General features: G+C 61.7%; 58 protein-coding genes (2 of these 58 running past the window's edge). 32 read left to right on the top strand and 26 right to left on the bottom strand.

Annotated elements, in window-relative coordinates:
- On the top strand, window positions 1-80 hold the 3' end of the coding sequence (locus tag VFO29_11015; protein HET9394033.1) for a DUF58 domain-containing protein. It extends 1,264 nt beyond the left edge of the window; the window shows 80 of its 1,344 coding nt (coding positions 1,265-1,344); its start codon lies off the left edge, out of view; its stop codon occupies window positions 78-80.
- On the opposite strand, the gene VFO29_11010 is transcribed toward VFO29_11015, so the two are convergent.
- Both VFO29_11010 and VFO29_11005 read right to left on the bottom strand, forming a co-directional pair.
- Complete coding sequence (locus tag VFO29_11010) at window positions 77-1,177, bottom strand: RDD family protein (protein ID HET9394032.1); 1,101 nt, start codon at window positions 1,175-1,177, stop codon at window positions 77-79. The two genes, VFO29_11015 and VFO29_11010, sit on opposite strands and share 4 nt — an antisense overlap.
- Window positions 1,178-1,340: 163 nt before the next feature.
- Complete coding sequence (locus tag VFO29_11005; protein HET9394031.1) at window positions 1,341-2,306, bottom strand: stage II sporulation protein M; 966 nt, start codon at window positions 2,304-2,306, stop codon at window positions 1,341-1,343.
- A gap of 75 nt (window positions 2,307-2,381) precedes the next feature.
- Between VFO29_11005 and VFO29_11000 the strand changes: the two genes are divergently transcribed.
- Window positions 2,382-3,119 carry an RDD family protein gene (locus VFO29_11000; GenBank protein HET9394030.1) on the top strand — a complete coding sequence of 246 codons (738 nt, stop codon included), beginning with the start codon at window positions 2,382-2,384 and terminating at the stop codon, window positions 3,117-3,119.
- On the opposite strand, the gene VFO29_10995 is transcribed toward VFO29_11000, so the two are convergent.
- Together VFO29_10995 and VFO29_10990 are read right to left on the bottom strand one after the other, a co-directional pair.
- A complete protein-coding gene (locus tag VFO29_10995; GenBank protein ID HET9394029.1) occupies window positions 3,106-4,089 on the bottom strand; it encodes a hypothetical protein in 984 nt (327 codons plus the stop codon). The two genes, VFO29_11000 and VFO29_10995, sit on opposite strands and share 14 nt — an antisense overlap.
- A gap of 9 nt (window positions 4,090-4,098) precedes the next feature.
- Complete coding sequence (locus VFO29_10990) at window positions 4,099-6,153, bottom strand: M48 family metalloprotease (protein HET9394028.1); 2,055 nt, start codon at window positions 6,151-6,153, stop codon at window positions 4,099-4,101.
- 186 nt (window positions 6,154-6,339) lie between these two features.
- Here VFO29_10990 and minC point away from each other — a divergent pair, with 186 nt between their 5' ends.
- The 7 genes from minC (at window position 6,340) to VFO29_10955 (ending at window position 13,977) form a co-directional block, all read left to right on the top strand.
- Window positions 6,340-7,197 (top strand): septum site-determining protein MinC, encoded by an 858-nt coding sequence (minC, locus tag VFO29_10985; GenBank protein ID HET9394027.1) that lies wholly within the window; start codon window positions 6,340-6,342, stop codon window positions 7,195-7,197.
- Entirely contained in the window at window positions 7,194-7,985 is a 792-nt protein-coding gene (gene minD, locus VFO29_10980) for a septum site-determining protein MinD (protein HET9394026.1), read from the top strand. The genes minC and minD (VFO29_10980) overlap by 4 nt, the downstream gene beginning before the upstream one ends.
- Entirely contained in the window at window positions 7,985-8,845 is an 861-nt protein-coding gene (minD, locus tag VFO29_10975; GenBank protein ID HET9394025.1) for a septum site-determining protein MinD, read from the top strand. Before minD (VFO29_10980) ends, minD (VFO29_10975) begins: the two co-directional genes overlap by 1 nt.
- Window positions 8,842-9,219 (top strand): cell division topological specificity factor MinE, encoded by a 378-nt coding sequence (gene minE, locus VFO29_10970; protein ID HET9394024.1) that lies wholly within the window; start codon window positions 8,842-8,844, stop codon window positions 9,217-9,219. Before minD (VFO29_10975) ends, minE begins: the two co-directional genes overlap by 4 nt.
- 243 nt (window positions 9,220-9,462) lie before the next feature.
- A complete protein-coding gene (gene rodA, locus VFO29_10965; protein ID HET9394023.1) occupies window positions 9,463-10,590 on the top strand; it encodes a rod shape-determining protein RodA in 1,128 nt (375 codons plus the stop codon).
- Between the two features lie 244 nt (window positions 10,591-10,834).
- Window positions 10,835-13,357, top strand: coding sequence for an Rne/Rng family ribonuclease (locus VFO29_10960; GenBank protein HET9394022.1), 2,523 nt, complete (start codon window positions 10,835-10,837; stop codon window positions 13,355-13,357).
- Window positions 13,348-13,977: an HAD-IB family phosphatase gene (locus tag VFO29_10955; protein HET9394021.1), complete on the top strand. Its 630-nt coding sequence runs from the start codon at window positions 13,348-13,350 to the stop codon at window positions 13,975-13,977. The genes VFO29_10960 and VFO29_10955 overlap by 10 nt, the downstream gene beginning before the upstream one ends.
- Here VFO29_10955 and VFO29_10950 read toward each other — a convergent pair.
- The 7 genes from VFO29_10950 to ftsE are packed head-to-tail and all read right to left on the bottom strand — an operon-like array spanning window position 13,974 to window position 21,176.
- Window positions 13,974-15,338: a S41 family peptidase gene (locus VFO29_10950; protein HET9394020.1), complete on the bottom strand. Its 1,365-nt coding sequence runs from the start codon at window positions 15,336-15,338 to the stop codon at window positions 13,974-13,976. The two genes, VFO29_10955 and VFO29_10950, sit on opposite strands and share 4 nt — an antisense overlap.
- A 7-nt stretch (window positions 15,339-15,345) precedes the next feature.
- Window positions 15,346-16,761 carry a S41 family peptidase gene (locus tag VFO29_10945; protein HET9394019.1) on the bottom strand — a complete coding sequence of 472 codons (1,416 nt, stop codon included), beginning with the start codon at window positions 16,759-16,761 and terminating at the stop codon, window positions 15,346-15,348.
- A 59-nt stretch (window positions 16,762-16,820) separates the two neighbouring features.
- Window positions 16,821-17,963 (bottom strand): peptidoglycan DD-metalloendopeptidase family protein, encoded by a 1,143-nt coding sequence (locus VFO29_10940; protein ID HET9394018.1) that lies wholly within the window; start codon window positions 17,961-17,963, stop codon window positions 16,821-16,823.
- A gap of 23 nt (window positions 17,964-17,986) precedes the next feature.
- Window positions 17,987-18,913 carry a response regulator gene (locus VFO29_10935; protein ID HET9394017.1) on the bottom strand — a complete coding sequence of 309 codons (927 nt, stop codon included), beginning with the start codon at window positions 18,911-18,913 and terminating at the stop codon, window positions 17,987-17,989.
- A complete protein-coding gene (locus VFO29_10930; protein ID HET9394016.1) occupies window positions 18,913-19,608 on the bottom strand; it encodes a HAMP domain-containing sensor histidine kinase in 696 nt (231 codons plus the stop codon). The genes VFO29_10935 and VFO29_10930 overlap by 1 nt, the downstream gene beginning before the upstream one ends.
- Before the next feature lie 10 nt (window positions 19,609-19,618).
- On the bottom strand, window positions 19,619-20,434 hold the full coding sequence (gene ftsX, locus VFO29_10925; protein HET9394015.1) for a permease-like cell division protein FtsX: 816 nt from the start codon (window positions 20,432-20,434) through the stop codon (window positions 19,619-19,621).
- A 31-nt stretch (window positions 20,435-20,465) separates the two neighbouring features.
- On the bottom strand, window positions 20,466-21,176 hold the full coding sequence (ftsE, locus tag VFO29_10920) for a cell division ATP-binding protein FtsE (GenBank protein HET9394014.1): 711 nt from the start codon (window positions 21,174-21,176) through the stop codon (window positions 20,466-20,468).
- A 50-nt stretch (window positions 21,177-21,226) separates the two neighbouring features.
- Here ftsE and VFO29_10915 point away from each other — a divergent pair, with 50 nt between their 5' ends.
- Window positions 21,227-22,375, top strand: a complete 1,149-nt coding sequence (locus tag VFO29_10915) for an acyl-CoA dehydrogenase family protein (GenBank protein HET9394013.1) — start codon at window positions 21,227-21,229, stop codon at window positions 22,373-22,375.
- A gap of 7 nt (window positions 22,376-22,382) precedes the next feature.
- Here VFO29_10915 and VFO29_10910 read toward each other — a convergent pair whose 3' ends face one another.
- Entirely contained in the window at window positions 22,383-23,936 is a 1,554-nt protein-coding gene (locus tag VFO29_10910; GenBank protein ID HET9394012.1) for a hypothetical protein, read from the bottom strand.
- 82 nt (window positions 23,937-24,018) lie between these two features.
- Window positions 24,019-24,741 carry a DUF695 domain-containing protein gene (locus VFO29_10905; protein ID HET9394011.1) on the bottom strand — a complete coding sequence of 241 codons (723 nt, stop codon included), beginning with the start codon at window positions 24,739-24,741 and terminating at the stop codon, window positions 24,019-24,021.
- An 89-nt stretch (window positions 24,742-24,830) separates the two neighbouring features.
- On the opposite strand from VFO29_10905, the gene VFO29_10900 reads away from it, so the two are divergent.
- Genes VFO29_10900 through VFO29_10880 form a run of 5 tightly spaced genes read left to right on the top strand, consistent with a single transcriptional unit; the run spans window position 24,831 to window position 27,810 of the window.
- Complete coding sequence (locus tag VFO29_10900; protein ID HET9394010.1) at window positions 24,831-25,373, top strand: peroxiredoxin; 543 nt, start codon at window positions 24,831-24,833, stop codon at window positions 25,371-25,373.
- 38 nt (window positions 25,374-25,411) lie between these two features.
- The gene (locus VFO29_10895; protein HET9394009.1) at window positions 25,412-25,765 is read left to right on the top strand and encodes a cupredoxin family copper-binding protein; all 354 of its coding nucleotides are present in this window, start codon (window positions 25,412-25,414) and stop codon (window positions 25,763-25,765) included.
- Window positions 25,765-26,652, top strand: coding sequence for a metallophosphoesterase (locus VFO29_10890; protein ID HET9394008.1), 888 nt, complete (start codon window positions 25,765-25,767; stop codon window positions 26,650-26,652). The genes VFO29_10895 and VFO29_10890 overlap by 1 nt, the downstream gene beginning before the upstream one ends.
- Entirely contained in the window at window positions 26,585-27,172 is a 588-nt protein-coding gene (locus tag VFO29_10885) for a sigma-70 family RNA polymerase sigma factor (GenBank protein HET9394007.1), read from the top strand. Before VFO29_10890 ends, VFO29_10885 begins: the two co-directional genes overlap by 68 nt.
- On the top strand, window positions 27,169-27,810 hold the full coding sequence (locus VFO29_10880) for a zf-HC2 domain-containing protein (protein HET9394006.1): 642 nt from the start codon (window positions 27,169-27,171) through the stop codon (window positions 27,808-27,810). The genes VFO29_10885 and VFO29_10880 overlap by 4 nt, the downstream gene beginning before the upstream one ends.
- Here the strand turns inward: VFO29_10880 and VFO29_10875 are convergent.
- Together VFO29_10875 and VFO29_10870 are read right to left on the bottom strand one after the other, a co-directional pair.
- Window positions 27,800-28,909: a DNA recombination protein RmuC gene (locus tag VFO29_10875; GenBank protein HET9394005.1), complete on the bottom strand. Its 1,110-nt coding sequence runs from the start codon at window positions 28,907-28,909 to the stop codon at window positions 27,800-27,802. The two genes, VFO29_10880 and VFO29_10875, sit on opposite strands and share 11 nt — an antisense overlap.
- Before the next feature lie 16 nt (window positions 28,910-28,925).
- On the bottom strand, window positions 28,926-29,813 hold the full coding sequence (locus VFO29_10870; protein ID HET9394004.1) for a dienelactone hydrolase family protein: 888 nt from the start codon (window positions 29,811-29,813) through the stop codon (window positions 28,926-28,928).
- On the opposite strand from VFO29_10870, the gene VFO29_10865 reads away from it, so the two are divergent.
- From VFO29_10865 to VFO29_10840, 6 genes are all read left to right on the top strand, one after another.
- Complete coding sequence (locus VFO29_10865) at window positions 29,812-30,522, top strand: hypothetical protein (protein HET9394003.1); 711 nt, start codon at window positions 29,812-29,814, stop codon at window positions 30,520-30,522. The two genes, VFO29_10870 and VFO29_10865, sit on opposite strands and share 2 nt — an antisense overlap.
- Window positions 30,519-31,313 carry a c-type cytochrome gene (locus VFO29_10860; protein ID HET9394002.1) on the top strand — a complete coding sequence of 265 codons (795 nt, stop codon included), beginning with the start codon at window positions 30,519-30,521 and terminating at the stop codon, window positions 31,311-31,313. The genes VFO29_10865 and VFO29_10860 overlap by 4 nt, the downstream gene beginning before the upstream one ends.
- Before the next feature lie 88 nt (window positions 31,314-31,401).
- Entirely contained in the window at window positions 31,402-35,334 is a 3,933-nt protein-coding gene (locus VFO29_10855) for a multifunctional oxoglutarate decarboxylase/oxoglutarate dehydrogenase thiamine pyrophosphate-binding subunit/dihydrolipoyllysine-residue succinyltransferase subunit (GenBank protein HET9394001.1), read from the top strand.
- Entirely contained in the window at window positions 35,331-35,765 is a 435-nt protein-coding gene (locus VFO29_10850) for a hypothetical protein (protein HET9394000.1), read from the top strand. Before VFO29_10855 ends, VFO29_10850 begins: the two co-directional genes overlap by 4 nt.
- A complete protein-coding gene (locus VFO29_10845) occupies window positions 35,758-36,135 on the top strand; it encodes a carboxymuconolactone decarboxylase family protein (protein HET9393999.1) in 378 nt (125 codons plus the stop codon). Before VFO29_10850 ends, VFO29_10845 begins: the two co-directional genes overlap by 8 nt.
- Window positions 36,136-36,217: 82 nt before the next feature.
- Window positions 36,218-37,063: a hypothetical protein gene (locus VFO29_10840; protein ID HET9393998.1), complete on the top strand. Its 846-nt coding sequence runs from the start codon at window positions 36,218-36,220 to the stop codon at window positions 37,061-37,063.
- Between the two features lie 41 nt (window positions 37,064-37,104).
- Here VFO29_10840 and VFO29_10835 read toward each other — a convergent pair whose 3' ends face one another.
- A complete protein-coding gene (locus tag VFO29_10835) occupies window positions 37,105-37,650 on the bottom strand; it encodes a TIGR00730 family Rossman fold protein (GenBank protein HET9393997.1) in 546 nt (181 codons plus the stop codon).
- Window positions 37,651-37,700: 50 nt separating this feature from the next.
- Between VFO29_10835 and VFO29_10830 the strand changes: the two genes are divergently transcribed.
- Window positions 37,701-38,141 (top strand): PPC domain-containing DNA-binding protein, encoded by a 441-nt coding sequence (locus tag VFO29_10830; GenBank protein HET9393996.1) that lies wholly within the window; start codon window positions 37,701-37,703, stop codon window positions 38,139-38,141.
- Here VFO29_10830 and VFO29_10825 read toward each other — a convergent pair.
- The 3 genes from VFO29_10825 to VFO29_10815 are packed head-to-tail and all read right to left on the bottom strand — an operon-like array spanning window position 38,138 to window position 41,054.
- A complete protein-coding gene (locus VFO29_10825) occupies window positions 38,138-39,511 on the bottom strand; it encodes a KamA family radical SAM protein (GenBank protein HET9393995.1) in 1,374 nt (457 codons plus the stop codon). The two genes, VFO29_10830 and VFO29_10825, sit on opposite strands and share 4 nt — an antisense overlap.
- Window positions 39,508-40,572, bottom strand: a complete 1,065-nt coding sequence (locus tag VFO29_10820; protein ID HET9393994.1) for an L-erythro-3,5-diaminohexanoate dehydrogenase — start codon at window positions 40,570-40,572, stop codon at window positions 39,508-39,510. The genes VFO29_10825 and VFO29_10820 overlap by 4 nt, the downstream gene beginning before the upstream one ends.
- Window positions 40,569-41,054 (bottom strand): Lrp/AsnC family transcriptional regulator, encoded by a 486-nt coding sequence (locus VFO29_10815; GenBank protein ID HET9393993.1) that lies wholly within the window; start codon window positions 41,052-41,054, stop codon window positions 40,569-40,571. Before VFO29_10815 ends, VFO29_10820 begins: the two co-directional genes overlap by 4 nt.
- Before the next feature lie 100 nt (window positions 41,055-41,154).
- Here VFO29_10815 and VFO29_10810 point away from each other — a divergent pair, with 100 nt between their 5' ends.
- Both VFO29_10810 and VFO29_10805 read left to right on the top strand, forming a co-directional pair.
- Window positions 41,155-42,750, top strand: a complete 1,596-nt coding sequence (locus tag VFO29_10810; protein ID HET9393992.1) for a peptide ABC transporter substrate-binding protein — start codon at window positions 41,155-41,157, stop codon at window positions 42,748-42,750.
- A 13-nt stretch (window positions 42,751-42,763) separates the two neighbouring features.
- The gene (locus tag VFO29_10805) at window positions 42,764-43,297 is read left to right on the top strand and encodes a DUF6790 family protein (protein ID HET9393991.1); all 534 of its coding nucleotides are present in this window, start codon (window positions 42,764-42,766) and stop codon (window positions 43,295-43,297) included.
- Between the two features lie 4 nt (window positions 43,298-43,301).
- On the opposite strand, the gene VFO29_10800 is transcribed toward VFO29_10805, so the two are convergent.
- Genes VFO29_10800 through VFO29_10780 form a run of 5 tightly spaced genes read right to left on the bottom strand, consistent with a single transcriptional unit; the run spans window position 43,302 to window position 47,621 of the window.
- A complete protein-coding gene (locus VFO29_10800) occupies window positions 43,302-44,711 on the bottom strand; it encodes an NAD(P)(+) transhydrogenase (Re/Si-specific) subunit beta (GenBank protein HET9393990.1) in 1,410 nt (469 codons plus the stop codon).
- On the bottom strand, window positions 44,708-45,031 hold the full coding sequence (locus tag VFO29_10795) for an NAD(P) transhydrogenase subunit alpha (protein HET9393989.1): 324 nt from the start codon (window positions 45,029-45,031) through the stop codon (window positions 44,708-44,710). Before VFO29_10795 ends, VFO29_10800 begins: the two co-directional genes overlap by 4 nt.
- Window positions 45,028-46,170 carry a Re/Si-specific NAD(P)(+) transhydrogenase subunit alpha gene (locus VFO29_10790; protein HET9393988.1) on the bottom strand — a complete coding sequence of 381 codons (1,143 nt, stop codon included), beginning with the start codon at window positions 46,168-46,170 and terminating at the stop codon, window positions 45,028-45,030. The genes VFO29_10795 and VFO29_10790 overlap by 4 nt, the downstream gene beginning before the upstream one ends.
- Window positions 46,171-46,211: 41 nt before the next feature.
- A complete protein-coding gene (locus VFO29_10785) occupies window positions 46,212-47,054 on the bottom strand; it encodes a fumarylacetoacetate hydrolase family protein (protein ID HET9393987.1) in 843 nt (280 codons plus the stop codon).
- 6 nt (window positions 47,055-47,060) lie between these two features.
- The gene (locus VFO29_10780) at window positions 47,061-47,621 is read right to left on the bottom strand and encodes a hypothetical protein (GenBank protein HET9393986.1); all 561 of its coding nucleotides are present in this window, start codon (window positions 47,619-47,621) and stop codon (window positions 47,061-47,063) included.
- A gap of 143 nt (window positions 47,622-47,764) precedes the next feature.
- Here VFO29_10780 and polA point away from each other — a divergent pair, with 143 nt between their 5' ends.
- The 7 genes from polA to VFO29_10745 all read left to right on the top strand — a co-directional run bounded on the left by polA (window position 47,765) and on the right by VFO29_10745 (window position 54,075).
- Entirely contained in the window at window positions 47,765-50,365 is a 2,601-nt protein-coding gene (gene polA / locus VFO29_10775) for a DNA polymerase I (GenBank protein ID HET9393985.1), read from the top strand.
- Window positions 50,358-50,804 (top strand): DUF192 domain-containing protein, encoded by a 447-nt coding sequence (locus tag VFO29_10770; protein HET9393984.1) that lies wholly within the window; start codon window positions 50,358-50,360, stop codon window positions 50,802-50,804. The genes polA and VFO29_10770 overlap by 8 nt, the downstream gene beginning before the upstream one ends.
- Entirely contained in the window at window positions 50,804-51,616 is an 813-nt protein-coding gene (mutM, locus tag VFO29_10765; GenBank protein ID HET9393983.1) for a bifunctional DNA-formamidopyrimidine glycosylase/DNA-(apurinic or apyrimidinic site) lyase, read from the top strand. The genes VFO29_10770 and mutM overlap by 1 nt, the downstream gene beginning before the upstream one ends.
- A 33-nt stretch (window positions 51,617-51,649) precedes the next feature.
- A complete protein-coding gene (locus tag VFO29_10760; GenBank protein HET9393982.1) occupies window positions 51,650-52,852 on the top strand; it encodes a S1 RNA-binding domain-containing protein in 1,203 nt (400 codons plus the stop codon).
- A complete protein-coding gene (gene coaE / locus VFO29_10755) occupies window positions 52,849-53,415 on the top strand; it encodes a dephospho-CoA kinase (GenBank protein HET9393981.1) in 567 nt (188 codons plus the stop codon). Before VFO29_10760 ends, coaE begins: the two co-directional genes overlap by 4 nt.
- A 97-nt stretch (window positions 53,416-53,512) precedes the next feature.
- Window positions 53,513-53,731 (top strand): hypothetical protein, encoded by a 219-nt coding sequence (locus VFO29_10750; GenBank protein HET9393980.1) that lies wholly within the window; start codon window positions 53,513-53,515, stop codon window positions 53,729-53,731.
- Window positions 53,732-53,751: 20 nt separating this feature from the next.
- Window positions 53,752-54,075, top strand: coding sequence for a hypothetical protein (locus VFO29_10745; protein HET9393979.1), 324 nt, complete (start codon window positions 53,752-53,754; stop codon window positions 54,073-54,075).
- Here VFO29_10745 and VFO29_10740 read toward each other — a convergent pair.
- Both VFO29_10740 and lnt read right to left on the bottom strand, forming a co-directional pair.
- Entirely contained in the window at window positions 54,072-54,626 is a 555-nt protein-coding gene (locus tag VFO29_10740; GenBank protein ID HET9393978.1) for a hypothetical protein, read from the bottom strand. The genes VFO29_10745 and VFO29_10740 overlap by 4 nt on opposite strands.
- The gene (gene lnt / locus VFO29_10735) at window positions 54,623-56,161 is read right to left on the bottom strand and encodes an apolipoprotein N-acyltransferase (protein ID HET9393977.1); all 1,539 of its coding nucleotides are present in this window, start codon (window positions 56,159-56,161) and stop codon (window positions 54,623-54,625) included. Before lnt ends, VFO29_10740 begins: the two co-directional genes overlap by 4 nt.
- Between lnt and VFO29_10730 the strand changes: the two genes are divergently transcribed.
- On the top strand, window positions 56,142-56,322 hold the start of the coding sequence (locus tag VFO29_10730) for a hypothetical protein (GenBank protein HET9393976.1). 485 nt of this gene lie beyond the right edge of the window; the window shows 181 of its 666 coding nt (coding positions 1-181); the start codon lies at window positions 56,142-56,144; its stop codon lies off the right edge, out of view. The genes lnt and VFO29_10730 overlap by 20 nt on opposite strands.

The following is a 56,322-nucleotide window of genomic DNA, read 5'->3' as shown; positions in this document are numbered from 1 at the left end:
TGATCGACGTACCCGCGCGCGAGCTGACGACCGCGCTGATCGATCGCTATCTGCTGGTCAAACAGCGCGGGCTGCTTTAAGCCGGCAAAGCCGTGCGCTGCAGCGTGCGTTCCAGGCCGACGAGGCGCGTGCCCGAAGCGCGGTCGTGCAACTCGACGCGCCAAAAGCCGGGCCACAGAACGCTTAAGACAAACAGGGGCACGGCGATCAGATAGCGCCAAACCACCTGCAAGGGACGCGGCCGTTCAAAATGCATGTTCGTGACGCGAACGGATACGATCATCATCCCGAACGTTTGTCCGGCTATCGCCACGAGCACCATGTTGTAGAGCAGAAACATCGCGCCGGGCCCCGGATCGAAGTTGACATTCCAATGAATTCCCGGACTGTGCACGCCTGTGCTGGTTACGACTAAACTTGCGGTCGCCGAGACCAGTGCGTAGTCGATGGCGATCGCCGCCAGACGGCGCCCGAAGGAAGCGCAATCTTGTTTAGTCACGCGATCGGACCGGTGCTGGACGGGGACACTCTTGACGGGTTGTGCCAGCAGCCGCTCTTCCCAATAGTCGTACAGCGCCGTGTGATGAAAAACGCGCAGGCTCTCCATACGATTGGTCGCGTACGGGTTGGGAGAGAGCCATTCGCCCAGCCGCAGCACGGAGTCGTGCGCGATCTCCGCGCGCTGCTGCGCAAATGCAGCGAGATCGACCTTGCGTGCGAACAGGTGAAATTCGCACAAAGCGATCGCGCGATACGCAGCCTCGGTCGATCCGCAGCAGAGCAGCCCCACGCGATCCGCGGTGAACTCCGTCCGGCGTAGCCAGGCGCCAAAGATAAGCGATATGATCGCGTTCTCGCGGCCGTTGACGCTCAGAATCGACGTGAGACGCGTGTGGCCGGCGGCGATGTGGCCGAGCTCGCGACCGATCATAAAGGTGAGTTCGTCTTCTTTAAAATGATCGAGCCAGTGCGACGAGACGATCAGCGAGTATGGGTCGCCGAAACCGACGGCAACGACCGGCACGTGGATATCGTCGCGCACGAAGACCATCGGCATCGGCAACTGCAGGAGCGACGAGCAGCGCTCAACGACGGCAAAGAGTTCGGGGAAGTGGTGTTTGGTAATCATGACGCAACTGCCCAGGAGCGCGCCGCGCGCAATCGTGACGTAGACCATTGCGACGACGATCAGGACGCCAATCGAGGAAACCCCGATTATTTCGTGCCATACGGTGCCGACAAGCAGTGCGATCGCCGGTGCAAAAGCCAGGGTTATCGCTAAGGTCAGCCACTCAAAGCGGTAGCGTATCGAGGCCTTTCCGGCAAATAGCTCGTTCAGGTTACTTCTTGCGCCCCGCGAAGCCGAAATAGGCGATCAGTCCGAGCGCGGTCAACGCGCCGACACTAGCGCGGATTTCCATCGAAAATCGCAACGGCGAAAAAAAACCTTCGATCATGCCGGCTACGCATAGCATCCCGACGACGCCCCCAATCAGAATGCCCGCCCGGCGCCCATTTTCGGAGATCGCGTCGCGCCGGCGCAACCGCCCCGGATAGAACACGCCGGCCGCGATGAGCAGCCCGGCCCCGCCCGCGATTTGGATCGCGGTTAATTCTATGACGCCGTGCGGCGCTATCGTCGCCCAAAAGTCCGGACCGTACCCGGCGCGCGTGAACAGCGCCGCCAAGCCGCCGAGCATCAACCCGTTGAGCGAGATTTCCCAAATCGTGAAGATTCCCAGCGTCACGATACCGCCTGCAAAGACCATGATCGCGATCTGAACGTTGTGGGTGATGATGAAAGCGGAGACCTGGGCGGACGCGTCCGGCGTAAATGCGAAATTCGAGTTGTGCAAGCTCTTGGTGATATGGCCTGGCACCATGGCCTCCGGCAGCACTGTGTAGGCGTTGGCCGGATTACGGATGACGATCGCGTAGGCGACGGCGCTCCAAAGCACGGTGAGGGCGGCGCACGCCGCGCTGTACGGCCATGAACGGCGGAATTCCGCGGGAAAGGTCTGCGTGAAGAAGCGCGTAAAGCGCGCGCCTCCGGTTTCCACGGTGGCTCCATAGACACTGGCGTGCGCGCGAGCAGTGAGCCGGTTGAGATAATGCTGCAGCTGTGCATCGAAACCGTGCCCACGCGCGTAAGCAAGATCGGATGTGACCCAGCGGTAGAGCCTGCCGAGCTCGAACAACTCGGCGGCATCCAGCTGGCGCAGGCCCCGGCGGCCCACGCGAGCGAGCAGGAGCTCGAGTCTCTCCCACGCTCCGCCGCGCCGCTGCACGAAGGCTCTTTGCTGCACCTGGACTATTGCGGCGCCCGCGGTTGGTACCCCTCGACTCAGGACAAGCGCCGGTTGTATCGAAGCGGCTCTTCAATGGATCGGACTTTGCGCGTCAGGACGCCCGAAAGCATAGCCTTTTCATATGAGCTCGCGGGCTTGGGCAGCCGCTTCTTGGCGATGTCAATCGATCTGATCATCCAGATACTCCTGGCGATCGGAATTTTTTGGGGCCTCTTCTACGCGGCGCTGAACACGCCGATCGTCCGTCATGCGTCCGTTGTGGCCAAGACTGCGGAATCGGTGACATTGGCGATTGTCAGCTTTATCGTGTTTCTCATATTCTTCGGCTATTTTATTATCTTCGAAGCCTACTGGAACGGGCAGACTCCCGGCAAGAAGTTGCTGGCGTTGCGCGTTGTCCGTGACGGTGGTTATCCCGTGGATTTTGCCAGCGCGGCGGTCCGGAATCTGATTCGTGTGGGTGAGTTGATCTTTGGTTTCTATTTGACCAGTGCGGTTGCGGCGTTGCTTTCGCCCGAGAACAAACGGTTAGGCGATATGGCAGCCGGAACGATCGTGGTTCGCGATGCGCGATCCGCTGCGCTGGCACAAATTACCGGAGAAAGTCACGCGCAGGCGCCGCACTTTGCGATGCTCGACGACGACGAATCCGCGCTGATCGATCGCTTTGTGGCGCGCCGGGATGGAATGGCGCCGGGAAACCGCGCGGCGATGGCCGCGCAAATCGCAGCGCGGGTGCGGCCGCGCGTTTCGCGCGACCTTCAACAGTTAAGCGACGAAGAGTTGCTGACGCGCCTTAGCGCTTCGTAAACCGGGCGACGATGTCGCGCGCGAAGTCGAGCGCGTCTTTTTTCGTATTCTCGTAAATCGTGCTGGCTTGCCCGGCGCTCATGTGGCGGCCGTGTTCGTAGTAGAACGTGACGCCTTCGCCGACCACAATCGTACCGGCGTACGCGATTGCGCCCTTGATGGCAATGCCGGCAACGGGAATGAAACCGGAAAGTTCCCGTGCGAGCATGCGCCAGCCGAAGCCGCCGCCGACGACGGGAAGCAGTTGCCAAAGGCGTTGGACGTCCGGATCTTTTCCGTACGTGGCCTCGACGTGAAGCAGCAGCATCATTTGAATGCCGGTGATGGCGACCATGTCGCCCGCCGACGCAAATGCGCCCAAAACTAGGCCGAACACCGGAATGTGATCGACAACCGCGCTCGCAAGCGCGACTTTGAGCGCGTTGTTCGCCGCATCGCGCGTGAGCTTGGCGGCGACGGTCTCGCGCAAAACGGGAAGCCGGCGCCCGACGGCAATTTCGACGCCCTTGCAACGCTCGATCAGCTGTGGGAAAACGCGTCCGCGCAGCGCTTCCTTCGACAACGCCGTCACGGTGTATTCACCGTACGCGCCGGCGATCGGAGGCGACGCGGGCCCGCTCGGCTGCGCGTGCTCGTCAACGGTAATGGCAAAAACCGGGAGATTCAGCGCCAGCAATGCGCGGAAATCCGCGCCCGCGGCGTCGCCGCGTTTGCCGACGAAAAGCACGGCCACAGCTTCGCGCGTCATGGTGAGCTGCGCCAGGCCGGGAACGATCGTCTCCAAGCAGGCCGCCGCATCGGGCGGGACGGACTCGTCGTGACCCGAGAGCAGTAGGGTGCGCATGTCGGCGACCAGTCCGGGATCGCCGCAGAGATACATGCGGAACGGCTTGCGCGTGTGCGCGTGCACGCCCCGGACGTCGATGCCCTTGCGGACGAGTTTAAGAATCTCGCCTGTTGCGGTAGCCATCAAAGGCTACTACACGTCGCCGTTCGGATTTGTTACGCCGCCGCCGTCCGGATGAGCTTCCTTGACTGGATCGTCCGTGTAGTCCAGATAGATGAGGCCCATGAAGACCTCCAGCGCCAGCGCGTGCATCCCCCGGGCGTTGGCCACGTCGATGACGGAGCGGTGCGTGTCGTGCGACTCTTTGATGATGGCTTGCGGCGTCGTCCGGAAGTCGGCCGCCACGATGGTCGCAGCGGTCAGCTCGCCCGGCGTTACGTTGTCGTGCAGCATGCCGATGTAGTCGATGTCGTCGTTGTTGAAGCGCAGGTTGATCGCTTTTTGCAGCGTGTCGTAGCGCTGCGGAGAGGTGCCCACGCCGAGCATCGTTATGCGCGCCGAGAGCTGCCGCGATCGCGCCAGATTGTACAGCTGGCTCGCCTGCGAGGCGGAGATGGCCGCGGCTCCCAGCGACGCCGTTGCTTTTTGCATGTACGGCAGCAGCGATTGGTAGTCGAATTGGTCGATCTCGCCAAAGGCGTTGAGGTGAATCTGCTGCAAGCGTTTGAAGAACGCGTCGAGATCCGCCAAGCCGCTATCCAGTTGCATGGCCGCTGCCCGTCCGGCGTCGACCGATCGAATCATGTCGGCGTCGGCCGTGGAGAGCTCGGTGAGCGTGCGCGGATACGACGGGAAGAGCGCGATCGAATCCGACGGAATCGGCGCCATGTTCAGCGGCGCCTGCATCTCGTCCAGAATCTGCCAGTTTTCGCGCAGCAGTCCGTACGGCTTGTTCGTCTTCGCATCGATCGAGCCGACGTTGTCAATGGCCGCGGTTGCATCTTGGAATGCGCTGTTGACCGAACGGCTCATACCGTTGACGGTTTTGACGATCGCTTCGAGCCGCGAGCCCTTCTTGACGTCAATCGAACCGAAGTCGGGAACTTCATATTGGATGGCTTGCAGCCGGAGCTGCAGCGATTTCAATTGGCTATGGCCTTGATCGTGGCGCGCGCCGATTTGCGCTTGGGCTTGCTGCTGCACTTGCTGCGCTTGCGCAACTTGGGCGCGCAGGCTCTCCAGATCCGGGCGGGTGAGATCGACCCGGCGGGCTTGCATGGCGCGCAGCGCCGCAATCCGTTGTAACGCCGCAGCTTTGACTTGTGGCGAAGAACTCTGCGCGAGATCGCCCAGCGTCTGTTCGCTCTTGCTGGTCAAGCCGAGCGCGAGCTGGCTCTGTCCCAGGCCGAGCAGCGCCTGCTGATTGGAAGCGTCGGTCTTCAGAATAGAGTTGAGCTGGATGCTCGCGATGTTGTAACGCGATTCATCGAGGTCGTGAAGGGCGCGCACTAGTTTTTCCTGCGCGGTTACCTTGGTCGGATCCAATTCGGGATAGCCGACGAGATGCGCGATGCGCGCGTCGGAGCCGGGGTGGCTCTCGAAATACTTGGTGACGAGATCGTTGTGGTCGCCGTTGAGGGCGCCCAAATGCTTCTGCATCGAGACCATCGCGTCGGGATCGTAGCCCGCACGCGACATGAGCAAGAGTCCGTACTCGTCGGCCTGCAGCTCGTCGACACGGGACATCTTCGCCAGCGCACCGGCCTGCAAGATGTTGCCGAAGTTATAGATGAAGGGCGAGAACAGCGACGCGATCCCGAACAGAATGCTCAGAATCTGCGATTTGGACTGCATCGTCACCGTGTGCCGCCGCTCGATGTGGCCGGTTTCGTGTCCGATCACCGCGGCGAGCTCGTCGTCGGACTGGACGAAGTCGAGCAGTCCGGTATTTACGTAGACATAGCCGCCCAGGGTCGAAAATGCGTTGATGTCGTTGTCGTTGAGAATCTTGATGTTGTACGGAACGTCTTTGCGCGCCGTCTGGGCCCAGAGTTTGCTCGACACTGCTTGGACCCACGCATTGAGCAATGGATCGGTCTCGACCGAGCTCGTTTCGACGATCTGCTGATCGTATTGACGCCCGATGGCGACTTCATTGGCAGTGGAAAGCGCCAGCGAGGGTGCCGGGCATATGGCACTCAGCAATGCCAAAATGAGCGTGAGAGGAACGATTCGGCGAAACAACATGACGGCTTATACCTTTACCCGCCCAAGGCGGGCCGGAACAGTGACAGTGCGCACTCCCAGAACGCAGGCGCTGGTTCCTTTGTTACGCCCAATATCTGTGGACGGACTGTGTATAACCGGAACTTGTTGTGGGGCTTCTGTGGAGGCCGCAGGGCGGTTGCTCGCGCGTCCGAACCGCCTGCGGTGATGGCGGTGTTGCGCGGTAAAGGGCTGGGCTTGGAGATCGCTTTAGGAGAGCGTGATTTCGAGGAAGCTCTGGCCGAATTGGAGAGCAAGCTCGGCGAGCGGCCTGGATTTTACTCCGGGGCGCAAGCGACCGCTGCGCTGGGGCGCGCGAGCCCTTCGGATGACCAGCTCGCGCGGCTGCGCACGCTTTTAGGCGGCCATGGGGTCGTTCTCGAGGCGTTGAGCGGCGAGGCGCACGTCGGAGCCCTGGCCGTAGCGCAAGGCCTGCGCTACGTCGCGGACCTCGACGGCGGTGAGGAGCTTGCACGGCGGCGCGCGCTGCGTCCGAAGAGGGAGCTGCAGCTTTCGGACGCGGCGCGGTCGCTGGTGGCCGACTTTGCGGGGGCCCGCGCCGACATCGCCGTGCGCCGCAGCCGCGGCGAGAGCAGCGTGCGCAGGCTCGTTCCCGAGCCGCCGCCCGTTGTGGCGGTTCCCGAAGCCGAACCGGTCGCGCCGGCCACGCTGTACCACGTGGGCACCTTACGCGGCGGGCAAGCGCTTCATAACGTCGGCAACATCGTGGTGATTGGCGACGTGAATCCGGGCGCCGAGTTGATCGCCGGCGGCGATATCGCCGTTTTCGGATCGTTGCGCGGCGTCGCGCACGCCGGAGCGCAAGGTGATGCGGGAGCGCGCGTCTACGCGGTGGATTTGGCGCCGACGCAACTGCGGATCGCGACGCTGATCGCGGCCGAAGCCGGCGCGCGCGAGGCCGGCAAACAGCCCGAAGCGGCTTGCGTGCAGAATGATCGAATCATGATCGTGCCGCTCGATCGCGTCGGCATCGTGCAAAAGAAAACCAAGGAGAAGGTGGAGTGAAAGCTCGCAAGATCGTCCTCACCTCGGGAAAAGGCGGCGTCGGCAAGACGACCGCCACCGTCAACATCGGCGCGGCGCTGGCCAAACGCGGCCATCGCGTGATCCTGGTCGACACCGACATCGGTTTGCGCAATCTGGATCTGGTCTTGGGTTTGGAGAAACGCATCGTTTTCGATCTGGTCGAAGTGATCGAGGGCCGCTGCCAAGTGCGCCAAGCACTGATCAAAGACAAGCGCTTTGAATCGCTGGCGATTCTCCCGGCCGCGCAGACGCGCAATAAAGATGCGATCACCGAGGACCAAATGGCCCGACTGATCGACGAACTCGCGGACATGGCCGACTATGTGCTGATCGACTGCCCGGCCGGCATCGAAGGCGGTTTCCGCAATGCCATCGCGGGAGCCGACGAAGCCATCGTCGTGACGACGCCGGAGGTGAGTGCGATTCGCGACGCGGACCGCGTCATCGGCAAGCTGGCCGAAAAGAATATTCCGATGCGGCTGATTCTCAATCGCATCCGGCCGGAGATGGTGCGTACCGGCGACATGCTTTCGATCGACGACGTCTGCGAGATTCTCTCGATCGAATTGCTCGGCATCATTCCCGACGACGAAGAGATCATCGACACGACCAACCGCGGCGAGCCGCTGGTGCTGGGCGAAGGCTACCGCCTGCGCGGCATCTATGAAAAGATCGTGCGCCGCCTGGAAGGCGATCTCATACCCTTTACCAACCTCGAGACGCCCGGTTTCTTCGGCCGTCTCTTCGGCACACTGAAAGCAGGCTGATGGTGTTTCCGCTCCGCGAACCCTACGATGTCGCTGCTCAGCCCACGATCTCGGCCGCACCGGTGAAGCTCGGGCGCGCGATCGTCGTCACGTCGGGCAAAGGCGGCGTCGGCAAAACGACGACTACCGCCAATCTGGGGACGGCGTTGGCCAAGCGCGGCGTCAGCGTTGCGCTGGTCGATGCGGACGTCGGTCTACGGAATCTCGACATCCTGCTCGGCCTCGAGAGCCGCGTGCGCTATCACTTGCTCGACGTGCTCGAAGAAAAAGCCGAACTCGACGACGCGCTCGTGCGCGACAAGCACACGCCGAATCTCTATTTGCTGGCCGCCGCGCAAGCGCGCGAAAAAGACGAAGTGGATACGGAGTCGATGCGCGACCTCATCGAAGAGCTGCGCGAACGCTTCGACTACGTGCTGATCGATTGTCCGGCCGGCATCGAGATGGGATTCAAGAATGCAGTCGTTGGCGCGCAGGAAGCGATCGTTGTCTGCACGCCTGAGGTTTCGGCAGTGCGCGACGTCGATCGTGTTGTAGGCCTGCTCGGCAACGCATTCCAGCCGAAGCTGATTATCAACCGCGTGCGTCCGCAACTGGTGCGCAAAGGCAAGATGCTTTCAGTCGAAGACGTCAACTCGATTCTGCGGCTGCCGCTGCTCGGCGTGATCGCGGATGATCCCGATGTGATCGTTTCGACAAACAAGGGCGACCCGATCGCGCTGCGCACCGATTCGCAAGTCGGCAACGCCTATCACTCGATCGCCGCGCGCGTCGCGGGCGAAGACGTGCCCGCGCCGATGGTCGAGTACAAGGAAACCTTCATGGACAAACTTGGATCATTTCTGGGAGGCCGCCGATGACGTTCACCGAGGTAATGAACCGCCTCAACCGCTTCTTCGGCCGCGAGAACTCCGGCGCGACCGCCAAGGAGCGCTTGCGCCTGGTGCTGATGTCGGATCACCTTTCGCTGGCGCCCGACATGATCGAGCAGATGAAGCACGACCTCGTTGCGGTGGTTTCGCGGTACATGGAAGTCGATCGCGACAAAATCGACGTGCGTTTCGAACATCAGGATCGCGTCTTTGCGATGCTGGCGAACGTGCCGATCATTTCCGTGAACCGGACGCCGTCGCCGCCCACGAGCCGTCCGCGCCGCCGCCGCCGTCGCAAATCAGCAGCTCAACAAGACTTGCAGCCGGCGCAATCGACGATTAATCCGGCGCCGGCGACGTAGCGATTTGATAACAGAAGGCCGCTCCATTGGAGCGGCCGTCCTGTGACACGGGGCCTCGGACGTGACGCCAGCGTATCATTTCTTGACCAAGCAACGCAACGTTGTTGGCCGGTGGACCGCGCGGGAGTCGACGCCATCGAAGCGGCCCACCGCAGGACAATCACGCCGGAAGCGGTTTTTGACAAGCACCTCGGCAGTTAGTGCGCAAAGATTTCGTGGCGGCGCCGATAACTAAGTCGCGAGATGGCCACCTTAACCCTTAGCCTCCAAGCAAAGCGCTACTTAAGCCATGTAAACTGGTTCTTGGTTGCCGGCTCGATTGCAATCACGATTTTCGGTATCGTGATCATTCAGTCGGCCGGGCTGCACACGGATCCGGGCGAGTGGCGCAAACAGATTCTCTACGCGATCTTGGGCGTAGGCGTGATGGCTGCCTTTTCGCGCATCGACTATCGCGATCTCTCGAAGTTTGCGCCGGCCCTTTACGTCATCATCGTGCTTCTGCTGGCGTTCATTTTGCGCGGCGGCCATTCGTCGCACGGCGCACAGCGCTGGATCAGCCTCGGGCCCCTCGGCACGTTTCAGCCGTCCGAGCCGGCCAAGCTGATTCTCGCGATCTCGATTGCTTGGGTGTTGTGCAAGGGCGAGTATACGAAGATCACCGAGCTGTGGAAACCGCTCGTCATGGTTGCCATCCCGGCGCTGCTGGTAGCCAAACAGCCGGACCTCGGAACGGCACTCGTTTTTCTGGCCATCATGAGCGCGCAGTTGTTCTTCGGATTGCCAAAGTGGCAGCACTTCGCGGCGTACGCATTGGCCGGTGCTGCAGCCGCGGCTTTCGCCATCGGAACCAAATACGTGCTCAAACCATTCCAAAAAGCGCGCTTGCTGATCTTTTTGAATCCAAAGGCCGATCCGCAGGGCGCCGGTTACAACCTCAACCAATCGAAGATTGCGGTCGGGAGCGGCGGCTGGTTCGGGCGCGGCTTGCATCACGGTACGCAGACGCAGCTGAACTTCGTGCCGGAACACTCCACCGATTTTATCTTCACGGTCGTCGGCGAGGAGTTGGGCTTCGTCGGCACGGTGCTGCTGTTGGCGTGCTACGGCGTGCTGCTGTTCGGCGGTTTCATCGCAATGGTGAGCGCGCGCGATCGGTTCGGTTTTCTGCTAGCCAGCGGCATCGTTGCGATGTTCGCGTTTCACATCGTCGTGAACATCGGCATGACGATCGGCATCATGCCGATCACCGGCATCCCGTTGCCCTTCCTGTCCTACGGCGGTTCGGCCATCCTGACGGACTTCGCGGCCGTCGGCGTGCTGCTGAATATTTACGCGCAAAAAGACCGCGGGGTTTTGGGTAACGCATAGCGCCTTCTGGGAACAAAAGAGGGCATGGCGCAACCAAATGGCCGGAATGCGGCGTCATGGGAGGTGAGCAGCCGCAATCGGCGCTCTGAAGGTCCGCTCCCACGACTGCGGGAACGAGGCCGAAACCGGCAGCCGGCCCTTGCTCAGTAGGGACGCGCCGGACACTAAGATTTTTTAGAACCGCTGGAAGACGATCGCAGGAGCTGAAAAGCCGGATGCTGGTCGTCCTCGCGGAGGAGTGAATTTGTCAACCGAGATCCTCATATCGAGCGATCCCTGGGAAAACCGGGTCGCAATCCTCGAGGACAAGGTCCTCGCCGAACTCTACATCGAGCGTGAAGAAAAAGTTATCGGCTCGATCTACAAAGGAAAAGTTCAAAACGTTCTGCCCGGAATGGGCGCAAGTTTCGTCGACATCGGATTGGGACGCAATGCGTTTCTTTACGTTGACGACATCAACAAAACGCCGCTGAATATCGGCGACGTCGAAATCACGCAAGGACGCAGCGGCTGGACGATTAGCGAAAAGGTTAATCGCGGCGACGACGTTCTCGTGCAAATCGTGAAAGAGCCGCGCGGGCTCAAAGGCGCGCGCATCAGCACGAACATCTCACTGCCCGGCCGCTATCTCATCCTGATGCCGACCGGCAAGTACAGCGGCGTCTCGCGCAAGATCGGCACCGCCGAAGAGCGCAACCGCCTCAAAGCCGTCATGAAACGCATTCGCCCCGAAGGCATGGCGACAGTCGTGCGCACAGCCGCGGCCGGCGTGAGCGAGGCGGAGTTAATTGCCGACCTCGGCGTGCTGATCCGCATGTGGCACGGCATCCTCGAGATGTACAAGCGCGCCGCTGCTCCCGCACTGCTGCACAAAGACATGAACCTCGTCTACAAAGCCGCGCGTGATTTCATCAGCGCGGACGTGGACAAGGTGTTGATTGACAACGAGGAAGAGTACCGCAAGGTCCAGAGCTTCCTGCAGTTACTCGGCCCGCAGTACCTCGATCGCGTTTCCTACTATTCCGGCGGCTCGGCGCTCTTTACCGATTATAAAATCGACGAAGAGCTGCAGCGCCTGATGAAACCGAAGATCAACCTGCCCTCGGGCGGTTCGATCGTTATCGAAACCACCGAAGCGCTGACCGTTATCGACGTGAACTCGGGCAAGTTCACCGGCGGAAAGAACCTCGAAGACACCATCGTTAAAACGAACATCGAAGCCGCGGCCGAAATCGCCCGCCAAGTGCGCCTGCGCGACATCGGCGGCATGATCGTCTGCGACTTCATCGACATGGGCTCCGAAGGCGCGCGCAACAAAGTGATCGCCGTCCTGGAGGAAGGTCTGCGCCGCGACCGCACGCGCGCGACTATCCAGTCGTTCAGCAACCTGGGACTCTTGGAGTTCACGCGCAAACGCGTCGGCAAGGATCTGTCATCGCAGCTGCGCGGTGCGTGCCCGGATTGTAACGGCCTGGGGACGGTTATGTCCGCGCAGTCGGTCGCCATCGACACGCTGCGCAAGATCCGCACGCAGCACTTGATCAACGGCAACAAGCAGCTGCTGATCGAAACCTCGCCAACCGTTGCGGCACAGCTCGAATTCTGGTACGAGGAAGAAGCTCGAACACTTGCCGAGCAAGTGGGCGCGACGATTCACGTGCGCGTCGATCCGCTGCTGCATCCTGAAGACGTGCGCGTTCGCAGCGTGCAAGAGGTTCCGCCGGACGGCGCCGTGCGCGTCGGCGACGAACGCGAAGTCGATCTGTTGCCCGGCCGCCTGCCGAACCCGACGTCCGCGGCGACCGTGCTCGGCACGCGCATCGTTGAAGTCGAGAACGGCGCGAACATGGCCGGCCAAACCGCGCGGATCAAAGTCATCGACGTCGAGGACGATAAAGCGTTGGCCGAACTGGCCGCCGCCGTTCCCGGCGAAAAGAAAAAGCGCCGCCGGCGTCGCGGCGGCAAAGCGCTCACGTCCGCCGAGCAAGCCGAGCAGTTGCGCGAACTCGCGGAAGAAGCTGCCAAGCAATCTTCGGCGCGTCCGCCGATCGGCATTACGACGATCACCGAAGAAGAGGAACGCGAAGACAAAGCGATCGTCGCCGAAGCGAAAGCCGAGCGCGCGCCCGAGGCGATTCTTATCGGCGAAGCTGAAGTGCACGAACCGGGCGGAGGCCGCCGCCGGCGTCGTCGTCGGCGCGGAGGCCGCGGCCGCGGAGGCGCGGGACTCGCCAGAGAGGCCGCGCAGGTCGGCATTCCGCCGACAAGCGCCGTCGCGCAAGTCGAGATTCAGACAACGCCGCCGCCGCAGCAACTGCCTGCCGGCGAAGGCGATCAAACGCATCGCCGCCGCCGTCGTCGCCGTCGTGGCGGCCGGGGCCGCGGAGGTCACGGACAGGTGCAAGGCCAGGGCGCTCCGTTCCCCAATGCGCCCGCACCGCCGCCTCCCGTGCCGGAACGCCACATCTTCCGCGTCGCGCGCGATGGACGCGCCGAGCCGACCGGTCAAACTGCTGCGCCGCAGCCGATCCGTGCAATTGCTCCGTGGAATCGCAAACTGCAGCCGCCCGCGGTCGAACCGCCGCCGCCCGTGTTGCACGCGCCCGAAGAAGTCGTTCAGCCGACGAAACCGGCTCGCCGCCGCCGTACCGCAAAAACCGCGGTCGCAGCGCTAAACGCGGCCCCGGCTGAAGAAAAACCAAAACGCACGCGAACGCGTAAGACGACGGCCGTGAAGAGCACGGCGCGCAAAAAGAAATCGCCGTAACGCACGTCTTCGTCGATTACGACGGGACGGTGACCGACGTCGATACGTTCGATGTACTCGTCGAGCGCTTTGCGGGTCCGGATGATTGGGCGCGTTTGGAAGCGCACTTGCAGGGCGGCTCGATGTCGCTTCGCGACGTGTTGGCCGCGCAAGCGAGCTTCGTGCGCGGATCCATTGACGAAGCCGATCTCTTTCTTGCCAAGTCAACCCGGATCGATCCGGCATTCCAACCCTTCGCCGAACGCTGCAAACGTGCCGGCATCAAGCTCACGATCGTCAGTTCCGGAATAGCGCCGCTGATCGAACGCGCGCTGGCGCGTGGCGGCATCGATGTACCGGTGTTGGCGAACGAGGTCACGGCCTCAGCGGACGGTTGGGTAATGCATTTTCGCGACGATTCCGAAAACGGTCACGACAAAGCTGCAGCCGTACGCGCGGCCGCGGCCGGCGGAACTGTCGCGTATGTCGGCGACGGATACTCGGATTACGACGGCGCGCTCGAAGCGCAGGTACGCTTCGCCAAGCGCGGGCGCAGCCTCGAGCGCTTTCTGCGCGCGCGGCACGTGCCGTTCACGCCGTTCACCTCATTCGCAGAGGTGGAGAAAGCGCTGTTTTCTTAGTCCGAGCTGTGCGCGATCTTGTCGTTCAAGAATTGGACGGCGCGGCCCAGCTGCGCATCGCGTGCCGGATCGCCGAACTTGAAGCCGGTGCCCGTGTTTTGGATGACCGCGATGTCGGGCGTAATCCCGATGAGATTGATGTCGCGGTTGTGCGGCGTCAGGTAGCGTGCGTCCGTGATCTTGATGGCGGAGCCGTCCGGCAGCCGCACGATCTCTTGCACGACGCCCTTGCCGTAGGTCTTGGTCCCGATGACCGTTCCGACGCCGCTGTCTTGGATCGCAGCTGTCGTGATCTCCGAGGCCGAGGCGGTGTGATTGTTCACCAGCACGGCAAGCGGAATCGGCGGAATTGCGGTGTCTTCAGCTTCGTACGTCGTCACGTTTGAAGCGCGCGACTCGACCGAAACGATCGGCCCGCTCGCGATGAACTTCGAGCTGACGTCGATGGCCGCGTCCAGATAGCCGCCACCGTTATCGCGCAAGTCGAGCACGAGCGCGCGTGCGCCCTCTTTCTGCAGACGATCCAGCGCCTGCTGGAGCTCGGCGCCCGTGTTGCTTCCGAAGACGGTGAGTTCGACGTACCCGATTTTGCCGGGCAGCATTTTTTCATAGACGGAGAGTTCGTGAATTTGCTGGCGTACGATCGTAACCGGCGCCGGCAGCGGTTGCCCGCCGCGCACGATCGTCAGTTTTACGGGCGTTGCGAGCTGACCGCGCAGGTGCGATGAAGCCTTCGGCAGCGTCATGTTCTTGGTGGAAAGGCCGTCGATCGCCGTAATCACGTCGCCTTCCTGAACGCCGGCTTTGTCGGCCGGACCGTCGGGAACGACGTTGCTGACGTCGATGTACTTCGTCGCGTCGTCGACTTCGATGACGATGCCCGTGCCGGCGAACGAGCCGCCGTCCAAGCCCTGATTGAGGTCGGCGTATTCTTTCGGCGTAAGGAAGACCGTGTACTTATCGTGCACCGAGTTCAGCATGCCGGCGATGGCCGCGTACGCGAACTGATGCGAGGACACTTTACCGTGCGCCAGCCGCGTCGCGATGTCAACCTCGTGGGTCACTGCCCGCGCGGTGCGCGCCGAGGTGTCCGCGGCGAAAATCGGCGGAAGACTGGTCGTCATGCTTGTAACGCAGGCGCGCTTGGCGTTATCGGTTTTGGCGCCGGCGAAGCAGAGCTGTCTGCCGATCTCCAAACGTGCGCCGTTCACGATCGCCTGCGGATCGGTCTTCTTATAGAAGTCCGCCCGCAATTTTTCATAGCTGAACTGGATTTGGCTGGCGTCCAGCGGAGCGATCTGTTGGGGGGCTGCCGCCGTAAGAAAGGCGACTACGCTGACCAGGGCGATAAGACGGTTCATATACTCTCTAACGCGTAAAGCGGTCCAGATATGCCTTTGCGGCTTGTAATTGTTTGTCGGCGGGCGTGTCCACGAGCCTGAAGTCGAGTTTTTGCGTGACGGTCTGGTCGGGGACGATTCCCTTGTGCTGGATGTCGCGTCCCGCCGGAGTAAGGTAGCGCTGGGTCGTGATCTTGAGCGCTCCCCCGTTGGGCATCGTATAGATACCCTGAACCACGCCTTTTCCGTACGTCTTCGTTCCGATGAGCGTGGCGAGTTTGTAGTCTTGCAGCGCGCCGGCGGTGATCTCGGATGAACTGGCCGTGAAGCCGTTCACCAAAACGACGAGCGGCCGCACCCCGTCGATGTACGAACCGTTGGCGGTCTTCGTATCCCGGTCGCCCGCGCGATCGATCTCCGTAACGATGGTGCCGTGCGGAACAAAGAGGCTGGAGATGTCCACCGCCGCATCGAGCAGGCCGCCGCCGTTGAAGCGCAAGTCGAGAATGTAACCCTTCGCTCCCTTGGCTTTTCCGGCGACCAGCGCTTTCCGAATCTCGGCTGCCGACGTCTGGCCGAAATCGCTCAGGCGAATGTAGTCGTAGTTGCCTTCCATCTTGGCATTGACGGTCGGCACGTGAATGATCTCGCGCGTGATACTGAACGTGTGGGCCACGGTTCCTTTATAAGGATGAGTCTTGAGCAGCACCTGAGTGCCCTCGTCACCGCGAATCATCTTCTCGACTCGCTCGATGGGGAAGCCGCGAATCTGGTGCCCGTCGATGGTCTCCACGATCTCGCCGCCGCGCATGCCCGCGCGAGCCGCCGGCAAGTCCGGGATCGGCTGCAGCAGCACGCCGCCGTTCTTCAACTGATAGATGAAGACACCGATGCCGCCGAAATCGCCGCCGTTCAGCGTTTCGTTCAACGCGCCAATCGCCTGGGGCGTAAGGTACTCGGTATACGGATCGAGCGGCTTCAGCATGCCGGCCAGCGCAGCTTGCGTAAGATCGGACGCAGCCACTCCAAGCGGCGCATAATGCGTCTGCGCGTATGCGAGCTGGCTCTCGAGGGCGGCTACGGCTTGGCTTTCACCGCCGCCCGCAGTCGCTTGCGGAAGCGCGGCGCGAATATTTTTCTTTTTCAACGCATCATTTAAATAGGCGAGCAGAGCCGTGCGTTCGCCTTTCACCAAGATCTGCGGATTGACGTCCCTGTAATATGCGCGATCAACCAGGTGATAGATCGTTTGAATCAACTCGTCGTCGGCCGCGCTGCGGTTGCCGAAATTATACGTGAGCGAAGCGACTTGCTGCGCGAGCGACGGCGCACCGGTGTCGCTCGCTGCTCCGAATCCGCCGTGCGCGCCGAAATACAGCGCGCCCGCGAAGAACGCGGCCGTGATGGCAAGCACGACGATGAAAGCGCGAATCGGGGCCGGCATACTGGTTTAGTACCCACATCCTCAGAACCGGGTTTCGGTTCCTCTAATGAAGCTTGGTGTTAATGCAGGTAAGCGGTGGGGTCGGTGGGTTTTCCGCTGATGCGAACTTCGAAATGCAAGTGAGGCCCCGTCGACGCGCCGGTCGAGCCAACCGCGCCGATCGCCTGCCCTCGCTGCACTTGCTGGCCGGTGGAGACGAAGATGCGCGAGAGGTGTCCGTAGCCGGTGGACATTCCACCGCCGTGGTCGATCAAGATGTAGTTGCCGTAGCCGCCGTACCAGCCCGCCGAAAGAATCGTCCCGGAAGCTGCGGCGGTCACGGTCGTGCCCATGTTTGCGCCGATGTCGAGCCCCTGATGAAACTCCGGCGAGCCGCCGAAGGGGCTGCGGCGCCAGCCGAACGGTGACGTGATGACGCCCGTCACCGGCCACGACAGAATCCCGGGCGCTTTCTGAGGCGCGACGATGCCGGCGGCGCGCTGCGCGGCTGCGACCTGCGCCTCGTGCTCGCGGATCAGCGTTTCGAGCCCGGCCTCTTGCGCGGCAGAGAGGCTCTCCATCTCCGCGACCTGTCCGGCAACGTGGTGGCGCTGCTGGTCGGCCAGCGCGACGAGATTTCCGCGTTCCTGCGCGAGCACGTCGAGCTGATTGCGCGTGCGCTGCTGCGCGAGCTGCTGCGCCTCGAGCGCGGCTTGCGCGGCTTGGAGATTTGCCTGTGCCGTTGCAACTTTTCGCTCGGCGGTTTGCCGCTCGCGCACCGCGCGTTGGTTGGCGGCGATAAGCAGCCGCAGATCCTCCGAGCGTTCGACGAAGTCCGTAAATGATTTCGCCGCCAACAGCACGCTGATGTAGCCCAACTCGCCGCGCTCGTACGTGTCCACTAATCTGCGTTTGAGTGCGTTGTCGTGGAGCGCGAGCGTCTTGCGAGCCGCGTTCAGTTGCAGCGTATTCCAATCCAGTTTGCGCTGCGTGCTAGCCTGCTGCGAGACGATCACGTTGAGCCTGGAGGTAACCTCGTGAATCGAATGGTTGGTTTGATCCAGGGCGCCCTGCAGATTCGTGACGCGGACGGTGGCCGCGCGGAGTTGTAGTCTCTTTTGATGCAGCTGCCAGTCTATGGCGGCTTTCTTTTGACGGGCGGCTCGGATCTTGGACGTGAGATCCGACGGGAGGGCGAGTGCGGGAACAAAGCCGAGGATCAATAGCGCTGCTATCGTCCTGCGAATCATTGACGCCGTTTGTCTTTCACGTAGACCGAACCCCCGATCGATTTCGCGTACCGTTTGAGTTCTGCCGCAGTCTCGCCGATCTGCGCATAGTCCGTCAGCTTGCGCTGCTCGCTTGAAACCAGTGCAATCGACAGCGACATGATCGCGTACCGGTTCAGCGCGCCGCGCCGATCGTGTGTTTCAATAAAACCCTGGCGAAGGTCCTGCGGACGATAGAGGTCGCGAATGCCGCGATCGAACTCGGCAATGATCTCCCGCGCGATCTCTTCCGCACGTTCGGGATGCGTCACGACCAAGAAATCGTCGCCGCCGATATGACCGACGAAATCGAGCGTCGTTCCGCGCCGGTGCACGACGTCCAGCGTGATCGACGCCACCAGCCGGATCGCTTCGTCGCCGTGCGTGAAGCCGTAGACGTCGTTGAACGCCTTAAAATTGTCCAGATCCATGTACAGGACCGCGAACGATCGTTGTTCGTCGATCCGGCGACGCAGCTCGGCTTCGATCGCAAGATTGCCGGGCAGCTTTGTCAGCGGTGAAAGCGAAGCGTCCATTTCCACGCGCGCGATATTGGCGCGCACGCGCGCCAGCAGTTCTTGCGGACCGAAGGGCTTGGTGATGTAATCGTCCACGCCGGCGTCGAAACCGGCGAGCTTGTCCTCGACTTCCCCTTTGGCTGTCAGCATGATGATCGGCACGTGCGTGTTGGAAGGGTGGCGGCGAATGCGTCGCGCGACTTCGTAGCCGTCCATCGAGGGCATCATGACGTCGAGCACCACCAGGTCGGGCTGCATGGAGTCCAGGACGCGCAGGGCGTCGGCGCCGGTGGGCACGGCAGTGATCTCAAAACCCGCCAGCTCCAGATTCGCCTGGATGATCTTGCGCAGGTTGCGGTCGTCGTCAACGACGAGGATTTGGGCCATCAAGCTTTATTCGGCAGCAGAATAGAGAATGTTGTGCCGCGTCCCGGTTCGCTGCGCGCCTCGATCGTGCCGCCGTGAGCCCGCACGATCGCGCTCACGATGTACAACCCGAGGCCGCTGCCGCCGACGGTTGAGGTCATTTCGGATTCGACCCGGAAAAAACGCTCGAAAATGTAGGGCAGATCCTCGGCCGCGATGCCGATCCCGGAGTCGGTAATCTCGATGCGGGTGCCGCCGTTCTCGGGGCGCGCATGGACGGCGATCGCTCCGCCGGCCGGAGAGTATTTGATGGCGTTCTCGACCAGGTTGCGGAAAAGATCGCGCAAGCGATCGGGGTCGCCCGATACCGAGACGTCGCCCGTTTCACACGTGATCGCGTGAAGGTTTTTGTCGAAGTGGATCTCGGCGATGGCTTCGCGCAGGACCGTGTCGAGCTTGACCGTGGCGCGGCGCTTGAGGAGTTGGTCCGCCTCGACGCGCGTGACGAGCAGCAAGTCCTCGATAAGCCGCGAGAGTCTGTCGGCTTGCTCTTCGACGATCTTCAGGTATTCTTCGCGTTTGTCTGCATAGAGTTCCGGATTTTGCCGCAGCGTTGCGGCGTACGCCTTGATGGTGGCCAGCGGAGTCTTGAGTTCGTGCGAGACAGTACTGACGAGTTCGTTCTTTAACTGCTCGATTTCGTCGATACGCCGCACGGCATCGGGTCTACGTTCGGAGATATCGCCCAACGGCTATCCACGACGCAACGACGCCGACCAGCGCGCCGACCGCGAGAAGCTGCAACACCAGCGACGACAAGTCCACCGAAACCGCGTTCACTTGCAGCCACGGAAGCGCCAGCGCAATCTTCGGCACGAGTGACGCGCGCGCGATCGCGAGCACGCCCACTGCAAGCGCCGCGCCGGCCAAGCCGGCCAGCAACCCCTCGCAGATGAACGGCATGCGGATGTACATGTTCGTGGCGCCGACCAACTGCATGATCGAGATCTCGCGGCGGCGCGCGAAGACGGTTAAGCGGATCGTGTTCGAGATTATGATGCCGGCGACGAGCACGAAGAGCACGATGACCGCTATGCCGACGCGGCGCGCCAGCGTCGCGAGCTGCAGCAGACGCTGCACGACTTGCTGGCCGTACTCGACATTCTGCACGTGCGGCATCTTTTCAATGCTCTTGGCGACGGCCGGCACCAATTGCGCATCGCGGACGCGCACGCGAAACTTGTCGGGCAGCGGATTTTCGGTCAGCAGCGAGGTGTCAACTTGGCCTTTCATGCGCGCCTTGAGTTGCCGCAAGCCTTCGCGCTTCGGCACGAAGGTGACGCTGAGGATGCGCGGGTCGCGAGCCAAGGCCGCGCGCGTATCGTTCTCTTGTGCCGTGGTTGCGGCTGGTTCCATGTACGTCGAGATCTCGATTTGGCTGAACACGTCGTTGCCTAAGTGCGCGAACGCCGCCCGGACGTAGAGGAACGAGCCGAGCAAGACGATGGTAACCGCGACGGTGCCTATCGCGGTGACTTGCATGCCGGCGTTCCGGGTGAAGCTGCGTTGAACTTCACCCAGAAAGAATCTGATCTTGCCCCAGTCCAAGGAAGTAATACCCCCGCTCTTCGTCGGTGATGACGCGGCCGTTGTCCAAGCGCACGACGCGCCGCCGCATGCGGTCGACGACGGCTTGGTTGTGCGTCGCTACGACGACGGTAGTGCCCTTAAGATTGATCCGCCGCAACAGCTCCATGATCTCGGTGGTGTTGGCGGGATCCAGGTTGCCGCTCGGCTCGTCGCAGAGCAGCAGTTTCGGATTGTTGACCAGCGCGCGCGCGATCGCAGTCCGCTGCTGTTCGCCGCCGGAGAGCTCTTCGGGATACATGCGGCTCTTTTGCGCGAGTCCGACCAGATCGAGCGCCCGCGGAACTTGGCGCTGGACGTCGCGCGTGTGCGCTCCCGTTACCTGCAGCGCGAAAGCGACGTTTTCCCAAACAGTCTTGTCGGTGAGCAGCTTGTAATCTTGAAAAACGACGCCTAGATGGCGCCGCAGGGCAGGGATGCGCCGGTTCGCCAGGCGGTCGACGCGGATGCCGTCGACCAGAATCTGGCCACTGGTGGGCGCCATCTCGCGGTAGAGGAGACGCAGCAGACTCGATTTGCCGGTTCCTGAGTGCCCGACGAGAAAGACGAACTCACCCTTGCCGATCTCCAGACTGACACCGTCGAGGGCGCGTACTCCATTCGGATATACGAGTGACACGCCGCGTAATGAGATCATCGCTGCAAGAGGGTTTTTTAAAGTGCCCGGTCGGATACCTCCGCTACGTTATGAATCTTGACCTGACCGACGAACAGCAGGCTATCCAGCGGACCGTTCGAGAGTTCGCGCAAGAGCGCGTCGCGCCGCGCGCCGAGCAGATGGACCGCGACGAAGAATTTCCATACGACTTGGTGCGCGAGATGGCGGAGCTGGGTCTCATGGGATTGCCCTTTCCTGAAGAGTACGGCGGCTCGGGTGCAGATTCGATCAGTTATGCGCTGGCCGTGATGGAGCTCGCGCGTGCGGATGCATCAACCGCAATTACCATGGCCGCGCACGTTTCGCTGGGAGCCATGCCCTTCTACATGTTCGGCACGAAGGCGCAAAAAGAGAAGTACCTGATTCCGCTCGCCCAAGGCAAGCAGCTCTGGGGCTTCGGCCTGACCGAACCAAGCGCGGGCAGCGACGCCGGCAACGTGCAGACCAAAGCGGTGCTGCGCGACGGTAAATGGATCGTCAACGGCACCAAAGCGTTCATCACCAACAGCGGAACCGACATCACCGGCGGCACGACCATTACGGCGGTGACCGGTAAGGGCGAAAGCGGAAAGCCGGAGATCAGCAACCTGATCATTCCGCAGGATGCGCCCGGCTTCGCGCGCAGCAAAAAATATCGCAAGATGGGGTGGCGCGCTTCGGACACGCGCGAGCTGTCATTCGCCGATTGCGAGATTCCCGAAGAAAACGTGCTGGGCAAACGCGGCGAGGGGCTCAAGAATTTTCTGACGATCCTGGACGGCGGCCGCATTTCGGTTGCGGCGCTCTCGGTCGGGCTCGCGCGCGGCGCCTACGACGAGTCGATGAAGTACGCCAAAGAACGCCACGCGTTTGGCAAGCCGATCAGTAAGTTTCAAGCCATTGCATTCAAACTGGTGGACATGATCACGGAAATCGAACACGCGGAGCTCATGGTCCTCAAAGCCGCGTGGGAGAAAGACGAGGGACGCGATTTCGTCAAGAGCGCGAGCTTTGCCAAACTCTACGCCGCCGAGCTCTCGCACCGCGTCGTGAATCAAGCCGTGCAGATCCACGGCGGCTACGGCTTCATGGACGAGTATCCGGTTTCGCGGATGTACCGCGATCAGAAGATCAACGAGATCGGCGAAGGCACCAACGAAGTGCAGCGCATGGTGCTCGCGCGCTTGATGGGACTGTAACTTTAACCTAGGACTTTGGAAGTGCGCAAAGTGATTCCAACGCCTGATGGGCGGCAGGATTCTCAGCGCTTCCCTCCGGTCTGCTGTACGTCGCGACGTAGCTGTCGCTTCCCCACAAGCCGATCGTCTGTTCCGTGACGACTCGGCGTGGACCGACGTAGGTTACGCTTTCAGCATACCATCCATTTTGGCTTCCGTTACAGATTTTTTCGGTTCGGAAGACACGAACGTTCTGGTCTCCGATTGCTCGTTGGAGATTCTGTTGCGTTATCGCGGCGAATTGGTCCGGCGTAAGCCCAGTTGGGACGGTTTGAGAGGCTACCGATAGCCATTCACCCCCAGCGTTAGCTCCTGGAGGAACCCAAAACCCGAGCGTCGCCATCCCGTCGGAACCGTAATCTCGTTTTTGCCTGATCCAGGAATTTGGAACTTGGAAAAGCGACGAGCCACCGGTTTGGACCGAAGCGACTGTGACATCTTGGCTCTGTAGTGTAGCCGACGGAATTGCAGGAGGCGAGGCCGGTTGGGGAGTGGGCAGCGGAACTGGCTGCGTTGCCAGCTGAGGCTCAGCAGCTCCCTGCGGCACTGGCAGTTGTCCTGTCGCGTTTAGTTGAACGACCGGATCCAGCTGCGCAGGTAGAGCATTGGTTTGTGCGATCGGAACCGTTGCATTTTCTAACGTAGAAACGTGAAAAGTTGTGCCCTTCTTGATGAGAATATCATTGCCGCGCTGAGCAAACATTCCGACGCCCCAAAGAAGATACTGCCCGAAAGTATTACCGTTCCTTTCCGTTTGTTTATCGGCGTCGGCGGTTGCTCCGTTGGTTTCGACGAGCAAATCGGTTCGTGACGGCGTGACGAGGCGTTTGACTGTAAAATTCAGCTCGCCGCCTGAATGGAAACTGCCGGCCCTTTTCAGATGCGTGATCACGCCATATCCTGGGCTGCCCTTGGGGAGTATTAGATAGCCCTTGTAGTAATAGTCTTCTGTTGTGATAACGCCAAAAGTGTCACCCTCTTGCGAGGTGCGAGAACCGATGTCGCTGAGGATGGCCACGCTAATCAGCTCGCCAGACGGCACGGAAAGAGCCATTGCGGAGGGCGTGGCCTTTGCGGTTGGACTGGCGACGAGTCCATTACCGGTTAGCTGTGCGAAAGAGACGGAAGACGGGATAATGCTGGGGGCAGGAGAGACGTACGAAAACTCACTTAAACGCTCGTCCGTCGCCACTCTTATTGCTGCACCCACGACATGTCCTGTGGAACCTCCAGTGTATTGACCTATAATATAAATCTCTGCTCCCACGGCTGCGGCTGCATCGGCTGCTTGCCGCCAATGAGGATCAATCACTTGGGCGTCCCATCCGTCTTGCTGGGCGATTCTTGCTGCCAACGCCCTAGTAGCTTTGATCGCAGATGCGCGAAGTGAGGGCGTCGAACGCAAAATGACGACCGCCACAAGTCGCGCCTTGGCATACCCAGTGCTTGGAGTCTGAGTAAGGAAAAGGGCGACGGTTAATGCGGTGGCCCAGCTGAACCACAAAGCTCGTGAAACGCTCATACCGGGACCTCCGTGCGCAGAGGCCCGAAGGATTCAACCACCACCCCTGCATCCCCGCCCTTGGTCAGGACTTCGAGGCTAGCTAGCTCTGCACCACCGTTGACCAGCCGGAGTACTCGCCGCCGAACTCTTCCGCCAGCGCCGTAAGCGCGACGCGCATCTCCGTGATCTTAAACGGATCGATAGCCTCGAGCTTGGCGCAACGCACGGCGTTCTCGGCGTCGTCGATGGCAACGTGGTAGCCCTGGTTGGCCATGGCGCGCGCGAACGTGTCGCGTTTCTCGCGGCTGTCGAAAAAGATGGTGTGCTCGATCGGCCGCTCCTTGGCGAGATCGTCGCCGGCATCGAGTAAGACCTGTAGGGCTTTCATATCGTTGGCGAACGCCAGCTGCTGTTCGTCGGGATACAGGTAGTTCGTGTAGATCGCCCAGAGCGGATCGTCGGCTTCCAGCGCGCGATAGGCGTACTCGTCGTGATTTGCCATGACGATCGAGATCGTGCCGGCCACGTCATCCACCGCAGGCCCATAATAATGGAAGGTGCGCATGCCGCGGCCCGTCACGCGTCCGACCTCAACCAAGCCCCGCGCTTCGAGCGCAGCCGCGAGTTCTTCCTCGATGCGCGCGAGCACGCGGTATTCGCTTGCGCCGGTCATCCCGTGTTCGTCCGGATCGCGCAGCGTCACCGCTACCGTGTACGCTATTGCCTTGTCCGGCAAGGGAGCATCGGCCCGCAGCGCGAGATCGACCGCGACCGAGATCGGCTCGTTTTCCATGCGCGCGAAGTATGACGACCAATCCGCCATTGCTTCACCCTTCTTCCCCGAAGGCGGCTCGGCCCATTGAGAGAAGGTGGAGCTCAGCGGCCGCACCACCATCATTAAGAGGAGCTCCCATGTTTCGTCGTCTGCTTCTGTCCGTCGCCCTTTGCGCGGCGGTAACGTCCGTACCGGCTCTGGCGAGCTTGCAGGTCGGCGCAAGCGCGCCCGACTTTAAGACGCAAGCCTCGCTGGGCGGCAAAGTCTTCGACTTCAACTTGGCCGACGCGCTGAAAAAAGGCCCCGTCGTCCTGTACTTTTATCCGGCGGCCTTCACCACGGGCTGCACGATCGAGGCCCACGATTTCGCCGAGGCGATCGACCAGTACAAGAAACTCGGCGCCACGGTCATCGGCGTCTCGCACGACACCATCGACACGCTGAACAAATTCTCGGTCAGCGAATGCCGCAGCAAATTCGCGGTAGCCGCCGATCCGCAACTCACGGTTGCCAAGGAGTACGACGCGGTTCTGGCGCCGCATCCGGCGTATGCCAACCGCACCTCGTACGTCATCGCGCCCAACGGAAAGATTATCTACACCTATACGAACCTGGATCCGAGCCAGCACGTCGCCAACACGCTGCAGGCGCTGCAGCAGTATGAGGCCTCGCAGCACTAAGGTCTGAACCATCGGCGGCGGCCGCGCATAGTAAGGGCATGAAGGAGCTCATGCTTTCAGTCGCGGCCGCCGTTTCGCTGGTAAGCGTAGCGGCGGTCTCCCCGGCCATGCCGGCGGCGCATACTGTTCAAATCAAAGGGTTTGCCTTCGCACCCAAGTCGCTGACTATTAACGCCGGAGAGACGGTGAAGTTCGTCAACGACGATTCCGAAGCGCACACCGTCGTGGCGGACAAGGGCGCGTTTAGCTCGGGCGGCCTCGATACGAACGATTCCTGGTCGGTCCGGCTGCAAAAGCCGGGAACCTACACGTACTTTTGCTCGCTGCATCCGTACATGAAAGGCACGATCGTAGTTCAGGCGATGCACGGCGCCATGCGAGGCGACAACTGATGCAGCGCAAAGATTTTCTCGAGCATGTAGCCTGGACAGGCGCGGGCATCGCCTACGCCTTGAGCGCAGGCGGCATCATGACCGGCACCGCGGTCGCCGCCGGTTCCAGCGGCGCGATCGATTTCGTGCAGATCAGCGACAGCCATATCGGTTTTCATCAACCTGCCAATCCGGACGTCTCCGCAACCTTGAAAGAGGCTGTTGACGCAATCAACGCGCTGCCTGATCAACCCAACTTCGTGATCCACACCGGCGACGTCACGCATCTTTCAAAGCCGGAGCAGTTCGCAACAGCCAAGGATATTCTCTCGCAGCTGCGCGCGCCGCTCATCGTGATTCCAGGTGAACACGACTTCATCGGCAAGGATTACAACTCGTTCTTTGATGCATTTGCTACCAAAGAACACGGGAAGCAGTGGTTCTCGTGGGACCAAAACGGCACGCACTTCGTCGCGCTGATAAACGTTTTCGATTTCGAGAAGATGGGCTTGCTCGGCACCGATCAGCTCGATTGGCTGCGCCGCGATCTGGCGGCACAAAAAAATTCAACGCCGCTGGTGGTCTTCACGCACGCCCCGCTGTACGCGCTCTTTCCGAGCTGGGGCTGGACGACGGAAGACGGCGCCAAAGCCCTCTCGATGCTGGGCCGCTTCGACAACGTGACCGTTTTAAGCGGACACATCCACCAGGTCGTCACGCATCAGGAAGGCAACATTCGCTTTGCGACGGCCAACGCCACGGCATATCCACAGCCCGCGCCCGGAAAAGCGGATAAGCCGGGACCGCTCGCACTACCGCACGATCAACTGCTGCACGCGATTGGATATCGAAACGTCTATCTCGACCGGGGCCATAACGCCGCCATCACCGATCGCAGCCTCGGCTGAACTCGCAGCTGCGTTTGTCGACGGCCAGGCTTGGGCGTTTGAAGCCGCTTATCATGAATTCAAGCGCTTGTTATTGGCTACGGCAATGCAGGTTCTGACCGATCGCGAGGAGGCGCAGGACTGCGTGCACGACGTTTTTGCGCGGCTCTGGCGGCGCGGACACGCGTACTCGGCTGCGCGCGGCTCGCTGCGTTCGTTCCTGGTGGTGTGCGTCCGCAACGAAGCGCTCTCGCGGCGCCGCAAGTATACGAACCGATCGCGGATCGAACACGAGACTCTTCGGCCGGAGATCGCGGAACCTGCGGATGAATCGTTGGCCGACCGCGACCGGATCGCGCGCGCCATGCAAACTTTGAGCGAGAAGCAACGCGAAGCCGTCCACTTGGCGTACGACGAGGGTCTGACGCAGATCGAAATAGCTCAGCGCCTGAACGAGCCGCTCGGGACGATTAAGAGCCGGCTTTCAAACGCGGTGCGGGCGCTGCGCGCCGAGTTCTCGGCTCACGGAGAGTTGCGATGAATACCACTGGAATGCACGTCGACGAAAATGCCGAGTTGTACGCACTCGGTTCGCTCTCGGACTCCGAGCGCGCGGCAGTGGACGCGCATGTCGCAACGTGCGCGAGCTGCGCGCAACGCGTCGGAGAAGCCGAAGAAATCGTGGCGGCGCTGTCGGCGCGCGAACTTGCGGTACCGGCGCAACTCGACCGGAGGATGCGCGCGACGTTCGCGCCGCGGTCTCTTCCGCGATCGTTTTACTCGCTGGTAGCGGCAGCGTTGATTCTGGGATTGCTGCCTTCGGCATTGCTCTGGCAACGCGATCGCGATCTTAGCTCGATTGACGGAACACGGCAGCAAGCCGCTTCGGCGATGGTCCATTCGCATTTTCTGCACGCGCCGTTTACAAGTATGGCGCCCGGAGCGCCGGCCGCGAAAGCGATCTTTGCGCGAACGGGCGCGTGGCTCTACGTCATCGCGACGACGAACCAGGATTATACGGTCGTAGTGAACTCCGGCGGCACACGTCGCGACCTAGGTGTCCTTAAAGGAACCGGGACGGAGCGCGAGCTGTTCGTCGCTAACCCGCCGCGGGTAAAGGAAGTCTATCTGTTCGACGGAGCGCGTGCGGTCGCGCGCGCGACGATCGCTACTCGTTAACGCGCCGGCGTGGCTGAGCGTCGAGTGCGGTGATCTCGCGCGGTGCGAGTTCGACCGGCGTCAGCTCCGGCAGTTCGGCGTCGGGAAGCGACGCCAACTCTCTGATCTTGCGGCCTTGCGGCAGTACGCGGCTCTCCATCGAGCCGACTGCGCTGTTATACGCCACGACGGCTTTTTCGAGGTTGGCGCCGATTGCGGCAATGTGTCCCGCAAACACGCCCACGCGATCGTACAGCACGCGCGCAGCCTCTGCGATCTTCTTGGCGTTTTCTTCCTGCTGGCGCTGCTGCCAGCCCAACGCATAGGAGCGCAACAGCGCGATCATCGTTAACGGGCTCGCGATGTAAACGTCTTTGCCGGCGGCGTACTCGATGAGATCCGGGTTCTCGGTGCACGCTGCGCTCAGGAAGGCTTCGCCCGGCACGAACATCACCACGAAATCCGCGGAGCGTTCGGCGCGCTGGTAGTTTCGCCGTGCGAGCTGATCGACGTGACCTTTGAACGCTGAAGCGTGAGCGCGGAAGCGCTCGCGCCGTCCGGCTTCATCGGACAGCTCGGTCGCCTCGAGGAATGCGTTGAGCGGAACTTTCGCATCCACGAAGATGCGCGAATTGCCGGGCAGCTGCACGGTCAGATCGGGGCGCCCGCGCTCATCGCCGGTGTCGAGCGTCTGCTGTTCGCCGAAGTCGCAGTACGGTTCCATGCCGGCCAGCTCCACGACGCGGCGCAATTGAATCTCGCCCCATTTTCCGCGCGTGGTCGGGTTGCGCAGCGCGGCCGAGAGGTTGGTGGCAGCGGTCTCCATTTTGCCGCTGCGATCGATCAGGCCGGCGATCTGCTCGCGCAGCCCCTCGTAAGCGCCGAGCCGCTTCTCTTCCATCTCGCGCACGAGCGCGTCGAATTCGGTGAGCTTCTGTTGGACCGGTGAGACGATGGCCGAGAATCGTTCGTTGGCGAGAGCGATGAACGAGTCGCGCTGCATTTCGGCGATGCGCACGTTGGCTTCATGCGCTCGCGCGCGGCCGACTGCGAGCCACGTGATCGCCGCGCCGAGCGCGGCGGCGACGACTGCGAAAAGGACGGCCAGCGTGATCGTCACGCCTTAGTGATTCGCGCTACGCCGTCAAATACTTTGTAAAGAAGGCCAGCGTGCGGCGCCACGCGTCCTCGGCCGCGGAAGCTACATACGAACGGCGTTGATCGTCGAAGAACGCATGCCCGGCCTCGGGATAGATCACGATGTCGTTCGGAACTTGCAGCTTCGCTTGAAATGCGCGCACGTCGGCGGCCGGAATGCCGGTGTCACGCTCGCCGTAGTTGCCCACGATCGGCATGTGAATCGCCGCCGGATCGATGTCCGCCACACTGCCATACCAAACCGCGTCGGCGGAGAAGACGTCCGCGTTGTCGATCGCTTGGCGCAGCGCGATCGTTCCGCCCATGCAAAATCCGGTCACGCCTATGCGTGCTTTGGCGTGCCGTGCCTTCAGCCACTGGGCCGCCGTCTTGATGTCGGCCGCGGTTTGCGGCCGCTGAAGCTTTTGCGCCAACGGACGGAAGATCGAGATGTCGCTGACGCCGTCGCCGCTCGGCGCTCCGAGCCGTCCGTACAGATCCGGTGCGATGGCGGCGAAGCCGGCCTTCGCGAAACGCCGTACGACGTCACGAATCGAAACGTCAAGACCCCAAATTGCCATCACGACTACGACGCAGGGCGTCGTCGCAGTTGCCCCTTTCGGAGTAGCCGCGTATGCCGGAAGAGCGCCGTCCGGAGTTTGCAACTCGACGTGCTCGACCACGATCGCGGGATCGTTCTCGGCAACGATCGGCGGGTGAGCTTGGCCCAAGTCGCTTTGCGCGAACGCGGTACCGAGGACGGCGGTGCCTGCGGCTGCCGCCGCAGTTGCCCCAACGAAGGTTGCTCGCCTTACTCTGGGGTCGGTGGACTGCGTGGGATCAATCTCTTTCATGGCGTACTCCTGGAGGCGAAATGGAGAGTTCATGAACCGCGGCTCGTTTCTTTCCTCGGCTTCGCTCGCGGCGATCGCGGCGGGCACGGCCAATGCAGCGACGACGGTCCCCGGCGGATCGGATTTTGTCGAACGCAAGGCAAACTTCGACGCCGCCGGTTTTATCCGGGCGGTGAACAAGCCGCAAAACGTTCGTCAACTGTGGGAGGCGGTAGCGTTCCATCCCGCGGTCTTCAACAACATGAAGAACGGTTTAAACGGGTTGCAGTTCGGCTTCGGTTACCGGCCCGATCGCATTACCATGGTGTTCGCCCCGCACGGACCGTCGAGCGCCTACACGTATTCGGATGCGGTGTGGCAGAAATACCGTATCGGAGAATTCTTCGGAATTAAAGATGCGGCCGGAAAGCCGATCGCGAGCAACATCTACTTGCGTCCGCCGACTGTATTTGAGAACACTTCCGATCCGAACGATCCGCAAGGCCTCTTCCAGGACACGGCCATTGAAACGCTGCAGAGCCGCGGCGTCGTTTTTCTTACCTGTCACACCGCGGTCGAAGAACAAGCCCGCGCGATCGTCAAAGGCGGGTTTGCGCCCACCGGAATGAGCCCAACCGATGTGGCCAACGATATTCTCACCAACTTGATTCCCGGAACGCACGTGGTGCCTGCGATGATTGCGGCGATCGCGGAACTGCAGCAGCGTTACCATTACAGCTATCTGACGCTGACGTTTGCATGAGATGCGTTTTATCGGCGTTGGTTTGTGTTGCGGCGCTGACCGCGTGCGCGAACAATCAGCCCAGCTCTACTCCTGCGGCTGCGGCGTACGACGTGAAAGCGCTTCCGACGGGAGCCCCCGGTGAATTGATCCGCTACGGACGCGAACTCATTGTGAACACGCGGGCGCACATGCGCGCGAACGTCGTTGCCAACATGGATTGCGCAGCCTGTCACATCGCGGGCGGAACGAAGCCGAAGGGCGGCAGCTTCGTCGGCATCTACGGACAGTTTCCGCAATGGAATACCCGTTCGCATCGCGTGATCGCACTGCAGGATCGCTTGGCGGAGTGTTTTCTCTACAGCATGAACGGCAAGCCGCCGGCCTACTCCAGCCGCGAAATGATCGCGATGGTCGCGTACATCGCTTATCTTTCGCGCGGCACGACGGTCGGAGCGACGCCCGACCCCGCGGTGCGCCTCACCCGGTTCGAGCCGCCGCAGCCCGCCAATGCGCCGGCGGGAGCCCGACTCTACACGCAGCGCTGCGCTGCTTGCCATGGTGCCAGCGGCTCGGGCAGTGCGGTCTTTCCGCCGCTCTGGGGCGCGACGTCGTTCAATGGCGGGGCGGGCATGCATCGCCTCTGGACGATGGCGGCCTTCGTGCGCGCCAACATGCCGCAAAACGCTCCGGGGACGCTGACCGCCCAGCAGGCCTACGACGTCTCCGCCTTCGTCCTGAGCCACAGCCGGCCGCGCTTCGCCGGCGGCCGAGCGGTGGTTTTTCCGGCCGAGCCCGCCAAGTATTTTTAACGGGTGCGACCGGGCAGGTTGCATCCGAAGGGCTAAACGGGGCAATCTTGGTGAGTGCCCCTATTAGTGGAAGACGGAGAAACAGTTTTTGCCTGACACCCTGATCCGAGTCACGCTCCCCGAGATGGGCGAGTCGGTCACGCAAGGCTCCATCGTTGCATGGCGCAAGCAGGTCGGCGAGTTCGTTGCGGAAGGCGATCCGCTCGTCGAGGTGACGACCGACAAAGTTGACGTCGAAGTGCCGGCGACGGTTTCCGGCGTCGTGAAACAGATTTTGGCGGCCGAGGGCGACACCGTCGACGTCGGCGCGGCGCTCGCCGAGATCGACACATCCGCCAAACCAGATGGCGCTGCCGCAAAGCCGGCGCCGAAAGCTCCGGAACCGAAGAAAGCTTCCGAGCCGCCGAAAGCGGCGCCGAAGACACCGGCGCCTGCCGGAAATGGCGCTCGCACGGGCGAGGTCGTTGCCACGCCGCAAGCGCGCCGCATCGCGCGACAACTCGACGTCGATCTCGCGCGCGTGCGCGGCAGCGGTCCCGACGGATTGATTCTGCGCGAAGACGTCGACAAACAAGCTGCGTCGCTGCCGTCCGCGTCGCGCGGCGCGCAACTTCCACCGCTACCGCCGCTTCCTCCCGGCGCGGTTGTCACACCGATCAAAGGTCCGGCCGCGGCGCTGGCCGCGTACATGGAGCAGAGCCTCAGCATCCCAACCGCGACGAGCTTCCGCACGATCGCCGTCGACACGCTCGACGCGCGCCGGCGCGAACTGAACGCCGGAATTAAATCGGCGGGACGCTCGGAAAAAATTTCGTTCACGCACGTCATTGCGTACGCATTGGTGCGCGCCGCGCACGAGATGCCGTACATGACCGCGCATTTCCGGCGCGACGGCGATCAGCCGGTCCGCGTGGAGCCCGGCATTCACCTTGGCCTGGCAGTCGACGCCGAACGTAAAGACGGGACGCGCTTCTTAGTGGTTCCGGTGATCAAGGACGCCTCCTCACTCGACTTCGCGGCGTTTCGCAACGCGTACGAAGACCTCGTTTCGAAAGCGCGGACGAATAAACTCGCCGCCGACGATCTGCAAGGCGCCTCGTTCACGCTGACCAATCCCGGCGGCATCGGAACCTCGGCGTCCGTGCCGCGGCTGATGCCCGGACAGGGCGCGATTATTGCAGCGGGCGCAATCGGCTATCCGCCCGGATTTACCAACGCCAATGAGGCCTCGCTCAAATCGCTCGGCATGACCAAGATCATGCAGATGACGTCCACCTACGATCATCGCGTGATCCAGGGCGCGCAATCCGGCGATTATCTGCGCCGCATCGACGAACTGCTGCAAGGCAAAGACGGTTTTTACGAAACTATTTTTGCATCGCTCGGTCTCAAGGTTGGCGAAGTCGAAACGCCCAGCGCGGAGCGGCCGGCGGTCCCCGCGTCTGATGAAATATTGCGTGCGGTTGCAGCCGGCATGGCGCTGGTGGCCGCCTATCGCACGCACGGACACTTGGCTGCGCATCTGGATCCGCTCGGCTCGCCGCCGCCCGGCGATCCGTCACTCGAACCGGCGAATTGGGGACTCACTCCCGCGCTGCAGTCGGCGGTGCCGGCCTCGGTGCTGCGCGTCAAAGTTCCGGGCAATACGCTGGCCGAGATTTTGCCGCAGCTGCGGGACACGTACAGCTCGACGATTGCCTACGAAGTCGAGCACATCTCGAACACCGAACAGCGTGAATGGCTGCGCGATGCGATCGAATCGGGCCGGTACAAGATCGCGTTCTCCGACGATCGCAAGATCGAGTTGCTGCGCCGGCTGACTCGCGTCGAAAGCTTCGAGCGGTATCTCCGGAAAATTTTCCTCGGCCAGAAGACGTTCTCGCTCGAGGGTCTGGACGTCATGGTGCCGATGCTCGAGGAGCTTCTGGCGCTGCTGGCGAGCGACGGAACGCCGGCAGCGGTGATCGGTATGGCGCACCGCGGGCGCCTGAATACGATCGCGCACATTCTCAACCGGCCGTACGAAGAGCTGCTCACGGAGTTCGAAGCGGCGCACGAGCGCGGCGAGCTCGGTGCGGCGGACGTTACGGGCGACGTGAAGTATCATCAGGGCGCCGAAGGCGTCTTCGAAACGCCGGACGGAAAAAAAGTTCGCGTTACGCTGGCCAACAATCCGAGTCACTTGGAAGCGGTCGACCCAATCGTCGAAGGAACAGCGCGCGCACTGCAAACCGATCACTCCGAGCCGGTCGCGCAACTCGATCCGAAGAAGGCCGTTCCGATTCTGATTCACGGCGACGCAGCATTTCCCGGGCAAGGCGTCGTCGCCGAGGTACTCAATCTGCAATCGCTTCCGGGCTACACCACCGGCGGTACGATTCACATTATCTCAAACAACCAGATCGGCTTCACGACCGATCCGCGCGACGGGCGTTCGACTCGCTACGCCTCCGATCTCGCCAAAGGCTTCGACGTGCCGATTGTGCACGTGAACGCCGACGATCTCAACGCCTGCATCTGGGCCGTGCATCTCTGCGCGGAATTCCGGCGCCGTTTTGGACGCGACGCGGTGATCGATGTCATCGGTTACCGCCGCTTCGGGCACAACGAACAAGACGAGCCGGCGTACACGCAGCCCGAGATGTACGAGAAGATCAAAGCGCATCCGACCGCGCGCGAGCTGTTCGCAAACAAACTCATCGCGCAGGGTGTGCTCTCCGCCGAACACGTGCAGGAATTAATCGTCGATGCGACCGCGCATCTGCAAGAGACGCACCGCGCCGTCAAGAGCGGAAAACATGACGTCGCGGGCATGCTGGCGCGGATCAGCGCCGCGCCGGCGATCGAAGCCGTGCCGCTCGCGCCGGCAAGCAAGCCGCAACTCTTGGCATGGAGCGCGGACCTCACGCGCGTGCCGGCAGGTTTCACGGTCAACAAGAAACTGCTCGCGCAATTCGAGCGGCGCCAAGCGACGGTCGAACAAAAAGGCTTAGTCGATTGGGGTTTGGCGGAAGCGCTGGCGTTCGCGTCGTTGCTGACGCAAGGCGCGCCGGTCCGGCTTACCGGTCAAGATACGGAGCGCGGCACGTTCAGCCACCGCCACGCGGTGCTGCACGATCCGGGAGCAAACCGCGAGTTCGTTCCGCTCCAGCATTTGAACGGATCGAAAGCGTCGTTCGAAATTCACGACAGCCCGCTCTCGGAATATGCGTGCCTCGGTTTCGAGTACGGGTACAGTGCGACGGTTCCGAAGGCGCTCGTTTTATGGGAGGCGCAGTTCGGCGACTTCGACAACGGCGCGCAGATCGTTATCGATCAGTTCATCGTCGCCGGTCAAGCGAAGTGGGGACAGACCGCGCGGCTCACACTGCTGCTGCCGCACGGCTACGAAGGCATGGGCCCCGAACACTCGAGCGCGCGCCTCGAACGGTTCTTGCAACTCACGGCCGAGGGGAACTTGCGCGTCGCCAATCCGTCGACGGCTGCAAACTACTATCACTTGCTTCGTCAGCAAGCCACCATGCCGCAGCCGGTTCCGCTGGTCGTCATGACGCCGAAATCGCTGTTGCGCCACGAGGCCGCTGCGGGAAGCCTCGACGAAATGGCAAGCGGCGCGTTCCGGCCGGTGCTCGACGATCCGCGAATTGAGGACAAGGGCAAGATCGAACGTCTCTTATTGTGCAGCGGAAAGATCTACTACGACATCACGCTGAACGACGCCGCGAAGAGCCTAAAGAAAACCGCCATCGTGCGCGTCGAACTGCTCTCGCCGCTGCCGTACACCGAGATCAACGACGTCATCGCGACGTATCCGAACCTCAAAAAGCTTATTTGGGTGCAAGAAGAGCCGAAGAACATGGGCGCGCGGGCGTACGTACGCCGCCGCCTGATCGAACGGCGCACGGACAAGCTCGAGATCGACTACATCGGCCGTCCGTACCGCGCAAGCCCGTCCGAAGGCTATCCGGGAGCGCACGCGGCCGAGCAAGAGCGCATCGTCAAAGAAGCGCTGACTGAGTGACGTTCATTGCTACGCCGGCAACGTCCATGAAGTTCTTCACGCTTGCTGTCTCCGCCATGGTGTGGACTGTCCTGTTTCTTTTCTTAGCGCTGAAATTTTTATTCACGATGCCGATTATTACCGGCCTCTCTATTGGTTTAGTGGGGCTGCTTTATGCGATGGTAGCGCTGGTAGGCGGTACGGTCCGGCGCGTGGCGGCGCCACCGGCCCGTCTCGATGATCCGAAGCGGGATAGTGCATCGCGCGTTCTTATGGGTTCCACAACAATTGGATCCATCGCAATTTTTGTCGGGATCATCGGCCAAGCGTCTAGCACGTGGTTGGGAGTCTCGTTTCTCAGTGGATCGTGGAGCCTTTGGCTCGGTTTGATGATCTTCGGAGTGGTGATTCAACTCTACGGCCAAGCCGCGTATTTGAGAAATCTTGCCTAACGAGAGATACGAGCGCGGCGAGAAACTGCTGCGCAAGATCGACGGCGACAAAGTCGCAGACAACCTGCTCGAGGACTACAAAGATCTCGCGCCGGATTTTGCGCGCTACCTCATCGAGTTTGCATTCGGCGACGTCTACGCGCGTGAGGGCGACGCAAAGCACCGCGAATTGATCGCCATTGCGTCGCTGGCGACGATGGGCGGCTGCGACAAGCAGCTCGGCACGCACGTGCGGGGCGCGTTCAACGTCGGCTTGACCGAAGCAGAGATTGTCGAAGCCGTCATGACGCTGATTCCATACATCGGTTTTCCAAAAGCGCTCAACGCATTAGCGGTTGTCAAGCGCGTGGTCGATAAGCGCGAGAAGTAAGCGAGCGTCGGGCAGAAACAGCTCCCTCAGGTTTGGTCGTTTCACTCCTCGGAAACGCTATCTATTCGAGGAGGAAGCACACATGACAACAGCCCGCTACATTCTTAGTTTCGCAAGCTTGGTCGCGTTGACAAGCGCGGCGGCGCTTGCGGCGCCACCCGCAGGTATCGGGGCAGGTGTCGGTGCGAGTGCGCACGGCTCGCTTGGCGCTCCGCCCATGGGCGTACCGCGTCCCGCGATACCACCGGTAAATATACCGCAACGGCAAGGGCCGCCGGTGACGGTCCCGGTGAAAGCTGACGCGCATGCAAACGCGAATGCGCGCCTCAGCTCGAACATTCCGATGCACGGAACACTCACCGCTATTACCGGAAACACGGTAACGGTGCGATTGGCAAATGGATCCACGCAAACGTTCACCGTGACCGGCGACACTGCGACGGACCTGAAGGCTCGACTGAACAAACCGATCGAGTTTCGCGTAGCGAACGGCCTATTGACGCCAATGGGCGACCGGGACCGCGACCGTGACCGTGATGGAATGATGGTCACGCACGGCGTGGTCACGGCGGTCAATGGGAACACGATCGTGATTCGCGAGCCGAATGGAACGTCTGAAACGCTCAGCGCCTCCGCGCAAACGGCGGCGCGCGTGCGCGCTTTCATCGGGAGAAACGTTTCGTTCCGCGTAACGAACGGCACGTTCGCCTTTGCAGGCGCACAAGGTGGGCCCGGCCCGCTTCACGCGAAGCTGACGGCGATCAGCGGTAACACCGTTACGGTGCTGTTCCCGGCCGGCAATTCGCAAACGTTCACGGTAGCCGCCAATGACATGATGCGCTTGAAGACTGCGCACATCGGCAAGCCGATCGAATTCTTTGTGAATGCCGACGGCTCAATTAGCCTCGACCGAGGACGACGGCACTAAGAACGACCATGAGAGGCCGCCTTGGGCGGCCTCTTTTTTTTCTAGCCTACGGGCAAAAGGGAGTCGAGCAGTTCGTCAATCGTTCCGGCGCTTCGCACCAGCGTGCGGTTCCGCGGCGTGACGAACCCTTCGCTCACCATGTTGTCGAAGAGCGCGATCAGGTCGTCGAAATAGCCGTACGCATTGAGCAGGCCGACCGGCTTGTCGTGAATGCGCAGCTGCGCCCAAGTGAGTATCTCGCAAAATTCGTCCATCGTTCCGAATCCGCCGGGCAGGGCCACGAACGCGTCGCTCAGATCGGCCATCAGCGCTTTGCGCTCGTGCATGCTGGTGACGACGTGCAGCTCGGTCAAACCGCCATGCGCAATCTCTTTGCCGGCGAGCGCTTCGGGAATCACGCCGATGACCTCACCGCCCGCCGCCAGCGCCGTGTCGGCCAGGACGCCCATCAGACCCACGCGCCCGCCGCCGTAGACGATGCCGCAGCCGCGCTGGACAATGCGGCTGGCGGTCAGGATTGCAGTCTCGATGTACCGGTCGCCGTTCCCCGATTGCGAACCGCAGAATACACCCACGCGTTGAGGCATTGGCCCGGCGTTTGGCGGGGCGCGGTCGCGCGCCTGCCGTAGAAGGCGACATGGAATACCGTTTGTTTGGCGGACGTGAAGTCCCGCGACGCTTCGTGCTGGTTTTTGAAACCGGCGACGACGTGATGGGCGAACTGCAGCGTTTCGTCGAGGAGCAGAGCGTCATGGCGGCGTTCTTTCACGGTTTGGGCGGCGTGCAGCGCGCCACAGTCGGCTTCTACAATCTCGCCAACAAACAGTACGAACCGATCGAAATCGATTCGCAGTCCGAGCTGCTTTCGCTTAACGGCAACGTCTCGATCTTAGACGGTAAGCAGAAACTGCACATTCACGTCGTCCTTGGGCGCCGGGACGGAAGCGCCGTTGGCGGGCATCTGCTCCAAGCAACGGTTCGTCCGACGCTCGAGATCGTGCTCGACGAGCTTGCGGGGAACCTGCATCGCACTGACCGTCCCGAAGTCGGCATCCCGCTGCTCGACCTTACGCATTAAGCTAAGACGAGCTGATCGTCTCCGGCGCCTGAATTCCGCAGGGCATTCTGGATCATTTGATCCTGGATCTCTTTGACGGCCCAGCGCGCTTGCGCGTCGGGCGATAGACGGTCGATCGGATCGAAATACATGAATGCCTTGCCGGGTTTGACGCTCGGCGCCGTGTAAACGGCGATACCGTTTTCGCGATCGTAGTACTCGAAGCTGTGCACGTCGCGCTTGCCGCCGCCACCCGGCGCGTCGCAGACGAATGTCGGCGAGTTGAATCCGGCCGTACTGCCTCGCACGAATTTTTCGACGTCAACTGCGGTTTGGATCGTCGTGCGCAGATCTTCAACGCCTTTGACCATGTCGTGCATGTAAACGTAATACGGATGGACGTTGACGTAGCTCAGACGCTTGACGAGTAACTCCATGCGCTCCGGCTCGTCGTTGACGCCGCGGATGAGCACGGATTGGTTGCGGACGAACACTCCGCGCTCGAAGAGTACGGCCATCGCCTTTTGCGTGATCCACGTGATCTCTTCGGGCGCGTTGAAGTGCGTGTGCAGCACGACGTCCTTGCCGAGCGACCGTCCGCGTTCGACGACGCCGGCGAGCGCGTCCACCCATGCCGGATCCGTAAGCAGCTTCATCGGCATAATGGCCGGGCCTTTGGTCGCAAAGCGCATGCGGCGGACGTGCGGAATGTCGAGCAGCGCGTTGCCGATCAGCTCGATGTTTTTCGGCGGAAGCTGGTAGACGTCGCCGCCCGAGATCACGATGTCCTCGAGTTCGGGCCGCTCGGCGATGTAGCGGAATGCGTCCTGCCACTGTTTGGGCGTGCGCGCGAGTTCGACTTTGTCCACTTCCTCGGTATCCGGCCCGATCGCGTAGCTGCGCGTGCAGAACCGGCAATACACCGGGCAAACCGCGAGCGGCAAGAACAGCGCTTTATCGACGTAACGGTGCACGAGCCCGGGCACCGGTGAATCGGCCTGCTCGTGCAGCGAATCCAGTACCAGGCGCGGATGGTCGGGCAAGAACGTGCTCTTGGTCGGAATGAACTGCCGGCGGATCGGGTCGCCGTAGGGATCGTTCCAATCGATCAGCGCGATCGCATACGGCGAGACGCGTACCGCCATGGGCGCGTGAGCAAAACCGGCGCGCGCATCTTCGATGAACTCTCCCGAGGCAAGGCCCTCGATTGTTTCCAGCAGCTCGGCAGCAGTCTTCACCGAATGTTTCTGCTGCCACAGGTGATCCATGAACGTGGCTTCGTCGACGTCTTTGTAGGCCGGAACGTGCCGCCAGAACTCGCCCTCTTTGAGGTTCTTGTATTTGAAGTAGCTCGGATCGACGGGCGGCTTGGTGTGCATGACGGCGTTCATAACGATGTCCTCGCGGGCTGACGGATGGCAAACTGCTTTGTGAAATAGGCGTGAATGGCCGGATTGTCGCGCAGGGTTTGCAGCGCAAGATCGGCGTGGTGTTTTGTGTAGCCGTTTCCGATGAGCATCGTCACATCTTTCCCGACGCCCTCGGCGCCCAAAGCGGCTGCGGTAAACGACGTGTTCATCGAAAAGAAATAGACCGTTCCGCCGTCTTTTGCGCAGAGGATCGAACCGAGCTCGGTTCCGTCCACGTTGACGCAATTGACGACCAGGTCGGCGAGCTGCGGCGCTTCGGCCGCAACGAGTTCGGAAAGCGCCAGCGCGTCACGCGCATCGGCCGCGACGAATGCATCGACGAGTCCGCTTTCAACAAGCAGGCGCGCCGCCTCTGAATTCGCGTTCGGGCTCACGCCGATAATGCGGCCCGATGTACGGAGCTGCGATCGCGCGGCGGCGCACACCAGCAAGCCGGATTTTCCATCCGCGCCGATCACGGCGATGGTCATTCCGGGCTTGGCTAGTTTTGCGATCTGGGCGGGCGCGCCGGCTACGTCCAGCACGGCCAGCGCGACGCAGGGATCGATATCGTCCGGCAATTTCGCCCAGGCGGCGGATTCAAACAAGATCGCTTTGCCGCGTACGTGCACGTGTCCGCTGGCGAGTTGTACTTCCGTGATCGTCTCGAGGTGTAGCGGCGTGAGCGTCAAGGAGACCAGCGAGGCAATCGCATCGCCTTCGCGCAGCGCAACTATGTCTTGGAGCGCTTCACCGATCTCGGCGACGCGGCCCACGAACATGCCGCCGCTTCCCGTAACGGCATTGTGCTGTTTGCCGCGCTCGCGCACGGTTGCCGAAATGTGATCGGCAATCTTCTTTGGATCGTCGTCGCACGCGCTGCGAATCTGCGCAAACGAGGCCGAATCGAGGTTCAGCACCTCGACGTCGCAGAGAATCTCGTTGGCGAATGGCCGCGGCGTGTTGTCGAGCTTCATAGCATTTTGCGGTAAGGCGCCTGCCGGTGCGATGACCCGGTGCGCGCCGTAACGATGCGATTTCATCGTACGGAGATTCCGCCGCGTTCGAACGGCGTTGAAAGGACGATCGTCGTTTTCGTCCGCGCCATTCCCGGTACGCTCTTCAGACGGGAGAGCAGCTCGTCCAAGTGCGCGGTCGAGCGCGTCATCACTTTGAGGACGAACGATTCCTCACCGGCAACGCTGTGAATCTCGCAGATCTCCGGCATCGCGGAGAGCGCCGCGATGAACGCGTCGTAGCTGCAGTCGGGCGCGGTATAGCAGCCGACGAAAGCGACCAGCTCGAGGCCGAGGAGCTTTCCGTCGAGCTGCGCGGCGTAGCCCCGGACGTAGCCGCGGCTCTCCAGTCGTTTCACGCGATCGTGCACGGCGGAGGCCTTGAGGCCGACGATCTCGCCGAGATCGGCAAACGTCGAGCGCGCGTTTTGCTGCAAAGCGGAAAGCAGCCGGAGATCGAGGTCGTCCAACTCGCCGGGTTCGGGTGCTATGTTCGGGTGTTTATTCATAATACCGAAAAATATTCGGTAAAATAACTATACGCCCGAAGGTCGTTCGGCGCAAGCGACCCCGGCGGGGGCTGGGCCGCTCCCGCAGAAGCGCCGAGCCATGCGCATCGCGTGGGTGCTGGGGATGGCCGCACTGCTGCTGAGTGCTTGCTCGAGCGGCTCGCCGCAACGCCTCTCGGGCGCGGTGCGGTTCGACTTGGCGTCCGACCCGGCAAATCTCAACCCGCTCTTCTTGCACCAGGATGCCGCCTCGGTCGAGCAGCAGGTGGCGCGCCTCGCGTTCGAGCCGTTCATCGATTTCGATCCGAGTGGCCGCGAAATCCCGGAGCTCATTACGCGCGTCCCGACGCAAGCCAACGGAGATCTCTCGCCCGACGGGCGCACCATCGTCTACCGGTTGCGTCCGCAAGTGCGCTGGAGCGACGGCGTTCCGGTTACGGCTGACGACGTGCTCTTCACGCTGCGCGCGATCCTCGATCCGCGCAACCCGGTGCCGTCGCACGAAGGCTACGATCTGATCGATCGCGCCTACGCGCGCGGACCGCACATCGTCGTCTTTCATTTAAAGCATAGCTGGGCGCCCGCCGTCGACACGCTCTTTTCGTATGGCTATCGCCCGCAGTTCGTTTTGCCGGCGCACGTTCTTCGCTCGCAGCAGCCGCTCGCGCAGGCGCCGTTTAACGCGGCGCCCTCAGTCGGCGACGGCCCATACCGGTTCGTCTCTTGGCGGCGCGGCGAGTCGCTGCTGTACGTCGCCAACGAGCGCTACTGGCGCGGCGCGCCCAAGACGAAACGGCTCGACATTCGCGTCATCCCCGATCCCGCCACCAACCTCGTCCTGCTGCAGTCGCGCGAATTGGATTGGAATTTGATCGCGCCGGTGCAACAGCGCACTCTCCAGTCGCATCATGAGATCGTTTACCGGTACGTGACGACCGGCGTCGTCGCCGGACTGACGCTCAACCTTTCGCATCCTCCCCTAAACGATCCACGCGTCCGGCGCGCACTCGCGATGTCGATCGACCGCGGGGCGATCAGCCGCAAGATCACACTCGGACGCTATCCCGTTACCGATGCGATTCAGCCGCAGTTTTCGTGGGCGTACGACCGCTCGGTAAAGGAACCCGGCTACGATCCGCCCTGCGCGGATACGCTCTTTGACGCCGCCGGCTGGCGCCGCGGAAGTGACGGCGTCCGGCACAAGAACGGTCAGCCGCTCACGCTTGTCTACGTCCAGTTCAAAGAGACGACCACGGGCATGCGCGTTGCGACGGCAGTACAAGCTCAGCTGCGGCAACGCGGCATCAACGTCGAGATGAAGACGATCAGCAACGCGCAGCTCTTCTTGCCGCACACCGGGGTGCTCGCGAGCGGCAACTACGACCTCGCGTACGTGCCGTTCACGATGGGATCGGATCCGGACGATTCCTCCATACTCGCGTGCCGCGCACCAAGCAATTACATGCGGTACTGCAACCCGCGCGTCGATGCGCTGGAACGATCTGCCCTCGCGTCGACGTCGCGAACGCAGCGCAAAGGCTTGTACGGTCACATCGAACGAATCGTCGCCGCCGACGTGCCGATCATCTATCTCTTCAACGCGAATTACATCTATGCGTACCGCTCGCAGCTGGCCGGTTTCTATCCGAACGCATTCTTGCCCACATGGAATGCCGCCGCGTGGCAGTTACGCTAATGAAAGGGAAAGCATGACGGTTGCAGGCGTCATCAGCACCATTCTCGGTAATCTCGAGTTGGTTTTTATCGTCATCGCGATTCTAACGACGCTATTCAAACTGCGGCGCGCGAAGGCGCATCACACGGTAATGACCGCGAGCTACACGCTCTGGGGCGAGCTGATCTTTTATGCGATTGGGTTCGGCTTTCTGTGGGCGTTCGTGTTCCATGCGTTTATACAACAGATTGCCGCGAAGTCGATCGGCTGGCAGCCCAGTCCGTTCGAGTGGGAGCTCGCTTGGGCGGAACTCGGCATCGCCTTTGTGGCGCTGCTGTCGCTGGCGCGCGGCTACGAGCTGCGGCTGGCCGTGACGCTTATCGTGTCGATCTTTTCGTTCGGAGCGGCGGCGCAGCACATCCAGCAGATCCTGTGCTGTCAAAACTATGCGCCCGGAAATGCCGGACTCATTCTGTGGGTCAACGACATCGCGCTGCCGATCGTACTGCTGTTCTTAGCGTACTCGTCGCGCGACGCATACGAACGTATGGTGCGCGCACCGCACTAGCGCGTTAGAGCGCTTTAACCGCTGAGACCAAACCGTCGACGCTGGCTTTGGCGTCGCCGAAGAGCATGGCGGTTTTCGGTTCCTCGTAAAGCGGATTCTCAATGCCCGCGAATCCCGAACGCATCGAACGCTTGAGTACGACGACATTGGCGGCTTTGTCGACGTCGAGAATCGGCATGCCGTAGATCGGCGACGAAGCGACGTTGCGCGCGGCGGGATTCGTGACGTCGTTCGCGCCGATGATCAGCGCTACGTCGGTACGCGCGAACTCCGGGTTGATGTCGTCCATGTCGTAGAGTTGGTTGTAGGGCACGTTCGCTTCTGCGAGCAGAACGTTCATGTGTCCCGGCATGCGGCCGGCGACGGGATGAATCGCATATTTTACCGTGACTCCGTGCTTCTCGAGCTGATCGGCGAGCTCGCGCACGCTGTGCTGTGCCTGCGCGACGGCCATGCCGTATCCGGGAACGACAATGACTTGGTGCGCGTATGCCAGCATGACGGCGACGTCGTCCACGCTGACGCTGCGAATGTTCTGCTGGCCGCCTTTGGACGCGGCGACTTCCATTCCGCCGCTCGCGCCGAACGCGCCGAACAGCACGTTGCGCAACGGGCGGTTCATCGCTCGGCCCATAAGGATGGTCAGCATGGTGCCGCTCGCGCCGACCAGCGTGCCCGCGATGATCAGCAGATTGGAGCGCAATTCGAAGCCGGTGATGGCAACGGCGAGACCGGTAAATGAGTTCAGCAACGAGATCACGACCGGCATGTCGGCGCCGCCGATCGGCAGCACGAACAGAACGCCCAGTACCAGCGCGAGCGCGACCATCACGCCGTAGGCCCACGTCGGCTCGACGCCGAGCGTAACCATCACCCAACCTGCCAGGCCGGCAATGGCCAGCGCGATCGCTCCGTTTACGATCTGTTGTCCGGGATAGGTGACCGGACGTCCGCTCATGAGTTCTTGCAGTTTTAAGAATGCGATGACCGAGCCGGCCGCACTGACCGCGCCGATAATCGCGCTGATGACGAGCGATACGTCGGTGAGCACGTCCAGCCGGACGCCCGCAGTATGCGCGCGCTCCCACAATAAGTATTGCGTGGTTGAGACGCACGCCGCCGCGCCGCCGCCCGCGCCGTTGAAGAGCGCGACCATTTGCGGCATCGCGGTCATCTTTACTTTGAGCGCCGAGATCAGTCCGATGGCCGTGCCGGCGACGATACCGATCAAGATCGCCCACCAGCCGATGCCGCGTGACGGAGCCAAGACCGCGACGATCGCGATCAGCATGCCGAGTGCGGCCAGGCGGTTTCCAAAGCGCGCCGTTGCCGGCGAGCTCAAGAAGTGCAGGCCGAGGAAGAACAGCACGATCGCGGCGAGCTCGGCTAGGTGCAGAAGAACGAAAGCTGTCACTTCTTGCCCGGCTCGCGTTTCTTGAACATCTGGAGCATGCGTTCGGTCACCGCGAAGCCGCCGACGACGTTGATCGTGCCCAGCGTCACCGCCACGATAGCGATAACGGTCAACAACGGAGTCGCCAGCGCGTGCGCCGGAGTCAACAACTCGATCGTCACGATGATCGCGCCGACCAGCACGATGCCGTGGATCGCGTTGGTCGCGGACATCAGCGGCGTGTGCAGCGTTGTCGGCACCTTGGAGATCATTTCAAAGCCGACGAAGACGGCCAGTACGAAGACCGTCAGCAGCTCGAAGAAGGTTGTGAGTTCGCTCACGAGGCCACTCCGGCGCCGAGCGCGTCGAGCGTCGGCTGATGCACGATCTTTCCATCCCGGACGATCGTCGTGCCGCGCGCGATCTCGTCCTCCGGATCCAGCGTCAGCTTCCCGTCCTTGACGAGTGCGTCGAGCAAGGCTTGAACGTTGCGCGAGTAGAGTTGCGACGCATGGAACGGCATCGTGCCGGCCAGGTTCGTCTTGCCGATGATGTGCACGCCGTTCGCGGTTACGACAGTTTGATCGGCTTTGGTCAGCGCGGCGTTGCCGCCGGCCTCGGCGGCAAGGTCGACGATCACCGAGCCCGGCCCCATCGCGGCGATCGCTTCTTCCGTAATAAGTAACGGAGCCGGACGTCCCGGAACCAGCGCCGTCGTGATGACGACGTCGGACGATCCGATGTGATCGACCATGAACTGCCGCTGCTCTTGAATCTGTTCGGGCGTCAACTCTTTGGCGTAACCGCCGGCGCCTTCGGCGTCCGCGCCAAGATCGAACTCCAAGAACGACGCGCCTAAGCTTTGCACTTGTTCCTTTACGACGGCGCGCGTGTCGTACGCGCTTACGACTGCGCCGAGCCTCCGCGCGGTCGCGATGGCCTGCAATCCCGCGACGCCTGCGCCCAACACCAAAACTTTTGCCGGACGGATCGTGCCCGCGGCGGTGGTGAGCATCGGAAAGAACTTCGGCAGTTCGGAGGCTGCGAGCAGTACTGCTTTATATCCCGCGATGTTGCTCTGCGAACTCAACGCATCCATACTTTGCGCGCGCGTAATGCGTGGAATCGCATCCATCGAGAGCGCGGTGATACCGGCGTCGGCTAGGCGTTTGACGTACTGCGGGTCGCCGAGCGGCCCCAATAGCCCAAGTAATGTCGCATGTTTGGGCATCGAGGACAGCACGCCGTCGTCGGGCCGTCCGACGGTGACGACCAAATCGGCATCCGCTAGGGTCCCGGCACGATCGCCGACCGTAGCTCCGGCTTGGCTATACAGTGCGTCCGGGAATGCTGCACGCTCGCCCGCGCCGCGTTCGATCTTCACCGTCGTTCCGGCCTTGGTCAGCCTCGCGACAGTTTCGGGAACGAGCGCCACGCGCGTTTCATTTGGCGCAGTTTCCCGCAGCACGGCGATGGTCATCGGGCCGACCGTTTCCCGCCCCGCCGAGCGAACCCTTCGCTTTAGATTAGGTGAATGCGGTTGCGCAAAACGCCGATCTTTTCGATCTCCACTTCGACGGTGTCGCCGTCTTTGAAGAACTCGGGCGGCGTCCGCGCAAATCCGACGCCCTCGGGCGTGCCGGTCGCGATGACGTCGCCGGGCTCCAGCGTCATGCCCTTGCTCAGCTCCGCAATGATTCTGGGAATCGAAAATATCATGCCGGCGGTATTGCTGTGCTGCTTCTCGACTCCGTTCACGCGCAGCGCAATGTCCAAATGCTGCGCATCACCGATCGCGGCGGCCGGCACGATCCACGGCCCCATGGGAGCTGCATTGTCCAAACTCTTTCCTTTAAACCACTGTCCGTGCGCGCGCTGCAGATCGCGCGCCGTAATATCGTTGAAACAGGTGTACCCGAAGACTGCTTCGAGAGCGCTCTCGGCGGGAACGTCTTTCACGCGCGCACCCATGACGATCGCGAGTTCGGCTTCCCAGTCGTACTCCGGGGAAACCGCGCGAGAGAGCTCGACCGTTTGATCCGGGTCGGCGATCGCGGTCGGCGCCTTGGTAAAGAAAGTCGGCACGTCGGGCAATTTCAAATCGCGTCCGGCAGCACGCGCGCCTTCTTTGGCGTGTTCCATATAGTTGCGTCCGACGGCGAAGATGTTTTTGTGCGGACGCACGGGAGCCGCGAGTGAAACGTCGCCTAACGCGTACGATTCGGAAAGGTGACGGCCGGCGCGCGCCGTTGCAGGCAGTGCGATGTACGCGATCAGCGATTCACAGTCGATCGGAGTAACGCGATCGTTCTCGACGAAGCCGGGACGCTGCCGGCCGCCGTGCGCGAACGTCACATACCGCATGGATGCCTAGGCGTGGGGTGAGGGCGATGGAGACGGCTTCGTGGATTTCTTCAGGATGCCGTTGATGTCGGGCAGATTGTTGTTCTGCTCCAATTGTTGTTTCTTTTGCTCGGCGCGCAGCCGCGCCAAAGCTTCCTCCGCCGCTTGCGCCTGTTTCTTGGCGTCGGCCAGCATTTTAGTGGCGGCGCCGTCTTCGTTGGCCCAGTTGCCGCCGCGCTTGATCAAGGCGATTTTGCGATGCACGGAATGTTTGCGGGGATCGTAATCGTAGTTCACGCGATATAATCCGACGACGGCCGTAACCGTTTGTCCGCGCCGATCGCGGATCCACATCTGCAGCGCGTTGCCCATCACCATCGTATCGAATGGAACGTTGCCCGACAGGTTGCCGTGCAGCACGCGTACGACTTGCCCGAGCTTATTGACTTCCACTTGCAGATCGACGTGCAGGGGTTTCGTCGGCAGTTTCGGCGTCGCGACAGGGGCCGGAGCGCTCGCCGCGCCGGCGGCTAAGGGAAGCGCCAAGAGGGCGCTCGCGACCAGAAAAATGGAGCGCAGGCGCCTCATGCGGCTACCGTCGAAAGCCGAGCGTTCATGTCCGGACGTTTTCCCATTTTTACACATATTGCCTCCGATTGTTCTGCATCGCTGCAAGGCAACGAACGGGTAGGCCCTATGGGTTCCGCGGGCGCGCGATAATGGCGAGTTTGATGCTCCTGGACACCTACGGGCTCGTCTATCGAGCCTTTTTCGCTCTGCCTCCGCTGACGACCACGCGCGGCGTTCCGATCAATGCAGCCTACGGCTTTACGATGATGCTCAACAAGATCGTCAATGACGAAAAGCCGACGCACGTCATTGCCGCATTCGACAAAGGACTGCCGGCACACCGCGTCGCGCTCTATCAACAGTATAAAGCGCAGCGCGATCGCATGCCGGACGATCTGCGCCCACAGTTTGCGTTGGTTCGGCAGATTCTGGAGACCAACCATATCCCGATCCTCGAGATCGAGGGAGAGGAAGCGGACGACGTCATCGCCACGTTGGCGCGCCAAGCCAAAGAAGCCGGCGAGCGCGCGCTGATCGTCACGGGCGATCTGGATCTGCTGCAGCTCGTGGACGACGCAACCACCGTTCTGATGACGCGGCGCGGCATCACCGAACTCGCGCGTTACGATGTAGCGGCCGTGCGCGAACGCTTCGATCTGGATCCCAAACAACTGCCGGATTATCGCGGACTCAAAGGCGACCCGTCCGACAATTTGCCCGGCATTCCGGGCGTCGGCGAAAAAACCGCGATCAAGTTGATCAAAGCCGCCGGTTCGCTCGACGCGCTCGTCGCGGATCCGTCGCTCGCCGGTTCGCCGAAGCTGCAAAAGCTCGTCGAGGAGTACGGAAAACAGGCGCTGGTGTGCCGCGACGTTTCAGTGGCCAACGACCGGCTGGATTTGAACGTGAATTGGGCCGAATCGCAATACACGCCCGCCGGGAATGACGAACTTTACCGGTTGTACAGCGAGCTCGAATTCAAGACGCTGCTCGGAAGACTGAACGTGCCGGCGGAGCTGCCGCTGCTGCACGCGCAAGAGCGCCTAACCGGCAACTACCGATCGTATATTGCGGCCACGGATCCGCCCGAATACGCGCAATTGGCGCGCGAGCTCGAGAGTTTGGAGTCTGCCGAACGGCTTGCTTTCGCGGTAAAATCCGACGGCGAGATTGGAATAACGAGTTCGACCGGCAGCGGTCTGTCGTTTTTGGCGGGCGCACTCGCGCATGACCCGGTGCGAGCGGCGTTCGAAAAAGTTTGGCTCGGCGGACAGCGCCTGGCCGCGCACGACGTAAAAGCCGTCCTGCACGTCTTGCACGACCGCGGGTTTGCCGAGCGCGCATTTGCCGACGATACGATGATCGGTGCACACTTGCTCAATCCGTCGCGCACGTTTGCCCGTATCGACGATGCAACGCAAGAGTTTCTGGAGCTCACGGCCGGCGAGGACGTCGCCGCTCACGCCGATGCAGTGTTGCGTCTGGTCGACAGAGAGCGCGGCGAACTCCAAGCGCGCGATCAGCTGCGGCTGTATGAAGACGTCGAAGTTCCGCTCGCGCCGATCCTTGCGAAGATGGAATGGACCGGCGTGGCGATCGATCCCGCGGAATTGACCCGCTTGGCCGGCGAGATTGAGAAAACGATCGCGCGGCTGCAGGGCGAGATCTACACGCTGGCCGGCGACGAATTTAACATCGGCTCGCCGCAGCAACTCGGCAACATTCTCTTCGAAAAACTTTGTCTTCCCAACGGAAAGAAAACGAAGACCGGGTGGGCGACCGGCGTTGAGATTCTGGCCGGCCTCTCGCGCGACTATCCAATCTGCGCCAAGGTGCTCGAGTATCGCGAGGTAACCAAACTCAAGAACACCTACGTGGACGTGATCCCGGCGCTCACCGATCCGCGCGACGGCCGCCTGCGCACGATCTTCAATCAAACGGCCACTGCAACGGGCCGGCTGAGCTCCACGAATCCGAATCTGCAAAACATTCCGGTGCGCGGCGACCTGGGCCGGCGGATCCGGCGCGCCTTTGTGGCGCCGGGCAAAGATGCCGTGCTGCTGGCGGCCGACTACAATCAGATCGAATTGCGGCTGATGGCGCATCTCTCCGGCGACGAAGCCATGCGCAGCGCGTTTCACGAAGGTCAAGACATCCACGACTTTACGGCACGTCAGATTTTTGCGGTTCCCGCGGGGACCAGCGTCGATCCGAATCAGCGGCGGATGGCGAAGTCGGTGAACTTCGGTTTACTCTACGGCATGTCCGATTTCGGCCTGGCGCAGCGGCTGGAGATCCCGCGCGCGGACGCCCGCGAAATAACCACCGCCTACTTCGCACGTTTCCCGAACGTGCGCGAGTATATCGAGAGCATCATCGAGCAAGGGCGCGAGCTGGGCTACGTGACTACGATTCTCGGCCGCCGGCGGTACATGCCCGCCTTAAAGTCGAGCAACTACATGCTGCGGTCCGCGGCGGAACGCGAAGCCACCAACGCTCCGTTACAAGGGAGCGCGGCGGATCTCATGAAGCTCGCGATGGTCCGGATCGGAGAAAAATTGATTGAACGGGAGCTGGCGGCGAAGATGCTCTTGCAGATTCACGACGAGCTGATCTTTGAAGTGCCGCGCGCCGAACTGGCGGACGTCACCGCGCTGGTGCGCGAGGGAATGAAAAACGTCATGCAGCTCAGCGTGCCGCTCGACGTCACCGTCAAAGTCGGAGAGAATTGGTACGACGTCGAGGAGACTGTAGATGCTTGAGGCGCTTGTTCTCGCGGTTGCACTGAACACGAGCTCGCCGCAGCCGGTTCCGACTCCGCAGATCTTGCCGGCGATGTGGTTGAGCGCGCCGTCCGCCCGCCTGCGCGTGCAGGTAGCGCGGACGGAGCAGCAGCGCGAGCGCGGCCTCATGGGCGTGCGCAAACTGGCTGCGCACACCGGTATGCTCTTTGTGTTTGACGCCGATGCGCCGATTGAATTTTGGATGAAGGATACGCTTCTGCCGCTCGACATGGTCTTCATCGGAAAGAACGGAATCGTCCGCAACGTGTTTGCCAACGTTCCGGTTGTGCCGCTCGATACGCCCGACAACCTTATCCCACGGCGTGACGGCATCGCCAAGTACGTTCTGGAGCTGCCGGCGGGCGAAGCCGCGCGCGACGGTTTCTGGTACGGCGTCCGCATCTCCAAGTTGCCGTAATGCCCGAGTTGCCGGAGGTCGAGACGATCGTGCGCGGTCTCGCCGCGAGCATCGCCGGCAAGACGATCGCCAAAGCGGACGTCACGCTCGCAAAAATGGCAACCGCGCCGCAGGGCGTGAATTTTCGCAGGGCGGTTCGCGGAGAGCGGATCGTTGCCGTGACGCGTCGCGGAAAATACACCGTGATCGAACTTGCTTCGGGCAGGCGGCTGGTCGTCAGCTTGCGGATGACCGGGCGGCTTGTGGTGCTGGAAAAGGGAGAACCGGCGATTCCCTACCAGCACGTGACGCTGACGTTCACCGACGGCGCCCGGCTCGCGTTTGCCGACGCCCGCCAGTTTGGACGCATGCGCTTGGTCGAGCGCGGCGAGGCGTGGGATTCGCAACTCGGCGTGGAGCCGCTTTCGGGGGACTTTACTCCGGAGCGCTTTATCGGTATGCTTTCGGGGCGGACGACGCCTATCAAGGCGTTGTTGCTCGATCAGCGGCGCATCGCGGGTGTTGGGAATATCTATGCTTGCGAGGCGCTGTGGGGAGCCCGGATCCGTCCGGGCGCTCCCGCGAAAGCGTTGACCAAGCCGGCCGCACGCCGGCTGCATAACGCCATCGTCGAGGTTTTGCAGCGTTCGATTGCTCTGCGGGGCACGAGCGTCGACGATTACGTCGATGCGCGGGGCCGCCAAGGCGGCTTTCAAAATGCGCTCTCGGTCTACGGAAGGGCCGGGGGCAAATGCGAACGGTGCGGACGGCCGATCGTGCGAACGGTTCTGGCCCAGCGCGGTACCTGGTGGTGCCGCACCTGTCAAAGATAAGGAACAAATAAATATAAAGGATGGAACTCTAAAATCTCTACTTCACCCACCGCTCCGGTAGCCGAGGAAGAAGATCAACTCGCACTCGAGCAGCAACTCTACGAAGATTCACTCAAGGTCCTGGACGAAGGACAAGTCCTCAACGGACTGATCGTCGCGAAGTATCAGGATGAACTGCTGGTAGACATCGGCGGCAAATCCGAAGGCACGCTGCCTTTCCGCGAACTCTCGTTGGCCATAGAGCCCAAAGAATTAAAAGTCGGCGACACGCTGGAAGTGATGATCCACCGTATCGACGACAACGACGGCACGCTCTTTCTCTCCGAGCGGCGCGCCCGCGCGCTCAAGACGTGGGAGAAAGTCATCGAAGCGCACGAGCACGACGAAGTGATCGAAGCGACGGTGACGCAGGTCGTCAAGGGTGGCGTATTGGTCGACCTCGGCATGCGCGGCTTTGTACCCGCTTCGCAGATCCGGCGTCAGCCGATCGGCAACCTCGACGAGCTGATTGGAAAGAGGCTGCGGCTGAAAGTGATCGATCTCGATCACAAACGCCATCGCGTCGTTCTCTCACAGCGGCTTGTGCTTGAGGAAGAACTCAATGCCAAGAAGCAAGAGTTGCTCGGAACGCTGGAAGTCGGACAGATCCGCGAAGGCGTGGTCGTGCGGCTGGCCGAGTTCGGCGCATTCGTAGACTTGGGCGGTATCGACGGTTTGATTCACAACAGCGAGCTCAGCTACGCACGGATCAAACATCCGTCGGAAGTCGTGAAGATCGGCGACGTCGTGAACGTCGAGATCATGAAGTTCGATCCGGACGCCAAGAAAGTCAGCCTTTCGCTCAAACACGCGTTACCCGATCCGTGGGACGAGTACGCGAACAAGCTCTATGAAACGAACCGCTTGAGCGCGCAGATCGTCAAGGTTACGCCGAATTACCTGCTGGTCGAAATCGTGCCCGGCGTCTTGGCAATGGTGCCGAAAGGCGAGTTCGATCCGGGCGCGCAGTTCAGCCCGGGCCAAGAGGTTGAAGTAACGCTGCTTACGATCAATCACTCGACGCGGCGCATTACCGCGTCGATCCAGCACGTGGCGGACATTCCGCCCGAAGAGATCGACAAGATCGAGGTCGAGGAGCTTCCGATTCCGGAAGACGCTACCGAAGCTTCGACCGAAGCTGCGACCGAGACCGAACCCGCAGTGCCGGCGGAGGGCGAACCGTCCGAGTCGGCCTGACCGGCGGAATCGGATCCGGCAAGAGCGAGGTCGCGCGCTGCCTTGAATCATTCGGCGCGTATGTCATCGACACGGACAAACTTGCGCGCGAAGCGGTCGCGCCGGGCAGCGATGCCCTGCGCGAGATCGCGCGCAGTTGGCCGGCGGTCGTGCGCAACGGCGCATTAAACCGGTCCGCGCTCGCCGAGATTATCTTTCACGACCCGACCGCGCGCGAACGCCTCAACGCGATCGTGCATCCGCACGTGCGCCGTTTGGCCGCCGCGAACGAAGCCTATGCCAAACCCGGGCAGATCATCGTTCAAGTCGTTCCGCTGTTGTTTGAAACGGAGTATGACAAACTGTGCGACGCTTCGGTCTTGGTTGTCGCACCGGACGATCAGCGCATCGCGCGCATCCGGCAGCGCGACGGTTTGAGCGAAGAGCAGATCCGCGCCCGCATGGCCTCGCAGATCGATCCCGCGGAGGCTCGCACGCGCGCGACGTACGTGATTGAAAACGACGGCGGCTTCGTGCAGCTCAAAGAGCGCACGCGCGCAGTATACGAACAGCTCTCGCGCTAAGCACCCGGCCGGCCCCTTCCGCAGCACCCGTTTTCGTTTAACAAGCCTTCGAGTGGGTACTTACTGCGCAGGTTCACTCATAAGGGGCAACACCACCATGGCGATTCAAGACCAAGTCCAAAACCCGGGCGGGGGCATGACTGTTCGCGAAGCAGGCAAGCGCGGGGGCGAGCGGGTCAAGGCCAAATACGGTACTGAGTTCTACGAGGCTATCGGCCGTAAAGGTGGAGAGGCCACGAAAGAAAAGTATGGTCCCTCGTTTTACGAGGTCATAGGCCAAAAAGGCGGCCAGAAGCTCAAACGTAAGAGCTCCTAGGCCTCAACCGGGGCATCCCAATGGCAAAACCGGCTCCCCAGGGCGGCGAAAAGAAGCCCGGCGGTGACATGTCCGTGCGCGAAGCCGGCAAAAAGGGCGGCAACACGGTCCGCGACCGCTATGGCTCCGGCTTCTACGAAGAGATCGGACGCAAGGGCGGCAAGGCCACGCGCGAGCGCCACGGCATTGAGTTCTACGAATCGATCGGCCAAAAAGGCGGCAAAGTCGTCAAAGAAAAATACGGCGCCGATTTTTATGAGGAGATCGGGCACAAGGGCGGTCAGAAAGTCAAGAAATTGATCGCGGAGGCGAAAAAGAAAATCGCCGGCGAGAAAGAGCCCTAAGGCTCGATTCCGCCCTGCAATCCGCCGAAGCGGATCTCTCCGGTTCTAAAGTTGACGTTGATGGACGTCACCTTCAATGTTTGACCGCCGCTGCGCACGACGCTCGGATGCGGCAGCATCAGCGCCTTCGTCGCATTGTTCCATTGAATGAAGTCCGTGTCGAACGAACGGCTTCCGCCGCCGGCGTCTTGCATCTGCGTGACGTGCACGTCGCCCGTGGCTGTGAAGTCAAACGTCTGCGTGTTCACCGAAACGTGCTCCGCCGTTACGCTCAAATACGGCTTTCCGTTTTTGTAGAGCACCCCTTGCTTCACGCCGTCGACAGTCGCAAGCGTGCCATCCGAAGACATCTCCGCTTTCTTGTATTCGAACATCCAGGATTTCGTACTCATGCGATTTCCGGTCACGCGTCCGCCGTGAAGCGTGAGCGGCTGCATGCCCGGCACCGGCGGCGCCGGCTCGCGCCCTGCCAATACCACGCCGACAATCAGCCAGATGAGCACGATCGTTCCGGCGGCCCAGCCGATCTTACGCCAATTCCACCCTTTCATTGCAGTCGCGGTTTCCTAAGCGCGCCTATTCCAACGATGCCGATATAAACCAAGATCAGGGCGACGCCGACCGGTCGCGGTCCGATGCGCGCGAACAGCGAGCCCGGCGGCAGCCCAACCGTGCCGGCGACGTTGGCGCGCTTGTCGAGCGCGGTTCGTTGCACCCATGAGCCGTCGGGCGCGATGATGCCGCTGATGCCGGTCGCAGCCGATTGCAGCACCCACTCGCCGTTTTCGATCGCGCGCATCTGCGCCATCTGCGCGTGTTGAAACGTGCCGGACGTTTCGCCGAACCACGCGTCGTCGGTCGCGATGACCAAGAACTGCGCACCGCGCGCGACTTGGGCGTGCACGAGTCCGGCAAAGGCCGACTCCCAGCAGATCAGCGGCGCATACTTCACGCCGCCGGCCGAGAGCACCATGTCGTCATCCCCGGCGGCGAAGCGTCCGATCAAACTTGAATCCGGAAGCCAATTCAGCCAGCGTTCTGCCGGAAAGGACTCGGTAAACGGCACGAGCTGCCGCTTCTCGTACACGTTCGCGAGCGATCCGTCCGGACCGAACGTAAAAAGCGCGTTGTACTCCCGGCCGCCGCGCGTCTCGAGGCTGCCGACAACGATCGTCGCATGCAGCGTTTTTGCAAGTCCGGCAAATTGCGCTCGGACGAAACGGCGAGCGCCGGCCGAATCCTCGGCGTTCAAGTCCGTTGGAATCACCGTTTCGGGCAACACGATGAGCTGCGGCCGCAGCGGGAGTAAACTTCGCGTCTGCGCGACGTAGGTGTTGACGGTAGGCCAAAACGCCTGCGGGTTCCACTTGATTGTTTGTGCGATGTTTCCCTGAACCGCCGCGACGCGCAGAATCGGAATCCGCCGGTCGTGACGCGCCGGCCATGCCGCATAAAACGCAAGGCCGGATATTCCGACGACAAGCACGACGACGGCAAGCGCGCGCGCGCTGCGTGACGCGAACGCCTGCGCGATGTACGCGCCCAGCAGCATGACGACGAACGTTACGCCGATCGATCCGATGTACGGCGCAAAGACCGCGAGCGGCGTGCTCGTTTGCGAATAGCCAATCTGCGCAAATGGAACCGCAAGCATTCCGATCGAGCGCAGCCATTCGAAAACGGTAAATGCCGCCGCGCAGGCCACCGGCGCGATCCAGCTAGGCGCGAAGCGATACGCCAGCCGCACGCTTGCAGCGCTGATCGCGAAGGTCAGCCCTTCGACCAGCGCCGGAATCAAGACGACGGCGAAGGCGAAGCCGCCTACGTAATCGCCGACAGTATACGTGAACCACGAAAAATTGATGGAGAAAAAAATCGTTCCGGCGAACCATCCGGTGAAGAACGCGCGTTTCCAGGAGAGCCGTTGCCAAGCCCAGAACAGGCCCGCCGCCGCCAGCGGGGCGAGCCACGCTTGGCCCGGCTTCGGAAACGCAAGCGCTAGCGCCACCGCACTGACGGCGGAAACGATGACGGAGGTACCGATGTTACGCAAATTGTTGTTCGTCGTGTCTATCGCGGCGTTCACGTTTGCAGCGTGCGGCCGTCAAGTGACGCCGGACCGCACGACCACGCCTTCGGGACTGGCCTCAGGTTTCATGCAAGTGAAATTTACGACGGCGCAGCCGCTCGATTTCACGAACGTCAGATACGTCATCATGTTCAACACCACTTCGACGGGCGGAATGC

The sequence above is a fragment of the Candidatus Rubrimentiphilum sp. genome, from assembly GCA_035710515.1.
GTDB lineage: Bacteria > Vulcanimicrobiota > Vulcanimicrobiia > Vulcanimicrobiales > Vulcanimicrobiaceae > Rubrimentiphilum.
This window is presented reverse-complemented; position numbering and strand designations above follow the sequence as displayed.

Excerpts from the sequence above, each read along its gene's own strand:
- minD (HET9394025.1), top strand. The coding sequence starts at position 7,985 with ATGGTGTTTCCGCTCCGCGAACCCTACGATGTCGCTGCTCAGCCCACG.
- VFO29_10830 (HET9393996.1), top strand. The coding sequence starts at position 37,701 with ATGGAATACCGTTTGTTTGGCGGACGTGAAGTCCCGCGACGCTTCGTG.
- VFO29_11010 (HET9394032.1), bottom strand. The coding sequence starts at position 1,177 with ATGGTCTACGTCACGATTGCGCGCGGCGCGCTCCTGGGCAGTTGCGTC.
- VFO29_10745 (HET9393979.1), top strand. The coding sequence starts at position 53,752 with ATGGCAAAACCGGCTCCCCAGGGCGGCGAAAAGAAGCCCGGCGGTGAC.
- minC (HET9394027.1), top strand. The coding sequence starts at position 6,340 with ATGGCGGTGTTGCGCGGTAAAGGGCTGGGCTTGGAGATCGCTTTAGGA.
- VFO29_10810 (HET9393992.1), top strand. The coding sequence starts at position 41,155 with ATGCGCATCGCGTGGGTGCTGGGGATGGCCGCACTGCTGCTGAGTGCT.
- VFO29_10805 (HET9393991.1), top strand. The coding sequence starts at position 42,764 with ATGACGGTTGCAGGCGTCATCAGCACCATTCTCGGTAATCTCGAGTTG.
- polA (HET9393985.1), top strand. The coding sequence starts at position 47,765 with ATGCTCCTGGACACCTACGGGCTCGTCTATCGAGCCTTTTTCGCTCTG.
- VFO29_10750 (HET9393980.1), top strand. The coding sequence starts at position 53,513 with ATGGCGATTCAAGACCAAGTCCAAAACCCGGGCGGGGGCATGACTGTT.
- VFO29_10825 (HET9393995.1), bottom strand. The coding sequence starts at position 39,511 with ATGAACGCCGTCATGCACACCAAGCCGCCCGTCGATCCGAGCTACTTC.
- VFO29_10890 (HET9394008.1), top strand. The coding sequence starts at position 25,765 with ATGCAGCGCAAAGATTTTCTCGAGCATGTAGCCTGGACAGGCGCGGGC.
- VFO29_10995 (HET9394029.1), bottom strand. The coding sequence starts at position 4,089 with ATGGCTACCGCAACAGGCGAGATTCTTAAACTCGTCCGCAAGGGCATC.
- minE (HET9394024.1), top strand. The coding sequence starts at position 8,842 with ATGACGTTCACCGAGGTAATGAACCGCCTCAACCGCTTCTTCGGCCGC.
- VFO29_10910 (HET9394012.1), bottom strand. The coding sequence starts at position 23,936 with ATGAGCGTTTCACGAGCTTTGTGGTTCAGCTGGGCCACCGCATTAACC.
- VFO29_10950 (HET9394020.1), bottom strand. The coding sequence starts at position 15,338 with ATGAACCGTCTTATCGCCCTGGTCAGCGTAGTCGCCTTTCTTACGGCG.
- VFO29_10815 (HET9393993.1), bottom strand. The coding sequence starts at position 41,054 with ATGAATAAACACCCGAACATAGCACCCGAACCCGGCGAGTTGGACGAC.
- VFO29_10740 (HET9393978.1), bottom strand. The coding sequence starts at position 54,626 with ATGAAAGGGTGGAATTGGCGTAAGATCGGCTGGGCCGCCGGAACGATC.
- VFO29_10870 (HET9394004.1), bottom strand. The coding sequence starts at position 29,813 with ATGAACTCTCCATTTCGCCTCCAGGAGTACGCCATGAAAGAGATTGAT.
- VFO29_10790 (HET9393988.1), bottom strand. The coding sequence starts at position 46,170 with ATGACCATCGCCGTGCTGCGGGAAACTGCGCCAAATGAAACGCGCGTG.
- VFO29_10905 (HET9394011.1), bottom strand. The coding sequence starts at position 24,741 with ATGGCGGATTGGTCGTCATACTTCGCGCGCATGGAAAACGAGCCGATC.
- VFO29_10865 (HET9394003.1), top strand. The coding sequence starts at position 29,812 with ATGAACCGCGGCTCGTTTCTTTCCTCGGCTTCGCTCGCGGCGATCGCG.
- VFO29_10945 (HET9394019.1), bottom strand. The coding sequence starts at position 16,761 with ATGCCGGCCCCGATTCGCGCTTTCATCGTCGTGCTTGCCATCACGGCC.
- VFO29_10895 (HET9394009.1), top strand. The coding sequence starts at position 25,412 with ATGAAGGAGCTCATGCTTTCAGTCGCGGCCGCCGTTTCGCTGGTAAGC.
- VFO29_10835 (HET9393997.1), bottom strand. The coding sequence starts at position 37,650 with ATGCCTCAACGCGTGGGTGTATTCTGCGGTTCGCAATCGGGGAACGGC.
- VFO29_10860 (HET9394002.1), top strand. The coding sequence starts at position 30,519 with ATGAGATGCGTTTTATCGGCGTTGGTTTGTGTTGCGGCGCTGACCGCG.
- mutM (HET9393983.1), top strand. The coding sequence starts at position 50,804 with ATGCCCGAGTTGCCGGAGGTCGAGACGATCGTGCGCGGTCTCGCCGCG.
- VFO29_11000 (HET9394030.1), top strand. The coding sequence starts at position 2,382 with ATGGATCGGACTTTGCGCGTCAGGACGCCCGAAAGCATAGCCTTTTCA.
- VFO29_10880 (HET9394006.1), top strand. The coding sequence starts at position 27,169 with ATGAATACCACTGGAATGCACGTCGACGAAAATGCCGAGTTGTACGCA.
- VFO29_10770 (HET9393984.1), top strand. The coding sequence starts at position 50,358 with ATGCTTGAGGCGCTTGTTCTCGCGGTTGCACTGAACACGAGCTCGCCG.
- VFO29_10900 (HET9394010.1), top strand. The coding sequence starts at position 24,831 with ATGTTTCGTCGTCTGCTTCTGTCCGTCGCCCTTTGCGCGGCGGTAACG.
- ftsE (HET9394014.1), bottom strand. The coding sequence starts at position 21,176 with ATGATCTCATTACGCGGCGTGTCACTCGTATATCCGAATGGAGTACGC.
- VFO29_10840 (HET9393998.1), top strand. The coding sequence starts at position 36,218 with ATGACAACAGCCCGCTACATTCTTAGTTTCGCAAGCTTGGTCGCGTTG.
- VFO29_10780 (HET9393986.1), bottom strand. The coding sequence starts at position 47,621 with ATGAGGCGCCTGCGCTCCATTTTTCTGGTCGCGAGCGCCCTCTTGGCG.
- VFO29_10785 (HET9393987.1), bottom strand. The coding sequence starts at position 47,054 with ATGCGGTATGTGACGTTCGCGCACGGCGGCCGGCAGCGTCCCGGCTTC.
- VFO29_10990 (HET9394028.1), bottom strand. The coding sequence starts at position 6,153 with ATGTTGTTTCGCCGAATCGTTCCTCTCACGCTCATTTTGGCATTGCTG.
- ftsX (HET9394015.1), bottom strand. The coding sequence starts at position 20,434 with ATGCAAGTCACCGCGATAGGCACCGTCGCGGTTACCATCGTCTTGCTC.
- VFO29_10935 (HET9394017.1), bottom strand. The coding sequence starts at position 18,913 with ATGGCCCAAATCCTCGTCGTTGACGACGACCGCAACCTGCGCAAGATC.
- VFO29_10915 (HET9394013.1), top strand. The coding sequence starts at position 21,227 with ATGAATCTTGACCTGACCGACGAACAGCAGGCTATCCAGCGGACCGTT.
- rodA (HET9394023.1), top strand. The coding sequence starts at position 9,463 with ATGGCCACCTTAACCCTTAGCCTCCAAGCAAAGCGCTACTTAAGCCAT.
- VFO29_10820 (HET9393994.1), bottom strand. The coding sequence starts at position 40,572 with ATGAAATCGCATCGTTACGGCGCGCACCGGGTCATCGCACCGGCAGGC.